At 59.9% G+C, this 44,537-nt stretch carries 40 protein-coding genes and 1 pseudogene; 23 read left to right on the forward strand and 18 right to left on the reverse strand.

The window, feature by feature from the left end:
* Nucleotides 1-128: 128 nt before the first annotated feature.
* The 3 genes from ACRER8_RS19095 to gcl form a co-directional block, all read right to left on the reverse strand.
* A complete protein-coding gene (locus ACRER8_RS19095) occupies nucleotides 129-1,031 on the reverse strand; it encodes a 2-hydroxy-3-oxopropionate reductase (RefSeq protein ID WP_431747767.1) in 903 nt (300 codons plus the stop codon).
* 241 nt (nucleotides 1,032-1,272) lie between these two features.
* Entirely contained in the window at nucleotides 1,273-2,055 is a 783-nt protein-coding gene (gene hyi, locus ACRER8_RS19100) for a hydroxypyruvate isomerase (protein WP_431747768.1), read from the reverse strand.
* A gap of 37 nt (nucleotides 2,056-2,092) precedes the next feature.
* A complete protein-coding gene (gcl, locus tag ACRER8_RS19105; RefSeq protein ID WP_431747769.1) occupies nucleotides 2,093-3,868 on the reverse strand; it encodes a glyoxylate carboligase in 1,776 nt (591 codons plus the stop codon).
* A 108-nt stretch (nucleotides 3,869-3,976) separates the two neighbouring features.
* Between gcl and ACRER8_RS19110 the strand changes: the two genes are divergently transcribed.
* Entirely contained in the window at nucleotides 3,977-4,888 is a 912-nt protein-coding gene (locus ACRER8_RS19110; RefSeq protein ID WP_431747770.1) for a LysR family transcriptional regulator, read from the forward strand.
* Between the two features lie 136 nt (nucleotides 4,889-5,024).
* Here ACRER8_RS19110 and ACRER8_RS19115 read toward each other — a convergent pair whose 3' ends face one another.
* Nucleotides 5,025-5,792 carry a 2-keto-4-pentenoate hydratase gene (locus ACRER8_RS19115; RefSeq protein WP_431747771.1) on the reverse strand — a complete coding sequence of 256 codons (768 nt, stop codon included), beginning with the start codon at nucleotides 5,790-5,792 and terminating at the stop codon, nucleotides 5,025-5,027.
* A 365-nt stretch (nucleotides 5,793-6,157) separates the two neighbouring features.
* Between ACRER8_RS19115 and ACRER8_RS19120 the strand changes: the two genes are divergently transcribed.
* From ACRER8_RS19120 to ACRER8_RS19145, 6 genes are all read left to right on the forward strand, one after another.
* On the forward strand, nucleotides 6,158-7,372 hold the full coding sequence (locus ACRER8_RS19120; protein WP_431747772.1) for an MFS transporter: 1,215 nt from the start codon (nucleotides 6,158-6,160) through the stop codon (nucleotides 7,370-7,372).
* A 131-nt stretch (nucleotides 7,373-7,503) separates the two neighbouring features.
* Nucleotides 7,504-8,793, forward strand: coding sequence for a sensor histidine kinase (locus tag ACRER8_RS19125; RefSeq protein ID WP_431747773.1), 1,290 nt, complete (start codon nucleotides 7,504-7,506; stop codon nucleotides 8,791-8,793).
* Between the two features lie 225 nt (nucleotides 8,794-9,018).
* On the forward strand, nucleotides 9,019-9,201 hold the full coding sequence (locus tag ACRER8_RS19130; RefSeq protein ID WP_431747774.1) for a hypothetical protein: 183 nt from the start codon (nucleotides 9,019-9,021) through the stop codon (nucleotides 9,199-9,201).
* Between the two features lie 138 nt (nucleotides 9,202-9,339).
* Entirely contained in the window at nucleotides 9,340-10,761 is a 1,422-nt protein-coding gene (locus ACRER8_RS19135; protein WP_431747775.1) for an ATPase domain-containing protein, read from the forward strand.
* Nucleotides 10,762-10,812: 51 nt separating this feature from the next.
* Nucleotides 10,813-11,181: a response regulator gene (locus ACRER8_RS19140; protein ID WP_431747776.1), complete on the forward strand. Its 369-nt coding sequence runs from the start codon at nucleotides 10,813-10,815 to the stop codon at nucleotides 11,179-11,181.
* Between the two features lie 75 nt (nucleotides 11,182-11,256).
* Entirely contained in the window at nucleotides 11,257-13,188 is a 1,932-nt protein-coding gene (locus tag ACRER8_RS19145; RefSeq protein WP_431747777.1) for a PAS domain S-box protein, read from the forward strand.
* Between the two features lie 39 nt (nucleotides 13,189-13,227).
* Here ACRER8_RS19145 and ACRER8_RS19150 read toward each other — a convergent pair whose 3' ends face one another.
* The 3 genes and pseudogenes from ACRER8_RS19150 to ACRER8_RS19160 all read right to left on the reverse strand — a co-directional run bounded on the left by ACRER8_RS19150 (nucleotide 13,228) and on the right by ACRER8_RS19160 (nucleotide 15,166).
* Nucleotides 13,228-14,259 carry a methyl-accepting chemotaxis protein gene (locus ACRER8_RS19150; protein WP_431747805.1) on the reverse strand — a complete coding sequence of 344 codons (1,032 nt, stop codon included), beginning with the start codon at nucleotides 14,257-14,259 and terminating at the stop codon, nucleotides 13,228-13,230.
* A gap of 261 nt (nucleotides 14,260-14,520) precedes the next feature.
* A pseudogene (locus tag ACRER8_RS19155) lies at nucleotides 14,521-14,793 on the reverse strand (PAS domain-containing protein); the annotation flags it as partial.
* A 133-nt stretch (nucleotides 14,794-14,926) separates the two neighbouring features.
* The gene (locus tag ACRER8_RS19160) at nucleotides 14,927-15,166 is read right to left on the reverse strand and encodes a hypothetical protein (protein WP_431747778.1); all 240 of its coding nucleotides are present in this window, start codon (nucleotides 15,164-15,166) and stop codon (nucleotides 14,927-14,929) included.
* Nucleotides 15,167-15,678: 512 nt separating this feature from the next.
* Here ACRER8_RS19160 and ACRER8_RS19165 point away from each other — a divergent pair.
* Entirely contained in the window at nucleotides 15,679-16,227 is a 549-nt protein-coding gene (locus ACRER8_RS19165) for a cupin domain-containing protein (protein ID WP_431747779.1), read from the forward strand.
* A 236-nt stretch (nucleotides 16,228-16,463) separates the two neighbouring features.
* On the opposite strand, the gene ACRER8_RS19170 is transcribed toward ACRER8_RS19165, so the two are convergent.
* The 4 genes from ACRER8_RS19170 to ACRER8_RS19185 form a co-directional block, all read right to left on the reverse strand.
* On the reverse strand, nucleotides 16,464-17,642 hold the full coding sequence (locus tag ACRER8_RS19170) for a cystathionine gamma-synthase (protein WP_431747780.1): 1,179 nt from the start codon (nucleotides 17,640-17,642) through the stop codon (nucleotides 16,464-16,466).
* Nucleotides 17,639-19,015 carry a pyridoxal-phosphate dependent enzyme gene (locus tag ACRER8_RS19175; RefSeq protein WP_431747781.1) on the reverse strand — a complete coding sequence of 459 codons (1,377 nt, stop codon included), beginning with the start codon at nucleotides 19,013-19,015 and terminating at the stop codon, nucleotides 17,639-17,641. Before ACRER8_RS19175 ends, ACRER8_RS19170 begins: the two co-directional genes overlap by 4 nt.
* Before the next feature lie 258 nt (nucleotides 19,016-19,273).
* Entirely contained in the window at nucleotides 19,274-20,311 is a 1,038-nt protein-coding gene (locus ACRER8_RS19180; RefSeq protein ID WP_431747782.1) for an ABC transporter substrate-binding protein, read from the reverse strand.
* Between the two features lie 226 nt (nucleotides 20,312-20,537).
* Nucleotides 20,538-21,341, reverse strand: a complete 804-nt coding sequence (locus ACRER8_RS19185) for a helix-turn-helix transcriptional regulator (RefSeq protein WP_431747783.1) — start codon at nucleotides 21,339-21,341, stop codon at nucleotides 20,538-20,540.
* Nucleotides 21,342-21,433: 92 nt separating this feature from the next.
* On the opposite strand from ACRER8_RS19185, the gene ACRER8_RS19190 reads away from it, so the two are divergent.
* The 3 genes from ACRER8_RS19190 (at nucleotide 21,434) to ACRER8_RS19200 (ending at nucleotide 24,323) form a co-directional block, all read left to right on the forward strand.
* A complete protein-coding gene (locus ACRER8_RS19190; protein WP_431747784.1) occupies nucleotides 21,434-22,390 on the forward strand; it encodes a threonine dehydratase in 957 nt (318 codons plus the stop codon).
* Nucleotides 22,391-22,525: 135 nt separating this feature from the next.
* A complete protein-coding gene (locus tag ACRER8_RS19195) occupies nucleotides 22,526-23,359 on the forward strand; it encodes an oxidoreductase (protein WP_431747785.1) in 834 nt (277 codons plus the stop codon).
* 25 nt (nucleotides 23,360-23,384) lie between these two features.
* Nucleotides 23,385-24,323, forward strand: a complete 939-nt coding sequence (locus ACRER8_RS19200) for an AraC family transcriptional regulator N-terminal domain-containing protein (RefSeq protein ID WP_431747786.1) — start codon at nucleotides 23,385-23,387, stop codon at nucleotides 24,321-24,323.
* A gap of 98 nt (nucleotides 24,324-24,421) precedes the next feature.
* Here the strand turns inward: ACRER8_RS19200 and ACRER8_RS19205 are convergent, their stop codons facing one another.
* Entirely contained in the window at nucleotides 24,422-25,480 is a 1,059-nt protein-coding gene (locus ACRER8_RS19205) for an NAD(P)-dependent alcohol dehydrogenase (protein WP_431747787.1), read from the reverse strand.
* Between the two features lie 342 nt (nucleotides 25,481-25,822).
* Here ACRER8_RS19205 and ACRER8_RS19210 point away from each other — a divergent pair, with 342 nt between their 5' ends.
* The 3 genes from ACRER8_RS19210 (at nucleotide 25,823) to ACRER8_RS19220 (ending at nucleotide 27,955) form a co-directional block, all read left to right on the forward strand.
* Complete coding sequence (locus tag ACRER8_RS19210) at nucleotides 25,823-26,767, forward strand: AraC family transcriptional regulator N-terminal domain-containing protein (protein ID WP_431747788.1); 945 nt, start codon at nucleotides 25,823-25,825, stop codon at nucleotides 26,765-26,767.
* A gap of 221 nt (nucleotides 26,768-26,988) precedes the next feature.
* Nucleotides 26,989-27,507, forward strand: a complete 519-nt coding sequence (locus ACRER8_RS19215; RefSeq protein WP_431747789.1) for a hypothetical protein — start codon at nucleotides 26,989-26,991, stop codon at nucleotides 27,505-27,507.
* Nucleotides 27,508-27,514: 7 nt separating this feature from the next.
* Nucleotides 27,515-27,955 carry a DUF421 domain-containing protein gene (locus ACRER8_RS19220; RefSeq protein ID WP_431747806.1) on the forward strand — a complete coding sequence of 147 codons (441 nt, stop codon included), beginning with the start codon at nucleotides 27,515-27,517 and terminating at the stop codon, nucleotides 27,953-27,955.
* Nucleotides 27,956-28,075: 120 nt separating this feature from the next.
* Here the strand turns inward: ACRER8_RS19220 and ACRER8_RS19225 are convergent, their stop codons facing one another.
* Entirely contained in the window at nucleotides 28,076-29,026 is a 951-nt protein-coding gene (locus tag ACRER8_RS19225; protein WP_431747790.1) for an NADP-dependent oxidoreductase, read from the reverse strand.
* Nucleotides 29,023-30,198 carry a zinc-dependent alcohol dehydrogenase gene (locus ACRER8_RS19230; protein WP_431747791.1) on the reverse strand — a complete coding sequence of 392 codons (1,176 nt, stop codon included), beginning with the start codon at nucleotides 30,196-30,198 and terminating at the stop codon, nucleotides 29,023-29,025. The genes ACRER8_RS19225 and ACRER8_RS19230 overlap by 4 nt, the downstream gene beginning before the upstream one ends.
* A 260-nt stretch (nucleotides 30,199-30,458) precedes the next feature.
* Here ACRER8_RS19230 and ACRER8_RS19235 point away from each other — a divergent pair, with 260 nt between their 5' ends.
* Nucleotides 30,459-30,683 (forward strand): hypothetical protein, encoded by a 225-nt coding sequence (locus ACRER8_RS19235; protein WP_431747792.1) that lies wholly within the window; start codon nucleotides 30,459-30,461, stop codon nucleotides 30,681-30,683.
* A 251-nt stretch (nucleotides 30,684-30,934) separates the two neighbouring features.
* Nucleotides 30,935-31,078 (forward strand): hypothetical protein, encoded by a 144-nt coding sequence (locus ACRER8_RS19240; RefSeq protein WP_431747793.1) that lies wholly within the window; start codon nucleotides 30,935-30,937, stop codon nucleotides 31,076-31,078.
* Between the two features lie 126 nt (nucleotides 31,079-31,204).
* On the opposite strand, the gene ACRER8_RS19245 is transcribed toward ACRER8_RS19240, so the two are convergent.
* Nucleotides 31,205-31,360: an RcnB family protein gene (locus ACRER8_RS19245; RefSeq protein WP_431747794.1), complete on the reverse strand. Its 156-nt coding sequence runs from the start codon at nucleotides 31,358-31,360 to the stop codon at nucleotides 31,205-31,207.
* A 253-nt stretch (nucleotides 31,361-31,613) separates the two neighbouring features.
* Here ACRER8_RS19245 and ACRER8_RS19250 point away from each other — a divergent pair, with 253 nt between their 5' ends.
* Nucleotides 31,614-31,898 (forward strand): hypothetical protein, encoded by a 285-nt coding sequence (locus tag ACRER8_RS19250; protein ID WP_431747795.1) that lies wholly within the window; start codon nucleotides 31,614-31,616, stop codon nucleotides 31,896-31,898.
* A 241-nt stretch (nucleotides 31,899-32,139) separates the two neighbouring features.
* On the forward strand, nucleotides 32,140-32,586 hold the full coding sequence (locus ACRER8_RS19255; protein WP_431747796.1) for an NUDIX hydrolase: 447 nt from the start codon (nucleotides 32,140-32,142) through the stop codon (nucleotides 32,584-32,586).
* Nucleotides 32,587-32,727: 141 nt separating this feature from the next.
* Here ACRER8_RS19255 and ACRER8_RS19260 read toward each other — a convergent pair whose 3' ends face one another.
* From ACRER8_RS19260 to ACRER8_RS19270, 3 genes are all read right to left on the reverse strand, one after another.
* Entirely contained in the window at nucleotides 32,728-34,017 is a 1,290-nt protein-coding gene (locus tag ACRER8_RS19260; protein WP_431747797.1) for an MFS transporter, read from the reverse strand.
* 74 nt (nucleotides 34,018-34,091) lie between these two features.
* The gene (locus ACRER8_RS19265; protein WP_431747798.1) at nucleotides 34,092-34,820 is read right to left on the reverse strand and encodes a class I SAM-dependent methyltransferase; all 729 of its coding nucleotides are present in this window, start codon (nucleotides 34,818-34,820) and stop codon (nucleotides 34,092-34,094) included.
* Nucleotides 34,821-34,899: 79 nt separating this feature from the next.
* A complete protein-coding gene (locus ACRER8_RS19270) occupies nucleotides 34,900-37,065 on the reverse strand; it encodes a TonB-dependent receptor family protein (protein ID WP_431747799.1) in 2,166 nt (721 codons plus the stop codon).
* A 739-nt stretch (nucleotides 37,066-37,804) separates the two neighbouring features.
* Here ACRER8_RS19270 and ACRER8_RS19275 point away from each other — a divergent pair.
* The 5 genes from ACRER8_RS19275 to ACRER8_RS19295 are packed head-to-tail and all read left to right on the forward strand — an operon-like array spanning nucleotide 37,805 to nucleotide 44,022.
* Complete coding sequence (locus ACRER8_RS19275; RefSeq protein WP_431747800.1) at nucleotides 37,805-39,322, forward strand: ABC transporter substrate-binding protein; 1,518 nt, start codon at nucleotides 37,805-37,807, stop codon at nucleotides 39,320-39,322.
* Nucleotides 39,319-40,251, forward strand: a complete 933-nt coding sequence (locus ACRER8_RS19280) for an ABC transporter permease (protein WP_431747801.1) — start codon at nucleotides 39,319-39,321, stop codon at nucleotides 40,249-40,251. The genes ACRER8_RS19275 and ACRER8_RS19280 overlap by 4 nt, the downstream gene beginning before the upstream one ends.
* Before the next feature lie 41 nt (nucleotides 40,252-40,292).
* The gene (locus tag ACRER8_RS19285; protein WP_431747802.1) at nucleotides 40,293-41,567 is read left to right on the forward strand and encodes an acyl-CoA dehydrogenase family protein; all 1,275 of its coding nucleotides are present in this window, start codon (nucleotides 40,293-40,295) and stop codon (nucleotides 41,565-41,567) included.
* Nucleotides 41,564-42,931 (forward strand): LLM class flavin-dependent oxidoreductase, encoded by a 1,368-nt coding sequence (locus tag ACRER8_RS19290; RefSeq protein ID WP_431747803.1) that lies wholly within the window; start codon nucleotides 41,564-41,566, stop codon nucleotides 42,929-42,931. Before ACRER8_RS19285 ends, ACRER8_RS19290 begins: the two co-directional genes overlap by 4 nt.
* Before the next feature lie 38 nt (nucleotides 42,932-42,969).
* A complete protein-coding gene (locus tag ACRER8_RS19295) occupies nucleotides 42,970-44,022 on the forward strand; it encodes an NADP(H)-dependent aldo-keto reductase (RefSeq protein WP_431747804.1) in 1,053 nt (350 codons plus the stop codon).
* The last annotated feature ends 515 nt before the right edge of the window (nucleotides 44,023-44,537 follow it).

The raw sequence follows: 44,537 nt of genomic DNA on the forward strand, positions 1-44,537 counted from the left end.
GTGTCAGACAATGCATGTCTAGCTGACCCGCCGCATTCGCCAGCAAGCCGGGTTCTACAGGTTCGCGGAATGCCGGGATGTTGCGCAGGGCACGACTCCTTTGCAGAAGTAATGCCTGTCCCCCTGCATCACTCAGGCTTGTGATCGCCCCGAATCGAGAAGTTCGCCATGTGTTCCAGGCCCTTGATCAGTCCTGAATGATCCCATCCGCTACCGCCCAGTGCAGCGCAGGTGCTGAACACCTGTTGGGCATTGGCGGTGTTGGGCAGGTTGAGGCTCAGTTCGCGTGCGCCTTCGAGGGCCAGGTTGAGGTCCTTCTGGTGCAGGGCGATGCGGAAGCCTGGGTTGAATGTGCCCTTGATCATGCGCTCGCCGTGGACTTCGAGGATTTTCGAAGAAGCAAACCCACCCATCAGCGCCTCACGCACTTTGGCCGGGTCCGCGCCGTTTTTCGAGGCGAAGAGCAAAGCCTCCGCCACTGCCTGAATGTTCAGAGCGACGATGATCTGGTTGGCGACCTTGGCGGTCTGTCCGTCGCCGTTGCCGCCGACCAGGGTGATGTTCTTGCCCATGGTCTGAAACAGAGGCAGGGCACGGTCGAACGTGCCTTGATTGCCGCCGACCATGATGCTCAGGGTCGCGGCCTTGGCGCCGACTTCACCGCCAGAAACCGGCGCATCGAGGTATTGCGCGCCGGTCGCATTGATTTTCTCGGCAAAAGTTTTAGTGGCGGAAGGGGAGATCGAGCTCATGTCGATCACCACCTTGCCCGCGCCAGTGCCTTCGCTCAGGCCGTTCTCGCCGAAGAGCACTTCATTCACCTGAGGGGTGTCAGGCAGCATGACAATGATGAATTCCGCTTCCTGAGCCACTTCGCGAGGATTGCCCAACACGGTCGCGCCGCCTTCGACCAGCGAAGCGGGAGGCGCGGAAAAGTGTTGGGACAGGAACAGCTGGTGACCTGCTTTTTGCAGGTTTTCTGCCATTGGCAGGCCCATGATGCCGGTGCCGATGAATCCGATATTAGCCATGAAATGTTCCTCTTTTTTGTCTAGGGGAGGCAGGCGTTGATTCGACCGTCGCCTCGATATGCTTTTGATTCTGGCCGGAGGTCGTAGGCGCTTGTCTTGCCAGCGATCTGGCGCGGAGCGGCAGCAAAACCAGGCGACCCCGCCGTATCAGGTAGGCCGCGCACTCCGGGTTTTCCGCCGGTTCCCAGCAGATCGCCAGCAGCTTGTTCCTACGCCCTTCGGGCAGAAACAGGATCGGATTTCAAATCAGGTTGTGGGTCTTCAACCAACCAAGCCCCGCCTCGGTCGTAGTCAGCGGCTTGTACTCACAGCCGATCCAACCCCGATAGCCCAGTTTGTCCAAATGCCCGAACAGGAAGCCGTAATTGATTTCGCCAGTACCCGGTTCATGCCGCCCAGGGTTGTCCGCCAACTGCACGTGGCGAATCACCGGCAGGTTCTTTTCCATGGTCCGGGCCAGATCGCCTTCCATGATCTGCATGTGATAGATGTCGTACTGCAGCGACAGGTTGCGGCTGCCGACTTTCTCGCGGATCGCCAGGGCCTGGGCCGTGGTGTTCAGATAGAAGCCCGGAATGTCCAGGGTGTTGATCATCTCCATGACTAGATCAATACCCTGCGCCTGCAGCTTGTCGGCGGCATATTTGAGGTTGTCGACGAAGGTTTTCTCGATCAGCGCATCATCGAAGCCCTGCGGCTTGATTCCGGCCAGACAGTTGACCTGAGTGTTGCCCAGCACTTTGGCATAGGCGATGGCCAAGTCGACCCCGGCGTAGAATTCCTCGACCCGGTCCGGGTGGCAGGCAATCCCGCGTTCGCCCTTGGCCCAATCGCCAGCGGGCAGGTTGAACAGCACTTGGGTCAGCCCGTTGGCGTCCAGTTCGGCCTTGATCTGCGCTGAACTGAAATCATACGGAAACAAATATTCGACCCCGCTGAACCCGGCGTTGGCAGCAGCTTCGAAGCGTTGCAGAAAGTCCAGCTCGGTGAACAGCATGGACAGGTTGGCGCAAAGGCGTGGCATGGCGTGCTCCTTTCTCTCGTCGTTCTGTGGACGCCGATCAGTCCAGCAGGCTGATGGCGGTAGGGGCGTCGGCGCGGCTTTCGGCCAGCGATTCGAATTCGTTGATTGCGTTGATCTCGGTACCCATGGCGATGTTGGTGACGCGCTCGAGAATCACTTCGACCACCACCGGAACGCTGTACTGCTGCATCAGGCTGGTGGCCTCGGCGAGTGCGGCCTGGATGTGCGCCGGATCACTTACCCTGATGGCCTTGCAACCCAAACCTTCAGCGACGGCAATGTGGTCTACGCCATAGCCTTCCAGTTCCGGGGCGTTGATGTTGTCGAACGCCAGTTGCACGCAGTAATCGATATCGAAATTGCGCTGCGCCTGACGAATCAGCCCCAGGTACGAGTTGTTCACCACCACATGGATGTACGGCAGCTTGAACTGCGCGCCCACTGCCAGTTCCTCGATCATGAACTGGAAGTCGTAGTCACCTGACAGCGCGACCACCTTGCGGCTCGGGTCAGCCTTGGCCACGCCCAATGCCGCGGGAATGGTCCAGCCCAGCGGGCCTGCCTGGCCGCAGTTGATCCAGTGGCGAGGTTTGTACACGTGCAGGAACTGCGCGCCGGCAATTTGCGAAAGACCGATGGTGCTGACGTAGCAAGTGTCCTTGCCGAAGTACCGGTTCATCTCTTCGTATACGCGCTGCGGCTTGACCGGCACGTTGTCGTAGTGGGTCTTGCGCTGCATGGTGCGTTTGCGATCCTGGCAACTGGCGAGCCACTGGCTGCGATCTTTCAGCTTGCCTGCCGTGTGCCACTCGCGAGCGACTTCAAGGAACATCGACAGCGCCGCGCCGGCATCCGAAACGATGCCCAGGTCCGGCGTCAACACCCGGCCAATCTGGGTCGGTTCGATATCGACGTGGATGAACTTGCGACCCTCGCTGTACACCGAGACCGTGCCGGTATGGCGGTTGGCCCAGCGGTTGCCGATGCCCAGCACCATGTCCGATTCCAGCATCGTCGCGTTGCCGTAACGGTGGGAGGTCTGCAGGCCGACCATGCCGGCCATCTGCGGATGATCGTCGGGAATGGTGCCCCAGCCCATCAGGGTCGGGATCACCGGGATGCCGGTCAGCTCGGCGAATTCCACCAGCGCGTCAGACGCATCGGCGTTGATAATGCCGCCACCGGCGACGATCAATGGGCGCTCGGAGGCGTTGAGCATCGCCAGGGCTTTTTCGACCTGGTTGCGGCTGGCCTGGGGTTTGGTCACCGGCAGCGGTTCGTAGGCGTCGATGTCGAATTCGATCTCGGCCATTTGCACGTCGAATGGCAGGTCGATCAGCACCGGGCCAGGGCGACCGCTGCGCATCAGCTGGAAGGCTTTCTGAAACACATAAGGCACTTGGCCCGGTTCCATGACGGTAGTGGCCCATTTGGCGACGGGGGCGGCGATGGCCGCGATGTCGACCGCCTGGAAATCTTCCTTGTGCATGCGGGCACGTGGCGCTTGTCCGGTGATGCACAGGATCGGAATCGAGTCAGCGGAGGCCGAGTACAGACCAGTGATCATATCGGTGCCGGCAGGTCCGGAGGTGCCGATGCACACGCCGATGTTGCCAGCGATGGCACGGGTATAACCCTCGGCCATGTGCGACGCGCCTTCGACGTGGCGTGCCAGCACGTGATCGATGCCGCCGAGTTTCTTGAATGCGGCGTACAGCGGATTGATGGCAGCGCCGGGGATACCGAAGGCGGTATCGACTCCTTCGCGACGCATCACCAGAACGGCGGCTTCGATGGCTCTCATGATGGTCATTTGTTAGTCTCCTGAACTCGATAGTTTTTGTACGTAACTAAAGTGATTTGAATTGAAGTATTTGTGAATGCCTGCTTTTGGCAGTTCTGTCGGTATCAGGAGTATCGAATGGACCGTTACACAGAGGTGCGCAGCTACGTGCTGGTCGCGACCCATGGCAGTTTCGCCGCGGCGGCGTTGGTGGAAGGTGTCACGCCGGTAATCATGGGACGGCGTTTGAGCGCGCTAGAGGACAGGCTGGGGGTGAAGCTGATTCACCGCTCGACCCGCGGACTGACCCTGACCGACGCCGGCGAGTCGTATCTGGACAATGCCAAGCTGGTTCTGCAGTCGTTCGAGGAACTGGACGCCAGCATCAGCGAAAATGAAAGCAGCGTGCGCGGGCATCTCGTGGTGTCGGCGCCGGCCGGTTTCGGTCGCCAGCATGTGGCGCCTCACGCACCGGAGTTTCAAGCGCGCTTTCCCGATCTGCAGTTGTCGTTCAACCTGACCGACAACGTGGTCGATCTGGTCCGGGAGGGCTATGACATGAGCATCCGGATTGGCGAGGTGCTCGATCCCAACTACGTCGCCATCAAGCTATACGCCAACAAACGCGTGGTCTGCGGTTCGCCGCACTACTTCGCCGAGCACGGGTTGCCGCAAACACTCGAAGAATTGGCCGAACACAATTGCCTGTCGTTCAACCTGCAGGGCGGGCAGCATCGTGGCTGGACCTTCCAGCGCGACGGCAAACCGGTGGCGATCAAGGTGGCGGGTAATCTCTATTGCAACGATGGCGAGCTGCTTTACGACTGGGCCAAGCGTGGCCTGGGGTTGTGCTGGCGTTCGACTTGGGAAATCCAGAACGAGATCGAAAGCGGGGCGCTGTTGACGGTGCTGGATGACTTTGCGCTGCCCAGCTATGACATCCAGGGCGTGTATCCGCAGCAACATTATCTGCCAGCGAAAGTGCGCTTTTTCATCGCCTTTTTGAAGGAAGTGTACAACCGGCCGGGATATTGGACGCGAGGGGCTTAGCGAACCTCGGAAGCGTAATCCGATGCGCCACGCCGGCTCGCTGTCACCGGACGTGACGTTCGGCAAAGCGTTAAGCCGATCCGGCGCTGCCCGGAGCATTCGATCTGGCATCGAATGCCGGGCTGGCCAGTCGCCGTCAGATCAGCTTGAACGAAATGGGCGGCAATCCACGGATCTCGCCCGATGCCAGGCCCGGGCCCTTGGTCTGATACATGCCGGTGTAGGAGCCTGTGGTGATCACCAGATCCGGGGTAACGCTCTGCCCATTCTGAGTGTGATGATTGACCACCCACGGCAGCAATCGACGCGGGTCGCCCGCCGGGTTGGCGCCATCGCCAGGAACAATGTCTTCGCCGGCATAGGTGAAGGTCAGCGCAGGCTCAAGGAAAGGAAAGCCTGGATCGTAAGGCACAAATTCCCCGACGATCAGTGCGCCGTGGTTGAGCAGATCACCGAGCGCCAACAGTGGCTCGATCTTCGGCCAAGCGGCAAAACGGCTCGACACTATTTCGATGGTCGTGCCCATGAGACCGATGCTGCTCAGCACTTCTTCATCGGAATAGGCCTCGTCGCGCGGGGCGAAGTCGCGGTTAAGGCGAAAGGCGATTTCCAGTTCCAGAATCGGTTGAGGGTAAGCGCCGATTTTCACCTGACTGCCAATGGCAAACAGTCCTTCTATGGGTAGCGGAGCGCCATTGATCGGGCCGCCGCTGGTGGATTTCGAGCCGACCTTCCAACCGCCGACGGTGGCGTCGCGCAGACGCAGGATTTCCCGCTGCAAGGCATAGGCGCTGGCCGCATCGGCAGGCACATGTTCGGGATGGATTTCGGTGACTTTCCGATCGTTTTTCATGGCGTGGACGATCAGTTCGGCAATGCTCGCTGGGTGAGACGGTGGGTTCACGCGGGACTTCCTTCAGGCTATTGAATGGAAAGCGCTCCACAGGCGACATGCGCGTCGGACTGCGGAGCCAGCGTGCCTACTCTAACCGCATTTGCAGACGATGACAGATAGCGATGGATTCGGGGGCGTTCATCGAGCCGTGCAACCACCTCGACTACGGCTTGCAAACGCCCGTTGCTGAGCGTTTCACGTGTCCTGAAAAAAAACCTCTAACGATCCTGATCTGGCCGGTACGCGCAATATCGACCGAGTGGTAATAAGACGCGGCATTCCTGGCTGGAATCCGACGTATGAAAAACATGAATTTTATTTATGGAGTTCAACCCTCTACCGTGTGTGGATAAACCCCGAGAAACGGAATCGAGATGAGCGAGCCGCAACGTCCCGCCGCCGCTGAGGAACACTGGAAGCGCAACCTCACGGTCTGCGTCTTCGGCGCTTTCACCACCATCATCGCCATGACCTTGCTGCTGCCGTTTCTGCCGCTTTATGTCGAGCACCTGGGTGTCAGTGATCCGGCAGCGATCGTGCAGTGGTCCGGCGTGGCGTTCGGTGCGACATTTCTCTCGGCCGCATTCACCGCGCCATTATGGGGTCGGCTTGGCGATCGTTACGGGCGCAAGCTGATGCTGATCCGTGCAAGCCTGGGTATGGCGATTGCGATGTCGTTGATCGGCCTTGCAGAGAACATCTACCAATTGGTGGGGCTGCGTCTGTTGGCCGGATTGCTGGGCGGTTATGCATCCGGCGCGACGATCCTGGTCGCGACTCAAACGCCCAAGGAGCGTTCCGGCTGGGCGCTGGGCATGCTGTCCTCGGGCATCATGGCCGGCAATCTCACGGGGCCGTTGATCGGCGGGCTGTTGCCACCGCTGATCGGCATTCGCAATACCTTCTTTCTGGCGGGCGGGGTGATCTTCCTGACCTTTCTTGCCACGCTGTTCCTGATGAAGGAAGCGCCGCGTCCCAAGCGCGCGGCGGGGGAGCCCAAGCCCGTTGCCGTTCGGCCCTGGGATGTGATCCCGGACAAAAAACCGGTGATCACCATGTTCGTCGTGGCCTGTCTGGTAATGTTCTCGATCATGTCCATCGAACCGATCATCACGGTATACCTGACCCAATTGCACACGACCAACGTGACAATGATGGCCGGCATGGTCATGTCGGCCACGGCCCTGGCCAGCGTGCTGTCGGCGTCGCGTATCGGCAGACTGGCGGACCGCATCGGGCACTGGAAGGTAGTGATGGGCTGTCTCATTACAGCGGCCATCACGCTGGTTCCTCAAGCCTTCGTGACCAACGAATGGCAATTGGTGGCGCTGCGGTTTCTGATGGGCATCGCCTTGGGCGGCTTGTTGCCCTGTATCGCGGCGATCATTCGCCACTCGGTGCCGGACATTGTGGCCGGACGCATGTTGGGCTATTCGACGTCCAGCCAGTACGTCGGCCAGGTGCTCGGGCCCTTGACCGGGGGCTATCTGGGTGGGCATTTCGGCATGCCCGTGGTGTTCATCGCCACTTGCGTGTTGATGGCAGCATGCGCCCTGGTAATGCTGGTGATGCGCCCGCTCAAGGGCTAGCGAAACCGCATTTCGATGAATTTATACCCGACGTCATCACGGCTTTGACAAAACCATGACATGGCATCCGGATAATCGGTTTCGGCGGCGCAAAGCCCCTTGACTTGAGTATCGTTCACCCACGGAACCCCATGGATATCAAACACAGCCTGAAGCAACGGATTGTGATTGTCTTCGCCTTGATGAGCACGCTGGTGGCCGGTGTTTTCGCGGTAGGCATCATCGCCACCGTGCACATCGTCGAAACACGGCTCACCATCATCAGTCTGGGGGGCAACCTGCATCGTCAACTCACCCAGGACCGTGTCGAGGACTGGCGCCATCGGCCGGAGAAGGATGAACTGTTCTACGCCGATGACGGCATTGGTGATGTGGGGATGGCCGATGACCTGAAAGATCTGAAACCAGGCTTCCAGGAGTTTTTTCGTGGCAAGAAAGCCTATTACGCGATTGTCGAGACGGTCGGCGATCGGCGCTACGTGCTGCTGCGCGACCAACGCAAGTTCGAGAAGCGCGAGCGGATTCTGTTCGGGGTAGTGCTGATCGGGTTCATCCTCAGCGTGCTGCTGGCCATTTTGCTTGGCCGGCTTCTGGCGTCTCGAGTCATGGCACCGGTATCACGTCTGGCGGGCCAGGTCCGGCATCGCGACCAGTTGCTCGAATTGGCGCCGGTGCTGGCCGACGATTACGCCCGGGACGAAGTAGGTACGCTGGCGCGTTCCTTCGATGAGACCCTAGGGCGCCTGCGTGCGGCGTTGGGCCGGGAAAAGCTCTTTACCAGCGACGTCAGCCATGAGTTGCGTACTCCGCTGATGGTGCTGGCCACGTCCTGCGAGTTGCTACTGGAGTATCCGCGTCTGGACGATCGTTCGCGCACCCAGGTGCAGCGCATCAGCAAGGCGACGGCGGGTATGAATCAACTGGTCGAGACTTTTCTATTGCTGGCGCGGACCGAAGGCAAGAATGCCTCATCAGGCCAGTGCACCGGCCTGCTGCAAATTGCCGAGGAGTTGATCGAGGTCTGGGGGCCGTCGATCGAAGAGAAGGGCCTGACATTCATCTTCGAACCCTGCGCTGACGCAAAAGGTCTGTACAACACTGCCTTGCTGCGCTCGGTCATGGGTAACCTGCTGCGCAACGCCTGGCACTACACCGACCAGGGTTTCATCCGTCTGAGCCTGAACCGTCATGGTTTCAGCGTCGAGGACACCGGCATCGGCATTCCGCTGGAGAAGCAGCAGGCGATGTTCCAGCCGTTCGTGCGTGGCGACGAACAGCGCGGAGAGGGCTTGGGGCTGGGGTTGTCACTGGTCCAGCGCATCTGCGCCAACCAGCACTGGAGCGTGACGTTAAGCAGCCGAGAGCCAGCCGGTTGCTGTTTTAGCGTTGTGCTGGAGGCGCCGGGGCATTTGTCGGTCTGAATGTCGTTCTTGCGATGTTGCAGTTCGACCTGTCAGGCAGCCGAGGTCCCGGTCGCCAATGTCGGCAAGCCGTGTTGCCAGGTCCTTGGGGCGAACGCGGGATCGGGGAATTCGGGACTTTTATTGCCGGCCGCAGACCGTGGTTGCCCCGCGCTGATCCAAAAAAACGCACGTCCCACGCTCGGCGTACTCCAAGCACTGCATTCATCACGAGAGCCAGTGACCATGAGTACAAAAAAACCCGCAGCCGATCAGGATCAAGCCAACCTGCCAGACGAGACGCCCGAGTACCCGCTGTCAGCGCCGATCAAACCGGATGACCCGGAGCGTCGCAGCGAGCAGTCAAAGGCGGAAACCGACGGCTGCGTCGAAGAGCTGCCGGAGTCCGCGCAGACGCCGCGTCCCTGATACCGCTTCACGGTTGTGCCGTAAGTGTTCGCCACCAATGATGATTGTTCTTGGAAAGTGGCGCCAAAAGCGGAAGAATGCTGCTTTTCGTCGTGCGCATCATTCGCACCGCTGACGACCACTGGCGGAGGAAGCACTTTGAACCACCTAAGACGTCTTCAGAGCGGAATTCAAGGACTGGATGAGCTGCTGAAGGGCGGCTTCGTCGCCGGGTCTTCTTACATTATTCAGGGCCGCCCCGGCTCGGGCAAAACCATTCTGGCGAATCAGATCGGCTTCAATCACGCCTGTGATGGAGGGCGCGTACTGTTCGCCACGTTATTGGCCGAACCCCATGAACGCCTGTTTCAGTTCCTGTCGACGCTGAGCTTCTTCGACAAGGACAAGGTCGACGATCAGATTCAGTTCGTCAGTGCCTTCGATACCATGGAAAACGACGGTCTGGATGAAGTGGTCAAGCTGCTGCGTCGCGAGATCGTTCGGCAGAAGTCCACAGTGATGATCCTCGATGGGCTGCTCAACGCCCGCTCCAGAGCGGATTCCCCGCTGAACACCAAGCGTTTCATTTCCGAGTTGCAGGGTCATGCGGCGTTCGCCGGTTGTACGGTGTTCTTCCTGACCAGTTCGCAACTGGACGACGGCAGCCCCGAACACACCATGGTCGATGGTGTCATCGAACTGGGCGAAGAGCTGGTCGGTAGCAAGTCCATTCGCCGGATCAAGATGCGCAAGACCCGCGGCAGCGGCGCGATTCCCGGTTCCCACGAGTGCGAAATCACCGAAAACGGCCTGGTGGTCTATCCGCGCCTGGAAAGTACGGTTACCCACTCGGCGATGCGTGACAGCGATCAGTGTGCGCTGATCCCGAGCGGACTTGCGACGTTGGACCCACTGATCGGTGGCGGGTTGGTGGCGTCTTCGGTCACGTTGCTGATGGGGCCATCGGGCGCTGGCAAAACCTCGATCGGCATCAACTTCCTCGGTCAATCGACCGTCGAGGAACCCGGGCTGCACTTCGGCTTTTATGAGTCGCCGCAACGTCTGCGCATGAAAGCGGCGGCGCTGGGGGTCGATCTGGCCGGGCTGGAACAATCCGGTGCGCTGTCGATCATGTGGAATTCGAATACCACGGAGCTGATCGACAAGCTGGCTTTGAATCTGTTGCGGGTCGTCGAAGAGAAGTCCATCAAGCGCGTGTTCCTCGACAGCCTGGGCGGCATGGCCCGTGCAGCGGCCGATAAAACACGCATGCTGGACCTCTACACCGCGCTGATGAGCGAGTTGCGCGCGCGCAATGTCACCGTCGTGGCGTCCTGGGAAGTGCGCAGCTTGCTGGGTGGCGAACTGGACGCTCCCGCCCCCGATCTGTCGGGCATCGTCGACAACCTTCTGGTGCTGCGTTTCGTTGTGGAACCGGCTGAACTTAAACGCCAGCTGTCCATTCTTAAAGTAAGGGACAACCCCTACGATCCGGCATTACTGGAAGTTGTCTTCGGTGATCAGGGTCTTGACGTGAAAAAGGTTCATTTCCATGCCCCTGGCGATACCAACCACGCGTAATGGTCGCGATCGCGATCTCGCTCCTGGATGGTCGAGCGGACCGAGGGCGTTATGACCACGATATTGATTGTCGACGATGAGTATTTGATCGCTGACATCCTGAGCTTCGCGCTTGAGGACGAAGGTTATCTGACTGTCACAGCAGGCAGCGGTCAGAAAGCCTTGAGCATCCTCGAACGGGAAAAACCGCAGTTGATCATCACCGATTACATGATGCCGGGAATGACCGGCATCGAGTTCGCCGAGGCCGTCCGGGCGCACAAGTCGCTGCATGAGGTTCCGGTCATGTTGATGAGTGGGGCCCAGGCGCATCTGGGCATGGCACGGGGGGATCTGTTCGTGCACGTGTTTGCCAAGCCCTTCGACATCCACGCGGTGGTGTCGACGGTCAAATCGTTGCTCAAGCCCGACAAAACATGAAGGCCGGCGGCCGGCGCAGCCTGTGGTCCTGACCGCTTCATAATGCGTATACGCACCTATCGGCCCGAGGCAATCATGCAACAACCCGAACCCTCATCAGGATTGCTCTCCCAGGAAGACCGTTATCGGTTGCTGGTCGACGCGGTTTTTGACTATGCGATCTACATGCTCGACACCGCTGGCATCGTTTGTAGTTGGAATTCCGGTGCCCGGCGGATCAAGCAATACGAGGAAGCGGAGATCCTCGGCCGATCCTTTTCGCTGTTCTATACCGAGGAAGACCGCCAGGCCGGATTGCCCGCCCGAGCGCTGCACATTGCCGCGACCTCCGGGCGTTTCGAAGGCGAGGGCTGGCGAGTCAGGAAGGACGGCACGCGATTGTGGGCGCAAGTGGTCATCGACCCCATTCACGGCAGCGACGGCACGCTGATAGGCTTCGCCAAAGTCACCCGAGACCTGACCGAGCGTCGTCTGGCGCAGGAAGCGCTTCAGCGCAGCGAGCAACAGTTCAGCCTGTTGGTTCAGGGGGTTACCGACTACGCGCTGTACATGCTGGATCCTGCAGGCATCATCACCACCTGGAACGCCGGCGCCCAGCGGATCAAGGGCTATGCGCCCGATGAAGTCATCGGCAAGCATTTTTCGCTGTTTTTCGAACCCGCCGACGCCGAGGCCGGGATGCCACAGCGGGCGCTGGACATAGCTGACAGAGAGGGGCGCTTCGAAGGGCAGGGCTGGCGGGTGCGCAAGGACGGATCGCGGTTTTTGGTACACGTGGTCATCGACTCGATTCGTGACAACGCGGGCGGCATCATCGGCTTCGCCAAGATCACCCGTGACGTCACCGATTCTATCCAGGCCCAGGCGGCGCTGAAGGAGGCGAGGGAAGCGCTGTACCAATCGCAGAAAATGGAATCCATTGGTCAGCTCACCGGTGGCATTGCCCACGACTTCAACAACCTGTTAACGGTCATTCTCGGCAGCCTGGGTATTGTTAAAAAGCGCATGGAAGGCGACGCGAAAACGGTTTCACTTCTGGATAATGCCATCGCCGCGGCTCATCGTGGCTCTTCGTTGACCCAGCGTATGCTGGCCTTCGCCCGACGTCAGCAGTTGGACCCGAAACCGGTGGATGTCGGCGTATTGATTAGAGGCATGTCCGAACTGCTGGGAAGCTCGCTGGGTCCCAATATCACCGTGGAAACCCGGTTCCCGTTGATACTGCGTCAGGTGTTCGTCGACGCCGGGCAGCTGGAAATGGCGATCATGAACCTAATGATCAATGCGCGCGATGCCATGCCGGACGGCGGTAACATCGTGGTTTCGGCCAGGGAAGCGTTGTTTGTGCGTTCAAACCCGTCCCCGGAACCAGAGAGCTTCATTTGCATCTCCGTCGCCGATACAGGCACCGGCATGGACGAAGCCACCCTGCAGCGCGCAATGGAGCCGTTCTTTACTACCAAAGGGCTGGGCAAGGGCACAGGGTTGGGCTTGTCGATGATTCACGGTCTCGCGGAGCAGTCGGGCGGCAAGCTGGTTTTAAAGAGTGAACCGGGCCATGGGACCACTGCAGAGCTGTGGTTGCCGATTTCGACGGTGGTCACCGAACGCCCGACATCAGGCGATGAAACGGGTGTTGCCGCGCTCGTCAAGCCAAGACAGCTCAAGGTCCTGTTCGTCGACGATGATCCGCTCGTGCTGCTCAGCACCCGGGCCATGATCGAGGATCTTGGGCATCGGGTGCAGGCTGCCTGTGACGGCGTTGAAGCCCTGGCCTTGATTCGTGAACACAACGATTTCGATCTGGTCATTACCGATTACGTCATGCCGACCATGTCCGGCTCGGAGCTGGCAGAGCAGATTTCACGCCTGCGCCCGGCGCTGCCGATCATCATCTCCTCAGGCTTCACTGATGCCCCGTCCCTCGCCACGTCAGGCTTGCCTCGATTGCCCAAGCCGTTCAATCAAACCGACCTGGCGCGGGCGATGGCGTTGATCGGGTCCTGACGCACCGATCCTGCTATTTGCAGAAAAGTGCCTGCCAACTTACCGATTGAAGCGCTCCGCCAGGCCGTGCAGGTACTGGGCCATTTGCTCAAGCTCGTGGCTGATGTTCGAACCTTGTTGAGCCTGCCCGGCGCTTTGATCGCACAGTTGGGCGATGCGGTTGATCTGCTGGTTGATGTTTTCCGCAACGAGGGTCTGCTGCTCCGAGGCGGAAGCCATTTGCTGACTCATGCCGGTGATCCGCGAGACTGCCTGACTGATGCCACTCAATGCATGCTGGACCGCCTCGACACTGGCAACGCTTTCCTGCGACGTCGCTTGTCCGCGCGTGGCGGTGGCAACGGCGCGGCTGGCACCGTCACGCAATTCGCCGATGATCCCCTGAATCTGCTCGGTCGACGTCTGCGTGCGCGATGCCAGCGAACGCACCTCATCAGCCACCACCGCAAAACCGCGACCCTGCTCACCGGCACGCGCCGCTTCGATCGCTGCATTGAGCGCAAGCAGGTTGGTTTGCTGGGCGATGGAGTTGATCACATCGACGACGCTGCCAATGGATTGCGTAGCACCGGCGAGTTCCGCCACCGCCTGACCGATTTCCGACACGGAATTGGCCATGTGCCGAATCGCCAACAGGCTTTCGTCTGCCAGACCTCGGCCCTGTTGGGCAAGCGTATCGGCCTCAAGTGCGGCATGGGCGGTGTTCTGCACGTTGTGAGTGACTTCCTGGATAGTCGCCGCCATTTGAGTGATCGCGGTAGCCGACTGGTCGGTTTCGCTGCGCTGCTGGTCAAGCGCTTCGGCCTGCAACAGCGACAGACTGGCAGACTGACCCGCGCGCAGCTTGACGCCTTCTCCGGCATCGACCAGGCGGGTCAGCGCCGTCTGCAGCCGCGCCTCTTCGCTGAGCAATGCCAGGTCCAGCCGCGCCTGCGGCCCTCGGTTGTCGCTGTATGTCAGCGCGATCAGCGGGTCGGTGAAGGCCTTGGGGTGATCGTCGAGAAGGGCCTTGAGCGTGTGATTCTGCCGCCATTCCAACACTGCACCGAGGACGATCAAGATCAGCAGCATCGCCAGCAGTTCGGCTTGATCCGTCAATATGTAGTTGCACGCGCTCAGTACCACGGCGGCGGCGATCAAAGGCAGCTGGCGCGACAGGTGATAACGCGCAGTACTGAAGCTCGAGACCGCTGATTTGCCTGCGCGCAGTCGCGCGTACAAGGCCTCGGCTCGGCGAACCTGGTCTCGGGTGGGCAGGGTGCGCATGGACTCGAATCCGGCGATTTTGCCCTGCTCGTAGATCGGCGTGACATAGGCACTGACCCAGTAGAAATCGCCGTTCTTGCTGCGGTTCTTGACCACCCCCATCCAGGGTTTGCCCTGTTTGATGGTCTCCCACATGTGCGCGAAAACCGATGGTGGCATGTCCGGGTGGCGGACGAGATTGTGCGGCTGACCGATCAACTCCTCACGGGTGAAACCGCTGAGAGCGACGAAGGCGTCGTTGCAATAGGTGATGTGGCTACTGAGGTCGGTAGTGGAGATAAGGCGCTGGTTGGCGGAGAAGGTTCGTTCCTGCTGTGTGACCGGCATATTCAAACGCATAAGACCGTCTCATCCTTGACGTTGCTGGACTGGTTAGCTGCCAGTAGGTGTAGCACAACAAAGTCGGAGGATGAACGGTCGGTGACCGGCAATGGGAATCCGTTCCCAAAACGGGCAGTATTAAGGCTCTCGGTCAGTTGCCATCGGCGACCTTGCGCTCGATTTCGTCGGACTTGCGCTTCAGTTCCTCTGCTTCCTGCTCCTTGGTGCGGATGGATGTGGGCGTAATGACCTCATCCACTGCGCGAGTGTCATCGTCACGGTCCTCAAGGTCGCGCTCGACCACATCGACCGGCCTGCCGGAGGCGTCAGTGGGCGGCGCGTTGAAAGGGCGGGTGGACGATTCGGGGTTGTTGCGATTGTCGTTGCTCATTTCGATATCCTCGGATGACGTGTTCGTTGGATGTCGACGCCTGACGCGAGTTCGAGGAATCTGCCGGGACGGCCATGCGGTCCCAAATGACGGGCATAAAAAAGCCCGCTGGGGAAGACGGGCTTAAAGAGGATCAAAAGGAGTAGGTGCAGACTGAACCTTGTGGCGTGAACATTTCGTGAAAACGGTTTTATGAGTGATTCCTATTTATAAAATGCCGACGAACGGTGCACCCGTGGCGATTATGTGTTGGGGTTCAAGATCCTTGCATCGCATTCTGCCGAAAGGCCGGGCTCGCAGCTGATCAAAAATTTGTCAATGCAATCGGTCGGTTCCAGCTTAAGCACTCACCGCATGGCGCGCTTCCATACCTTGCCAGGCCTTCTAGGTCAGGGCGCTTAAACGTGCTCTAATCACCCCCACTCAAACAGGGGAACGGCCAACGCTCTGAGTGCGGTACAGGCATCCGTGGCACGTTCCTCGATACCCTCAGGTTTTCGCAAAGGGCTGTCATGGATACGGGGTCACGACTCAAGTTAGTGCGGGAAAGCTACAAGATGTCCCAGCGAGAGCTGGCCAGACGCAGCGGTGTCGCCAATGGCACGATCTCGTTGATTGAGTTGAATCGCGTCAGCCCCTCGGTCAGTTCGCTGAAAAAACTGCTGGAAGGGTTTCCCATGACCCTGGCGGACTTCTTCTCGTTCGACCAGCCTCCTCAGGAACAGCGCTACGTGTTTCGCGCCGGTGAACAACCGGATCTGGGCCGTGACGGCCTGCGTCTGCTGCTGATCGGCGCCTCGGTTCCCAGCCGTCAGATGCGCATGCTGCGAGAGCAATACGCGCCTGGCGCGGATTCCGGTGACGAACCCATCGTTCACGCCCAAGGCGAGGAATGTGGACTGGTCACGCGCGGCACCATCGAACTGACGGTGGACGGGCAGATCAGCATCCTGAACGCCGGTGATGGCTACTACTTCCCGACCACGCTGCCCCACAGTTTCCGTAATATCGGTCAGGACGAGGCAGAGATCATCAGTGCCAATACACCTGCCAATTTCTAAACACGCTACAGCTGCGCATTCTGTAGCGGACAGCGATCGCGAATACACCACCCATAAAAAAGCCGCTAACCCGTTATCTCGGACGGTTTAGCGGCTTGAAGGACATCCATCAAATCGGCGGATTTGACGGTTTAAACGTTAGCAAGCTATCTAACTTTCAGCCATCCATCTTTCAGTAAAGCTCTATTACCAGTGGAGCAACAATGCCCCCGCGCAATGTGATGACTATCGCCGCGTCAGATTGCATTCAGTGCCTGCGCCAAGTCCGCTCGCAGATCCTCCACGTCCTCGATACCCACCGACAGCCGAACCAGCGAATCACCAATGCCCAATTTCGCGCGGTTTTCAGCAGGGATGCTGGCGTGGGTCATGATGCCAGGGTGCTCGATCAGGCTTTCGACACCGCCGAGGCTTTCGGCCAGCGCGAAAATCTGCACCTGCTCCAGAAAGCGTCGGGTGCCGGCCAGATCAGTGTTCAAGTCCAGCGAAATCATGCCTCCGAAACCACGCATCTGCCGGCAGGCCAGCGCATGCTGGGGGTGGGAAGGCAGGCCCGGATAGTAGACCCGCGCCACTTGCGGTTGACGCTCCAGCCATTGCGCCAGTTCCAGCGCGTTACTGCTATGACGCTCCATCCGCAGCGCCAGGGTTTTCACTCCGCGCAAGGTTAAAAAGGCATCGAAAGGGCCAGCGATGGCGCCTACCGAGTTCTGCAGAAACCCCAGACGTTCCGCCAACTCGGCATTCTTGCCCACCACCGCAATCCCGCCGATGACGTCGGAGTGGCCGTTGAGGTATTTGGTCGTCGAATGCACGACGATGTCGAAACCCAGGCTCAGCGGGTGTTGTATCCAGGGGCTGGCGAAGGTGTTGTCGGCGACGCAGATGATGCCTCGGTCGCGGCAGATGCGGGCGATGGCCGCCAGGTCCGTCAGGCGCAGCAGCGGGTTGCTCGGGGTTTCGACCCAGATCATTTTGGTGTCGTCCTGCAGCCCGGCTTCGAAGGCTGACAGGTCGGTCATGTCGACGAAGCTGAAGCGGTGGCCTGCGCTGCGTTTGCGGACCTTGTCAAACAGCCGGAACGTCCCGCCGTACAGATCATCGCCCGACAGAATGTGCGAGCCTGCGTCGAGCAGTTCGAGCACCGATGAAATCGCCGCCAGCCCCGACGCGAAAGCAAAGGCCTGAGTGCCGGCTTCCAGATCGGCCACACAACGTTCAAGCGCAAAGCGCGTCGGATTGTGCGAGCGCCCGTAGTCCAGGCCCTTGTGCACGCCAGGGCTTTCTTGCAGGTAGGTGGAGTTGGCGTAGATGGGCGGCATCAGTGCGCCGGTGGTCGGGTCCGGCGTCTGCCCGGCATGAATCACGCGGGTGGCGAAGGCGTGGGGCGGGTGGTTTTCGTCGTGCTGACTCATGCAAGGGATCTCCGCAAGTGATTGAGCAGGTCGACGCGGGTGATCAGGCCATGGAAGCCTGAGGCGTCGGCAATAATAGCGACGTGGCCGCGGTCCAGTTCCTCCTGAAGCCGGGCCAGCGTCGCGTCTGGCGGCAGGGTTTGCAACTGGTCGGTCATGGCGCTGGCCACGGTGGTGCGAAAATGTGACGTGTCGTTATGCACGTCGAGCAGGATGTCGGACTCATCGATCACCCCCACCAGCTGCTTGCCGTCCACCAGCACCGGCAGCTGTGAAACGTCCGCCAGGCGCATGCGTTGAAAAGCGGTGAGCAGGGTGTCGTCCGGCCCGACGCTGATTACCCGGCCGTCCTCGAAACGCCGGGCAATCATGTCGCGCAGATCGCCGTATCGGGTGCGCTGCAGCAGGCCCTGGTCGGTCATCCACTGGTCATTGTAGACCTTGGATAAATAGCGGGTGCCGGTGTCGCAGACAAAACTGACCACCCGTTTGGGCACGGTCTGTTCGCGACAGTAACGCAGGGCTGCGGCCAACAAGGTGCCTGTGGATGAACCTCCCAGAATCCCTTCGGCACGTAGCAGATGGCGCGCGTGTTCAAAGCTGTCTTCGTCGCTGATCGAGTAGGCTTTGCCCACGGTCGATAGATCGGCGAATGATGGAATGAAATCTTCGCCAATACCTTCCACCGCCCAGGAGCCGGGTGTCGGAAGCGTGCGGGTTCGGCTGTATTCGGCGACCACCGAACCGACCGGATCGGCCAGGACCATTTCCAGATCCGGTTGCACACGCTTGAAAAAGCGGGTCAGCCCGGTGAGGGTACCCGCGGAGCCGACGCCGACCACAATGGCGTCCAGATCATGTTGGGTCTGCGCCCAGATCTCCGGTGCCGTGCTGCATTCGTGGGCCAGCGGGTTCGCGGGATTGTTGAATTGGTCGGCGAAGAACGCGTCAGGGATTTCCTCGGCCAGCCGCGCGGCCACGTCCTGGTAATACTCGGGATGGCCCTTGCCGACGTCGGAGCGGGTGATATGCACTTCAGCGCCCATGGCTTTGAGGTGCAAGACTTTCTCGGTGGACATCTTGTCCGGCACGACCAGCACCACCCGATAGCCTTTGGCTCGACCCACCAGCGCAAGGCCCAGCCCGGTATTGCCGGCGGTGGCTTCAACGATGGTGCCACCGGGTCGCAAACGGCCGTCGCGCTCAGCGGCGTCGATCATCGCCAGCCCGATCCGGTCCTTGATCGAGCCGCCGGGATTCTGTGATTCGAGTTTAAGGAAGAGGGTGCACAGACCGGTGTCGATGCGACTGACGCGCACCAGCGGGGTATTGCCGATCAGTTCGAGTACGGCCGGACGGGAATCAGCTGACATGTCATATCCTCACGTTCACAACGCATACCGGATGGACAGCAGCGGCCTACAAACGTGCACTGCTTTGAGGCGCCGGTTGCGAGCGCGGGCTCAGCCCTGGCCTTTGTGGCAATAAGAAAGTCTGTAAGCCGGCGTGCTGGCGAATGCGGTGATCAGTCGACGTTACGAGCGTCTGACCGACCGCATTCGCCAGCACGCCGGCTCCCACAATTTGATCTGGGTACGGCTTGAAGCGGTATGCAACAGCTCAGGCAGTTCTCAACTCCCTTCAAGCAGTTTCGAATCCTGGAAAAAGTAATCTTTCCACGACGTCGGCTTGGTCTTGATCGCGCCAACGCGGTACAGGAATTCGGCCATCGGGAACGTGCCCTTCGGGTTGATGGTGAATTCGAACTGCGGGTTTTCGATGATCTTGATCAGCTGCGCGCGATCGATATTGGATTTGGTCACGCGAATATAGGTGTCAGCGGCGCCTGCCTTGTCGCGTTTGATGTAGTCCGCTGCATCGGCCAGCGCTTCGATGAAAGCCTGATAGGTCTTGGGGTTCTGCTCGCGGAATTTTTCGGTCGCGAACAGCACCGTCGGTGAGTTCGGGCCTAGCACATCGTAGGAGTTGAGGACGATGTGCACGTTCTTGTTTTCCAGTTCTTGCTCCTGGAACGGCGGATTGGAGAAGTGGCCATTGAGCTCGGTGCCGCCGGTCTTGATCGCAGCGCTGGCATCCGGGTGTGGCAGGTTGACGGTGTATTTGTCCAGGCGGTTGTACTCGGCATCGCCCCACAGTTTGGCAGAGGCGAACTGCAGATACCGCGATTGCACCGAGACACCCACCGCGGGCACGGCGATGCGGTCTTTCTCGCTGAAATCGGCGATGGTTTTGACGTTGGGGTTATTGCTTACCAGGTAATAAGGAAAGTTACCCAGGGAGGCGACGGCCTTGACGTTCTGCTTGCCGTGGGTGCGGTCCCAGATGGTCAGTAGCGGCCCGACGCCGGCACCTGCGATGTCCACGGCGCCGGAGAGCAATGCATCGTTGACAGCCGCGCCGCCGGACAACTGCGTCCAGTCAACGTTGATATCAATGCCAGCCTCCTTGCCGTGCTTCTCGATCAGGTGCTGGTCGCGCGCGACGTTTAGCAGCAAGTAGACCACGCCAAATTGCTCGGCAATGCGCAACTGGCCTTCAGCCTGAGCAGCCTGGGGTGCGCCGAGGGTCGCTGCGAGCACGCTGGCGGCGAGGGTCAGCGCCGCGCCCAGACCGCCCTGGCGAGAGATTTTTGAACGCTTCTGAGACATGAAAGGCTCCATCGTCGAGCGGACCGGAGCACGTTGCGCCGTCCTTGATGGATGCGACTTTATAGGTATAAACAGCGTTATTTAAATATCAAAATCGCATATCAATATGTTCGTGTTTTACCGCGTGAGGATAGTTGCTGGCTCTTGGAGCAGCAGGCTTGCTCAATCTCTTTGCCAGCGTGGGCTATGGGGCTGCGTTAATCCTTGAACAGCTGAAAGTAGGGGGCTAGCGTCTCATTTGCCCCGGACTCACGCCCAGCCGCTGTCTGAACGTCGTTGCCATGTGCGCCTGCGAAGCGAATCCGCACGCTTGGGCAATGTCCGCCAGTCGCTGCTGCGGATCGCGCAGCAGAGCGCGGGCTCTGGCGATGCGGCGGTCGATCAAATAACTATGGGGGCTTTTGCCGGTGGCTGCGGCGAAGGCGCGCATGAAATACCCCTCGGACAGTTCCAGCAGGTTCGCCATGGTCTGCACGCTGATGGCCTCGTCCAGCCCGGCATCGATGTACTCGTCGAGTAGCCGCAACCTTCGTGGGGTCATCGAGCCCGGTACAGCGGGTGACGCCCGATCAGCGCTCACCCGTTCAACCATGGCCTGCGCCCAGGCTTCCCAATCGTCATCCGGGGATGCCTGCAAAAATGCCTTGCGCATGCGCTGGGCCAGGCTTATCGCATGCGGATCGATCAGATTATTGAACGCATGCGCGTTCGCCAACGCCACGCCATCATTGCGCAGCACCCGCAGGTATTCGCCGCCCGCGCAGGATTGCGAAAACACATCACAGCCAGCCGGCACGAAGGCCAGCCCATTGGGGGCGGCATCGAATGGACGGATCCGGTCGCTGCCGATAGCGTGCACGCCGCGCTGGCTGTCGAAGGCAAAACCCACGGCTGATTGCAGCGCTACATAACGGGCTTCGTAGGCGCAGGCCGGTAGCAACTCGATCACCCATGGGCCCGCCTCGGCCCGTCGAAGCGGGTCGCTGCTGGCTGGAGATTCGGGCCGATGTTGGACGTTCATGCTCGCCATGGTACTTAGAGTTGCCGAGAAGGTCAGGTCGGTTTTTTGAAAGCCAGCGGCTTTCCTGTCTACCTAGACTGCACAGAAAACCGGAGGACACCATGCACGATCTGACTCGCGAAGACATTGAAGACGCCGCACGCCACGTGTACCAAGTGATGCCGGCGACCCCACAGTATCCCTGGCCATTGCTCGCTCAGCGTCTGGGCTGCACGGTCTGGGTCAAACACGAAAACCATACTCCCACCGGTGCCTTCAAGGTGCGCGGCGGCATCACTTTCATGCGCTGGCTCAAGCGCGCCTATCCGGGCACCCGGGGTGTCATTGCGGCGACTCGCGGCAACCACGGGCAGAGCGTGGCGATGGCCGCCCAGGCCTTGGGGATTCGCGCCGTCATCGTAGTGCCGATCGGTAATTCCCTCGAAAAGAACATCGCCATGCGTGGTTTTGGTGGCGAGGTTATCGAGTTTGGCAAGGATTTCGACGAAGCCCGCGAGGAGGCCATGCGGCTGGCGCGGGTTCATGATCTGTTTCTGGTGCCTGCGTTTCATCCCGAACTGGTCCGGGGCGTGGCGACCTATGCACTGGAGTTGTTCAACGCAGCTCCGGACCTGGATACGGTCTATGTGCCCATCGGTTGTGGTTCGGGCATTTGCGGGGTGATCGCCGCACGCGACGCCCTCGGACTCAGCACCAGGATTGTTGGCGTGGTTTCCTCTGAAGCAGACGCGGCCAGGCAATCGTTCGAAGCAGGCGAACCACGGGAAACGGACTCGGCAAACACCTTTGCCGATGGCCTTGCCGTGCGTAAACCGGTGCCAGAGGCCCTGCGCATTTATGCCGCTGGCGCCGAGCGAATCGTCTCGGTGACCGACCTCCAGATCGCCGAAGCCATGCGGGTTTATTACTCCGATACCCACAATCTGGCCGAGGGAGCCGGGGCGTCGGCACTCGCCGCACTGATCCAGGACAGCGCAGCGATGCGCGGGAAGCAGGTCGGCGTCATCCTGTCCGGAGCGAATGTCGATAAAGAGGTGTATGCAAGGATCCTGGGATAGCGACCCCATATTGCTCGGGATTGGCTCAATGCTCTCGGTCCTGATAGGAATAGGCAAGGCTCGCAGATTATCCGGCATAGGCCGGCTGCGGCCGCTTGACTACCATGGCCTCCGGTCAATCGAGAGGAGTTTGCCATGAGCGATCAAAAAACCCTGTTTATCACCGGGATCAGCAGCGGCTTCGGCAAGGCCCTTGTCAGCGAGGCACTGGCTGCCGGCCACCGGGTCATCGGCACGGCGCGCAATGAGGCGGCCGTGCGGGCGTTCGAAGCGCTGTCGGCGGATCGTGCCCACGGGGTCATCCTGGACGTCACCGACTTCGAACGTATCGACAGCGTCGTCGCCGAAATGGAAAGCCGCTACGGCCCGGTCGATGTCCTGGTGAACAACGCCGGCTACGGCCACGAAGGGATTTTCGAAGAGTCGCCGCTGGAAGAAATGCGCCGTCAGTTCGATGTCAACGTCTTCGGCGCGGTAGCGATGACCAAGGCCTTCGTTCCGTACTTTCGCCAGCGCCGCAGCGGCCACATCATTAACATCACCTCCATGGGCGGCACCATTACCATGCCGGGCATCGCCTACTATTGCGGCAGCAAGTTCGCGCTGGAAGGTATCTCCGACACACTGAGCAAGGAACTCAAGCCGTTCAATATCTTTGTCACGGCGGTTGCGCCGGGCTCATTCCGCACCGATTGGGCAGGCCGCTCGATGCAGCGCACGCCGCGCAGCATCGCCGACTACGATGCCAGCTTCGACCCGGTGCGAAAGGCGCGTGAAGAGAAAAGCGGCAAGCAGCCGGGAGATCCGCAGAAGGCCGCGCATGCCATGCTGCAACTGATCGCCAGCGCCAACCCGCCGCCTCATCTGCTGCTTGGTAGCGATGCGCTGGGCTTGGTGCGCGAGAAACTGACGCAGTCTCTGAAAGAAATCGAACATTGGGAAACACTGACCCGCTCTACGGATGGTTGAGCGTCACGAAAACAGGGGGGGGCAGATGAATCATGGCGCGCAGCGTACTCGACGCATGGTCCAGCTGATGGAACAGCTGGCGCCGCTGGAAGGCTACAACCTGAGCCCGCTGGAAGACATACGCTTCCTGCGCTGCAATCGGCCCCTGACCCGAACGCCGGTACTCTACGAGCCAGGCATTGTGATCCTGTGTCAGGGACGCAAGCGCGGCTATCTGGGCGACGACGTCTACATCTACGACGCCCAGCACTATCTGGTGGTGTCGGTGCCGGTGCCTTTCACCATGGAAACCGATGCCAGCGAGGAGGAGCCCATGCTGGCGGTGTACATGCGGCTGGATTTCAAAGTCGCCGGCGAACTGCTCCTTGAGATCGACGAGACCTTCGGCCCGACGCACGCCCGGCCCCGAGGGATGTATTCCTCGCCGATGGACGAGATGCTGCGCGAGTCCACCTTGCGTTTTCTTGAAGCGATGAGCCATCCAGTCGACGCCCGCATCCTCGGGCCGTCGTTGGTGCGTGAAATCTATTACCGCATCATTGCCGGTGAACAAGGCGGATCGATGCGCGCGGCGCTGGGCAGACAGGGACACTTCGCCAAGGTGACGCGCGCCATTCGCAAGATCCACAGTTGTTATCAGGAGCGGCTGGACATCGAGGCACTGGCGCAGGAGGCGAGCATGAGCGTACCTAACTTCCATCTGCATTTCAGAACCGTCACCGACTCTTCGCCCATGCAATATCTGAAATCGACACGTCTGCATCAGGCTCGCCTGCTGATGCTGCGCAACGATATGTCAGCAGCATCGGCGGCGTTCAATGTCGGCTACGAAAGCCCGTCGCAGTTCAGCCGCGAGTTCAAGCGATTCTTCGGCCGCACGCCCCACGCGGAAATCGAATGGATGAAGACCACCTATGCGCTGCCTGCACCGACGACGCCCTCCCTCTACGTGTCATCGCATTAAGCGCTGCCGGCGCTGCGCTGGTCCATGGAATCGAGTTGCCCAAGTCAACGTGCCCTGTGATATCCGCCAGCCTGACGTCGATTCGACGGGTGATCTGATCAGGCGGTGGGCAGGGATGCCATGTCGATCACGAAGCGATAACGAACGTCTCCACGCTCCATTCGCTCGAATGCCTGGTTGATGTCTTGTATCGCGACGGTCTCGCAGTCCGGGACGATGCCTTTTCTGGCGCAGAAATCGAGCATCTCCTGGGTCTGGGCGATGCCACCCGAAGGCGAGCCTGTTATGCGCCGGCGTCCGGAGATAAGTGGCAGGGTGTTGAAGCCCTCCATGTCACCCAGGTTGCCGACAATCACCAGCACGCCCGACACGTCCAGCAGGCTTACATAAGGCGAGATGTCGTGCTTGACCGGAATGGTGTCGATGATGACGTCGAACGCCGACGCTGCTTTGGCCATGGCGTCTTCTGACGTTGACAGCAACACGTCGTCGGCGCCGAGTGAATACGCTTCGTCAGCCTTGGCGGACGTCCGGGTAATGACCGTGACATGCGCGCCCAATCCCTCGGAGAACCGCACGGCCAGATGGCCCAGGCCACCTATGCCGATGACGCCCACTCGGCTGCCGGGGCCGGCATTCCATGTACGCAAGGGCGAATAAACGGTAATGCCGGCGCAGAGCAGAGGGCCGGCCAGCGCTGGATCGAGTCCGTCAGGCAACGCCAGAACGAAACTTTCCCTGACGACGATGTGCTTGGAATACCCGCCATAAGTCACGTCGCCGGTGATCCGGTCACGACCGTTATACGTAACGATCGGGTATTCGCGGCACATCTGTTCCTCGCCCATGCGGCATTGGTCACACTGCGAGCAGCTATCGACGATGGTGCCGACTGCAACCTGCTGACCCACGCGATAGCGGGTTACCTCGCTCCCGATGTCCACCACCTTGCCGATGATTTCGTGTCCGGGGATGCACGGGTAGGCAGTCGGATTGAAGGCCTTCCAGTCGTCTCGTGTCTGATGCAGGTCGCTGTGGCAGACACCGCAGTAAAGTATCTCGATGGCCACGTCATTGGAGCGCAGATCGCGCCGGTCGAAGGTGTACTGAACCAAAGGGCTCTTGGCATCGTGAGCGGCATATCCGACGGTCTTCATAAGCTCAGTCTCTGTAGGTGAGGCTGTTCACTGTACGGGTGCAAGCCGATGCCCCGTCAGCCCGATACTGCTCAAGGGTTGCCCATTTCTGTCGAATCCTTGCTGTGACTTTTCAGGTGCCGCCCAAGATGAATAGGCAATCAGCGGACAGAAATGAGCTAACCAATACGCCTCGGAGGATCTTACAGTCAAGGCGATTGGGCATGACGAATGCGAGAACCCTGGTGGCCCCCGCCAGCCATTTTCGACACGCTGTTCTACTCTCGGAGTTCAGGCTTATGAACGGGCAGGCTGCGTCGAACAAGCCATGCCCGCGCACGACACCCCGACATCAGGTGCATCATGATTTTCGAACTGACTGAAGCTGATCATGCCAGGCGCGCCGAAACAGCGGCGTTGCGCGAGGAGCTGGCGAAGCGGGTTGAAGATTACCTGGGCGACGACACTGAACGCATGACCTCGCTCCCCGGGCTGAGCTTCGCCCAGCTGCATGAGCCTACAGTCCCTTCTTCGTATTTTTACGAGCCGAGCATTTCCATGATTATCCGTGGCCGCAAGCGTGTGCGCCTGGGAACGACGACCTATGTCTACAACGAATCCAGATTCCTGCTGACCGCCGTCAATCTGCCCACCGTGACCGAGGTGCTGGATGCGAGCCCCGATGCTCCCTACGTTTCGCTGCTGATGCGGCTCGACCTGCAAACGGCCCGGCAGGTGATGGCGGATGTGGACTCGAGCGAAGAAAAAGGTCCTGCCTCGGGGATTGCGATGGCGACGGGGCCCGCGACACTTGAGCTGTTCGATGCCGTCGCCAGGCTGATCAGGCTGACCGACAAGCCGCAAGACCTGCTTCACGTAGGACCGCTGATCCAACGAGAGATCATCTACCGAATACTGGTCAGCTCAGCCGGGGGGCGTTTCCGGGAGACGATCATTGCCGGCACTCAGAGCCAGCGCATTGCCAAAGCGATCGCCTGGCTGCGCGACAACTACATGCAACCCTTCAGAATCCAGGAGCTTGCTTCGATGACGGGCATGGGCGTGTCCACCCTGCATCATCATTTCCGCGCCATGACGGCAATGAGCCCGCTGCAATATCAGAAACACCTGCGCCTGCATGAGGCGCGCCGAATTCTGCTGACCGAAGCAGTCGATGCGACCACTGCGGCGGTGCGGGTCGGCTATGAAAGCGCTACTCAATTCAATCGCGAATATAAGCGACGTTTTGGGGCGCCTCCCATGCGCGACATAAGCCAATGCCTGGCGGCGGGAATCAAGGGCGGGTAACGGCCCACCACCAGCTCTGTCTTGCGCCATGCTTCACAAAAAATTCGAACTGATCGCGCCCGTCAAAAGTCCATCCTACACACGCTTACTTGATGATCGGATTGCTGGCAGAAAACGCCATCAGCGCCGGTTTGATTAGCCCGGATTCGCCAACCCTTTCTGGGTCACGTTATCCCATGAAAGGGTGACAAGCCGCTCCTCGACCAGAGTAGATCGATGACATGGACGCCCCTGAAACCGAAATGCGGGACAAGCGCTACCCAGTTGATGAGGACATCGCACTGCAGCGCCGCATCTGGCGCCTGGAGCGGGTTGGCTGGTATCTGATGCTTCTTATAGTCGTGCTGACTCTATGCGGCCTGTTCTCCCACGGCGTGTTGAGTTCGCAGACCGTGACGACCCAACAGCAGGATCTAAGCGTGGAGTACCAGCGCTTCCACCGCAACGGCGCCGTCGACTCAATGGTCATCCACAGCTACGGGGAACCTGGTCGCCCCCATACGCTGGTCATCAGCCATAGCATGATGAAAGGCTTTAGCATCGAATCCATGCAGCCGCAGCCGCAGCCGACCAGCTCGGCGGGCACTCGTGAGGGACTCAGGCTGACGCTGCCTGCGGATGCGCATGGTGAAAGCACGTTGTATTTGTCCTGGCGCAGCGGAGGCGTCGGCTTCGTCGCCGGCGAAATCGCCCTGGACGGCGGCGGTCGGGTTGCTGTCACTCAATTCATTTATCCATAGGTGTGAAATGGACGCGGTCTTGCGGGCGGGCGCGATTTACCTGGCACTGATGATACTGTTCCGGATCTCCGGCAGACGATCGCTGGGGGAGCTGACATCATTCGATTTCGTGTTATTGATGATCATCGGCGAAGCGACCCAGCAAGGGCTGCTGGGTGACGATTTTTCGCTGACCAACGCCGTTCTGGTGATCATCACCCTGATTACCCTCGATGTCGGTTTTTCCCTCGCCAAGCGGCGATTCAAAGTGCTTGAAAAATGGATTGATGGCGGCCCGACGATCATCGTCGAAAATGGAGCATTTCTGCGACACCGCATGCATGAGGCGCGGATCGAGGAAGACGATATCATGCAGGCCGCTCGCCTGGCGCAAGGTCTGGAACGGGTGGATCAGATAAAATTCGCGATTATCGAGCGTAACGGCAAAATTTCCATCATCCCGAACTGATCCCCCGGCAGCGAGGCATCTTCAAGCGTCGCCCGCAATACTGAGCAGGCTTCGAGTGACGACGGCCAGCCCCCGGGGTTGGGTCGTGCCGACAGATACATTGATCCGCCAGCTCGCCAATCAATGCGCCTTCTGATCGGAATCACGCTGCGGAACCCGCAAAACGACCTTGCCATGCACATGTTTGTTGGCAATGAAGTCCAGCGCTTCGGCCGCATCGCGCAGTTCGAAGGTGTTGGCGATGAAAACCTCAACCTGACGGTTCTCTACATAGGTCGCGATCTCGCCCAACTCATGACCATCAGGTCGAGCGGTGAAGCGCGTGCCTGTTTTGCCTTGCGCCTGCGGATGATGGGCGTCCGGCATTTCCAGAGTCGACACCAGCCGTCCGCCTTCCCCCAGCACCTGCCAGGACCGGGCCTGGGTCTCGCCACCGATAAGATCGATCACCAAGTCGAAGTCTCGGCAGATGTCTTCGAATTTTTCCTGTTTGTAATCAATGGCCCGATCGACCCCGAGTTTGTTGAGGAATTGCAGGCTATCGGCTGAGGCGGTGGCATAGACTTGCGCGCCCTTGACCCGAGCGAATTGCACCGCGAAATGTCCCACCCCGCCGGTGCCGCCGTGGATCAGGACTTTCTGACCCTGTTCCAGTTGACCATGCACCACCAAGGCCTGCCAGGCTGTGTGTGCTGCCAAGGGAATCCCCGCCGCATGCCGCCAGTCGATGGAGGAGGGGATGATTGCCAAGTGCGCGGCGGGCACCCGCGAATACTGTGCGTACCCGCCGTCTGCGCCGATCATGGCAAACACCCGGTCACCCACCTGGAATCCTTCAACCCCTTCGCCGATTGCTTCAATCAGGCCTGCGACTTCGCGACCCAGGGTCAGCGGCAGCTTGTCAGCCTTGACCTCGGGATACAGTCCTGCACGGATCTTGAAGTCGACCGGGTTCACGCCGACCGCCATGTTACGTACCAGCACCTCACCCGCCTCGGGTTTGGGGATGCCGACATCACTTACCATCATGGTCTCGGGGCCGCCGAATTGATCGATACGGATAGCAATCATGGCTGCACCTCTTCGTTAGAATCTGACGCCTTTTCTGGATCTAGTTTGACTTTGATCCAGCCCGACTCGTGCAGGTCAAAGGATGCAAAGGCGCTGATGGCGTCAGTGAGCGGCTCGCACTGAGTGAGCACCTTCGCTGGATCGACTTTGCCCGCGAGGGTCAGCTCGATCAGCTTAGGGATGTACTTGCGGTGGTGGCAGTTGCCCATGTTCATGCGAATGTTCTTGTTCATCGCGGCGCCGATGGGGAAGCTGTCGAACCCCGCCGGATAGACGCCAATGATTGACAGCGTACCGGCCTTGGCCAATGCCTCCACTGCCCATTCCAGTGCTTGTGCAGGCGAGTCGCCGGGTTGCCATTGTTCGTGACTGTGAGGGTGGCCGCCATGACTGTGATTGGCGTCGATCCCCACGGCATCGATGGCGCGATCGACTCCGATATCGTCGGTCAACCGGTTGATGGCGGCGATCGGATCTTCGTCTTCGAAATTGATGCATTCGGCACCGAGATGACGGGCACGCGCCAGTCGGTCGTTCAAACCGTCGATGGCAAAGATCCGACCGGCCCCCATCAATTTGGCACTGACAATGGCGAACAGACCCACCGGGCCGCAGCCGAAAACAGCAACGGTGTCGCCGTCTTCGATCTCTGCCATCTCCGCTCCAAACCAGGCTGTGGGGAAGATATCGGACATGGCAATGGCCTGATCATCGGTGATTTCGTGGGGCAGCTTGATCAGCCCGATATTGGCGAACGGGATGCGCGCTTTTTCAGCCTGCAGTCCATCGAACGGCCCGGTCGCCTTGGGACCGCCGAAAAATGAGGTACCGGCCTTCTTGCCATTGGGATTGGCGACGTCGCATTGCGCGAAATAGCCTGCGCGGCAGTAGTTGCAGTTGCCACAAGCGATGGTGGAGGGTATGAGCACACGGTCGCCGACCTGAAGATTGCGTACGTCCGAGCCTAACGACTCGACGATGCCAACGCCTTCATGGCCCAGAATGGTGCCGCTCTGCATGTCCGGCGCACTGCCGCGAATAAAATGCAGATCGGTGCCGCAGATCGCCGATGCCGTAATTCGAACGATCGCATCAGTAGGCTGTTGAATGGTCGGTTCGGGAACGTCGTCGAGCCTGATGTCGCCGATCCCGTGAAATACCACTGCTTTCATGATTCTTCCTCCGCCTTTAGCTTATTGCCGATAGGTGATGGAGGACGGTTCATCGGTTTGGTTTAATCGGAAGGACAGACGGCTATGCGGATTCAGGCAAGCTTTAAAGACGATCTTTGGGCATAAGTGCCGAGGGGGGCAATCCAATCTTGAGGTCAACGATCGACTTCAGAAACCGTTTGTGAAATTCACAGAACGACGCTGCTTTCGCGCCCTCGAACAAACAGGTCCCGACTCATTCGCGGCCATTGGAGGCGCATATGAACAGTCAAACAGAAAACCCAAGCAACCCTGAAAGCACGCCAACGCCACTCGAGCCAGGACGGCCCGACGTGATGCCCAATCCCCCGGGAGTAGATGGCGGGCAACCGTCGAAAGAAGGGGAGCAACCCCTGAACCCGGACAATGGAGTTTCGGAGGAAGAGGACATGGGCGATGTTGAGGTGAACAACTCCGTCTCGCAAGAGAATCCCCCGCAGCAATGAGCCTGGGGGACGCCTCGATGAACTTGATCCCCAAGCAACTTTCAGTGCGACGCCGTTTCCTGTCCATGACGGGATCGGCTGTCGCCGCTTGTGCTCATCGAGTTGCGCCACCTTCACCTTCGAGCGCTATCGCGTGCGCGTATAGGTAAGCCTATGCGCCATCCGCAAATATAGGGTACAGACGTCATCGGCGGCACTGCGCCTTCCAGGAGCGATATCAAACCATGAAGATTCAGTTGAGGAGACAAGCCATGAGAACAGCAATTCGCACGATGCTTGGCCTGTGTTGCGTATTGGCGCTGCACGGCTGTTTCGATAACGACCACAATCAGGATAAGGCCAAGGACCAGTCCAAGCCTTCGCTGCAAATGCAGCAGAATGACGACAAGAAATAGCCGAACCGCATTTTTTCTATCCGACAGAGACTGACCGCTTCAACTGATTTAACTCAGTGAGCGGTCAGCCCTGCTTGGATCACTTATTGGCAGTCAGTCTTTCGGAATACAACTCGGCGCAGGTGACTAGGGTTTGTCGATCAACTGTTTGATCGTCCCGGTCGGAATGCTGACCAGCGCCAGCTTGCCCTTTATCTCGACCCACTGCTCATCTTTGCCAGGGGCTCCCAGATGGCGCTCCTGCCAGTTTTTGACGGCCAATTTTGACGGCCAAACTTTCACGTTGATACTCGTCAGGGACGTTGTCACCTTTCTTGATTTCCGTGATGCCCGCCCCAGGCCGGTCCAGCGTGACGCTCGTCTGCTCGGCGGCGTAGCCGACACAGCTCAGCGTACACAGCGCGACGAACGCCAGACCGGACAGGTATTTATCAAACGCGCCACGTACAGGCCAGGGCCGGGCAGATGCCGGACCTGACCAGAGGGCTGATGGACGACCAATCATGAACCACTGCCGGAGCTGCCCGATCCTGAAGTGCCACTGCCAGAGCTTGAACCTGCGCCCGATGGCGTGCTGTTGCCGGGGCTGGAATTACCACCGCTGCCGGCTTCACCACCGGAGCCTGGAAGAGCAGTGCCGTTGGTATTGGCGCCATTGGTTCCGTTGGGCCTGGAGGAATCCGTGGGTGAGCTGCCAGACGTGGATGATGGGCCGCTCATGGTACTGCCGGTTGAACTGCCGCTTGAGCTGGTGCCGCTAGTCGCTGCCATCGATGTGCCCGATAGCGCGCAGGTCAGTGCGGCCAATGCCAGTGCATAACTCAGTTTCTTATTCATGTGATAGAGCCTCTTCGTCAAAAAAACGAGGTACAAGGGTTGGCGCCGTCGCCATCCGTTGTATGGTTCTGACCCATTGCACTGGCGGAAAAGTTTTTAAAAATGAAGAGTCGGCGATGAACGGTTATGACCGCCCAGCCTAATGCTCTGCAAGAACGCTACCTGGCTGGCAAGTTGCTTAATCTCAGCGCTACGCATCCTTCAGCCAAAACGGATTTCAACGCATGTCAGAAACCCGCATTCGCCACCTCGCCATCTGCGTTTTTCATCATCAGGGGAAGATCCTGGTCAATCCGTTTTACGACCCCGTGAAGCAGCAATCACTGTTTCGTCCACTGGGCGGCGGTGTCGAATTTGGCGAACGGAGCATCGATGCCATCGTCCGGGAAATCCGTGAGGAACTCGACCTGCCGATCCGCAACGTTCGCCTGCTCGGCACCCTGGAAAGCATCTTTACCTACCTGGGCAAACCCGGCCACGAAGTCGTGCAGGTTTACGATGCCCAGTTCGAAAATCCGGCGCTTTACGAACAACCGTGGCTCGAAGGGCAGGAGAGTGACGGCCAAACGTTCAGGGCCGTGTGGCGCGACGGTTCCAGTTTAAAAAGCGATGGAATGCTGGTGCCGGAGGGGCTTTATGAGTTGTTGGAGTCGTTATCGCTGCTGAGCTGACTTCAGTATCCAGAAGTTAGACGCCGTTGAGATGTGTGCGAGGAAACACAGAATGCCGCACAGCTGTTGCGCGCCAAACATAGCCGCTGAAAAAAGTACGGAGCATGCTCGCTTGGCCATCGCTGGTTTGAAACGTTCCAGTCATCGGCTCACCTCGGCCGTTTCAGCGCCTGTAACCGTCTTGCTCAGGCTGCGCAACATCAGCGCGCCGCCCACCAATACGATGATGGCCGATACTACCAACGCAGAGGTATTGGCATCGATGTCGCCGGCGATTTGACGATTGGCCTGAACGTGAGAAAGCGCCGCAGTGACGCCTGCGGTTGCGAGTATCGAGGCGATCGACAGTACCGGGTTGGACAACGACGAGATCCGCGCCATATACCCCGCTGGCACATGCATTTGCAGCACAGGCCCCTGGGCCACGGCGTAGGTCGCGAAGCACATGCCTGAGAGATACATGCTCAGCATCGGCACGTAGTACCCGCGAGAGAGGGCAAAGGCTAGGTTCGTCAGCCCCAGCAGGAACAGCGCGCTGCAGGTCAGCGTTTCGGCGCGCAGCCTTCTGGACAGCCAGGCGCTGAGTAGCGTGGCTGACAGCCCACCGAGGGGAAAGGCGGCCATCAGAACGCCGTAGGCGGCGGGTTGGAGGGCCAGCGTCTGCATGCCGAACAACGGCAGAACCGGATTATTGATACCCAGCGAGATGCCATACAGCGCGGTGCCGATCATCATCAGGCGGATGGCGCGGTGAGTCCAGGCCAGGCGCACGCCGGACGCCAGCGCCTGCCAATAGGTTTCAGCAGGCGAACTGGATTCAATGCGGGTCGCAAGGCCAGTGATGCGGATCGCACAGTAGGCCGACCCGGCAAGGCCTAGCGCTGCCAATGCGAACGCCGACATCGCACCGACCCGGCCGAAAAGCAACGGGCCGAGCGCCGAGCTGAAGATGCCGACGCCGGTCAGCGAGAACATGGCTTTGGCAGAGGCTTCGATCCGCCGCTCCTGAGGGATGGCGATCTGCATGATGCAAGCGCGGGCCGGGTTGAAGAACTGTGCAGCCGTGGCGTTGATCAACAGCAGGAGACTGACGCCGGAAACAGTTTGCCATTGTGTCAGGTTCGTACACCCGTAAGCGACCATGAACAGCGCCGACGCGAGGATGCGCACCAGGTCGGCGATGACCATTACCCGCACTGGCCGCGCGCGGTCGATCCAGGCACCGGCCAACGGGGCGATGAAAATGCGCGGCAGGGTGGTGGCGGCGACGGTCAGGCCGATGGCGAGGGGCAATCCCGGATCGTCTGTCAGCAGATCGCTGACCAGCCACACCGTCACCACCGAGTTGACCAGAAACTCGCCGAAGGAAGATAGCGCCTGCCCCACCCAGAGCAGCAGGAAGTTACGGTTGATGAAAAACGTTCGCGGCATGGCTGTCTTCAGGGGGGATTCGGTAAAGGGGGTACAGACGCACACCCGGTTGCGCGCAACCGGCAATCGATCGTTCAGCGAGTGGCGGCGACAATCAGCATCATCGGGCGATGCACTTCATCGGCCAGCGCGGGCCGGTCTGACAGGTCTTGCGGCGACGGTCCCCATTCGTTGATGTGATTCAGGGTAAAACCGCTCTCGATCAGCAGGTTCAGGAGTGTGCCCAGAGTGCGATGTTGTTTGATCACGCCTTCGCTTAGCCAGTTGGTGCTGCGCGGGCCTTCGATCTGGTAATTGTCGACGGGCCAGGATTTACGACCCTGCTCGTCAATGATCCAGTCCGGCCGCAGCGAGGCCATGAAGATCGGGTGCTCGATGGAGAACACCAGTTTGCCGCCAGGCGCGAGCGCGTCATGGATCGTGCGCAGCAACTTCCCCAGATCAGCGATGTAGTGAAACGCCAGTGAGCTATAGGCGAGGGTGAATGCCGCGCTCGGCAGTCGCAGCAGTTCCAGGTCAGCCAACTGGTAAGTGATGCGCGCATCTTCGCCATCGCTGGCGGCACGTTCGAGCATCTTTTTCGAGACATCGAGCCCGAGCACGTTCTGCGCACCCTGTTCGATGGCCCAGCGCGCGAACCAGCCATATCCGCAGCCCAGATCGACGACCTTTTGCCCGGTCATGTTCGGCAGCAAAGCACGTAGCGCCGGCCATTCGGGTGCACCGGCCAGTCCTTCAACGGAGCGTGGTAGCTGGCTGTAGCCCGCGAAGAAATCGGGGCTGTCGTAAATGTTCTGTGTCACGTTCTGTCCCTCGAATAACACGTTGCTGTACGACAAACAGGGCCATCGCGGCCCCGTCGTCGCACAGCGGTGTCGGTCCTTAGTAGCGGAATTCCACGCCCACGTAGGCGCCGATGCCATCGCCCGGATACAAGGCGGCGCTGTCCTGACCCTTGGCATCATAGAGCGGTTGGACTGCGGTCACGTATTTCTTGTTCGCCAGGTTTTTCAGGTCCAGCGAAACCTTCCAGTCTTTTTTCGGCGTTTCATAACCGACGTTCGCGCCGAAGATCGTGTAGGAGGGCGCATAGAAGGTGTTGGCGTAATCCACGGCTGTGCGCGATGCCGATTGCACGTTGACCCCAGTGTAGAACCCTTGGGGATGCTGGTACTGAACCTCGCCCTGGTAGATGTGTTTTGGAATGCCCGGCAGTTGGTTGTCGCCGAAGGTCGGGTCATGACGGTAGTAGAAGTCGTTGTAGCTGTAGACCTGACGCCAGGTCACTTTTTCGCCCGAAGCACTTTCCCACAATTGCGTATTCAACCCGGCCTCGATGCCTTGGTGAATGGTGGGCGTGGCGTTGAATGCGCCGGTCACGGCGGCGGCAGTGGCGGTCGGGGCGATGAACTGCACGTTGAGCAATTCGTCGCGGACCCACGAGCGGTAGAGTGCCAGGCTGCCGTCGAAGATCCCCGAGGAGCCTTTCACGCCGATCTCCACGGTGTTGGCTTTTTGCTCGACCAATGGCCGCACATAAGGTTGGGTCGGCCCCGAACCCGAGTATTCCCAGGAGGCCGGTGGATCGATCGAACGGCTGACGTTGGCGAACACCTGCAGCTGAGGCGTGAACTCGTAACGCAGGCCGATGCGTGGTGCCAGGCTCCAGTTGTCGTAGGTTTCGCTCGAAGGAAAGGCTGACGTGTTGGCCTGCAGTGCTTCTTTGACGTTGGTATCGCGGCGTACGTTGATGGCCGACACACCGCTGGTCAGCCACAAACCGTCGACCAGCTCCAGATCGTTACCCAGCGAAAATACGTGATCGAACGACGAGCCATAGTCGACGAACTTTTGAGTCCGCTTGTTGCGGAATGTGGAATTGACCTCACCCTTGATGTGTTCGGTGGAGGTGAAAGCCAGGTTGGTGCGGCTTTCATGGCCGAACAGCTGATCGGTCCGGTCATAGCCGAGCACGACACTGAGATCGTGCCAGTCCCAGTAGCTCGGGTTGCTTGGGCTGTTCGGGCTGTTGTTGTGGGCGTACTGGTAGTAAACCAGGCCGAACGAGAGTTTGGAGTCATCATCGAAGGTGTAGGTGGTCTTGCTGCCCGCCCAGACACTGCTGGGGCGCCGGCTGCCGGCCCCGCTGGTGGCGGCCGTGGCGCTGGCATCGCGGGTATGGTGCTTGACCGCGTCGAGCGTGGTGGCGCTTGGGTCGTTATGGTACTCATCGCGATACCGCAGCATCAGCTCGGTTTCAAGCTTGGGGCTGAACTTGTAGCCGAAGTTGGCGACCACACCCTGGCTCTTGGACAGGCTGTAATCGCGGTAACCGTCGCTACGATAGTTGTCGGCATTGAGGTAGTAATCGAAATCGCCTTCGACACCGCCGACGCTGACGCTCTGTTTGTTGTAGCCATAGCTGCCGGTCTCTGCCCGTACGCGCAGGCCCGGGGCGGTGTAGCCGGTCTGGTTGACGAAGTTGATCGCGCCACCCAGGCTCAGTGCGCCGTACTGGAAGGCGTTGGCGCCGCGCAGAATCTCGGTGTAGTTCACGCCGGAGCCGTTGAGAAACTCATAGGGCGTGCCACCGGGGCCGGTGATCGGCAAACCGTTGAAGAGGAATTTGATGCCCTCACGGAAGTAGCCTGGCGAGGTGTTGGCTCCGGAACCGCGGATCGAAATCTTGGCCGCGTCGTTACCGCCCGTGGATTGCACGAATACGCCCGGTTGATAGGCAAGCGTGTCTTGCAAGGTTGCGGTACGACCCTTGGCGACTTGTTCGCTGTCCACCACGCTAGTGCCGCCGGGTACTTCACTGAGCTGACTTTTCGCCGCCTCGACCGGGGTGATTTTCGCCGCCTGCACAGTCACGGTATTGAGGCGAGGCGTTGTGGCCTGCGTCGAGTCCGATGACAGCGTCACATCATCGGCGCGTACCGCAGTGCTGCTGAGCAGCGCCGATCCCAAGCCTACCGTGGTCAACCACGTCGCCCGACGGATCGCCTGCGGTAACTTCCGTAACTCTCCCCGAAAACTTAAATGCATCAAATGTATTCCTTAGTGAATAGATAAATATGTGCCAGCTTTCTATTCGTATAGTCATGCCTGATCCGCTCTGAGCAGTTTCTGTGCCAATGTCTTTTTTACCTAGATAGTGGGGTGTTAGCGGACTTGTTCGCAGCTTCAATGCTCGCGGCCGTACTTTGTTTTGAATGTCTGTCTATTTTTCAACACTTGCTTAGTTTGGGATCCGCTTTGGCGGCTTTCGCGCATCTGTCTAAAACTCAACAGTGAATGTACAGTCTGTAAGGGCGTGGGCAAGTTGTGGCTGCAACTTCGATATAACCATATAAGTGTCTGTCATGCTGGCGACCGACCTGCGATGCCGGATCAGCGAATCGTTTCACAGTCCTTGCACGCCCTGGCCTCCCGCCCGCCGGGGGATACGTGGCATCCCTGTTCTCCAACAGGCCTTATGTTTATCGCGCGCCTACTTTTGCAAGGGTGCGGTTTGGCCGGTCATGGCATGTTCGCTGCATAACACCCAATAGTGCTTGAGCGTTACTGCGATCACCCAAGTTCTATTAAGGAAGTTTCTTTGGCCGGCTTATTCAAACTCACGACTGCTGTTTCGTTATATATGGCGATCAGCGCCTGCTCGCCCGCAACAGCACCCGAGCGCGGCGCACCCAAAGCCGACGGCGCTGTTAGCAATGGCGTAATTTCTTATCCTGCATCGGACTTTCATGAACAGTCCGTCGGGCGAAAGGGCGGAACGTTGCGGGTGTCAGCGGCTTCCGATGCCGGTAGTTTCGATATTCATGCGCTGTCCAACGGCAACATCCAGTGGATGGGCAGAATCCTCTTCGACTGCCTGGTCTACCAGGACGAACAAGGCAATATCAGCCCGTGGCTGGCCAAGTCCTGGGAGATCTCCGAGGACGGCAAGACCTACACCTTCCATCTGCGCGATGACGTGACTTTCAGCGACGGCGAGAAATTCAACGCCGCCGCGTTACAGACCAATCTCGAGCATATGCGCGATCCGGCGACCAAGTCGCCTCTGGCTGCGGCCTACATCGCGCCGTATCAGGACGGCAAGGTGATCGACGAATACACCTTCCAGGCCCACCTGCGCGAACCCTACACGCCGTTTCTCGATGTGCTGGCGCAGTCCTGGCTGGGGATGGTCTCGCCGAAACAGATTCGCGAAGCGCCGAAAACCATCGCTGAACATCCTGTCGGCAGTGGCCCGTTTCTGTTGCAAAGCTATACCCGCGACCAGGGTGCGGTATTTACCCGGCGCCCTGGCTACGACTGGGCGCCTCCGGTCACCCGTCACGTGGGCGAAGCGTACCTGGATCGCATCGAACTGAGTTATGTCCCGGAAGCCATGATCCGCTTCACTGCGCTGGAGTCCGGGCAGTCCGACTTTGCGCTGGATGCACCGACGCAAAATGCCGCCGCTATTCGCGCCAATCCTCAGCTGGTCCTGCGCAGCCGGATTCGCAAGGGTAATCCGAGTCGCAGCATGACCTTCAATGTCGAGCAGCCACCGTTCGACGACGTGCTGGTGCGCCGCGCCGTGGCCAAGGCAATCGACCGTGATGGCCTGGCGTGGATTTCCGGTTTTGGCGAATTCATCAGCAAAGCCGACTTTCTGGCGGCCAACACCCGGTTCTACCAGCCGAATAATGACGCCTTGGCTTATGACGTCAACGTCGCCAATGCGCTGCTCGATCAGGCCGGCTGGACAGGACGCGATGCTCAGGGTTATCGGACCAAAAACGGCGCGCGCCTCAAGGCGACGTTACTCACCTACGACAACCCGGCGTTCCCGGCCAGCGTGTCGGTGGCCATCCAGGCGGATCTGAAGAAGGTCGGCTTCGACATGCCCATCGAGATGCTGCCGCTGACCAAGGTGTCCGAGCGTCGTTATGCCGGCAAGTTCCAGGCGCTGGCGGCCGGGTACTGGCACACCAATACGCCGGACGGGCTGTTCGTGCTGTATCACAGCCAGTCCATCAGTACCCCGAAGTTGATTGGTCAGAATGCCGGGAAGTTCCGTGATGCCGAGCTCGATCGCGTGCTCAGTGCCGCGCGCCGCTCACGGGATCCTGTGGAGTTGCAGACGCTCTATGCCGAGGCGCAAAAGCGCCTGACCGAGACCGTCCCGGCCGTGCCTTCGGTGGAGAGCCAGGTCCTGACGGCCTATGGCAAGCAGGTCAAGGGCGTGATCTTCGACACTTCGCATAACGTTCCTTTCTTCACCAGCATCTGGCTGGACCGGGGGCAACCATGAGCACGTTCAAACGTATTTCCTGGCGGCTGCTGGCCGGCGTTGGGGTGTTGTGGGGCGCAGCGACGCTGACCTTTCTGGCGGTGAACTTCAGTGGTGGCGACACCGCGCTGGCGATCCTGGGTGGCCCGGATGCGCTGCCGACGCCTGAACTGCTGGCGCGTGTTCGGGCCGAATACGGCCTCGATGACCCGCTGATCGTGCAGTACGGACATTACCTGGCGCGGCTGGCCCATGGTGATCTGGGCGAATCCTACCGGCTGCGGATCCCCGTGTTGCAGGCCATCTCGGAGCAGATCGGCGCCACCATCCAACTCTCGTTCAGTGCTGCGTTGTTGGCCATTTGTCTGGCACTGGTCTGCGCGATCCTGACTGCCAACCGCTCGCGCTGGGTGCGCTCGGCAGCGTCCGGCAGCGAGCTGGTGATCTCATCGGCGCCGTCCTTCGTCATCGGCATCCTGCTGCTGCTGGTGTTCTCGTTTCATTGGCACTGGTTGCCGCCATCGGGCTCGGTCGGCTGGCGCTCGCTGATTCTGCCGTCGGTGGCATTGGCCTTGCCGGTGGCCGCGGTACTCACCCAACTGTTGCGCCAGTCGCTGGAGGACACCCTGGAACAACCCTTCATTGCCATGGCACGCGCACGGGGCCTCTCCGAAACCGCGGTGCGCCTGCGTCACGCCCTGCGTCATGCGCTGGTGCCACTGGTGACCCTGGCCGGGTTCATTTTCGCCAGCCTGTTGGGCGGTGCGGTGGTAATCGAACTGCTGTTCGCCCGTCAAGGCATAGGGCGCCTGATGCTCGACGCCACCACCAACAAAGACGTGCCGATGGTGCTCGGCGTGACGTTGCTGGCAGCCACGGTGTACGTGGTGGTCAACCTCGCCGTGGACCTGATCAACCGCTGGATCGATCCGAGATCGGCACAGGAGTGACCGCCGATCGCCGTGAAACGATCACGAACAAGGAAAGCCCGATGAACACTGCAATTTCCCCTGATGTGAAAATCGAAGACCTGAACCAGCGTTTTGCTGAAGTCTTCGCCCGCATCGCCGACACCGCCGTTGCCCGCGAGCAGGAACGTGAGCTGGCGTTCGAGGCGGTGCAATGGTTGCGCGATGCTCGCTTTGGCGCGCTGCGTGTCCCTGTATCCCGAGGTGGTCTGGGCGCGAGCCTGCCGCAGCTGTTCGAGCTACTGATCAAGCTCGGCGAAGCGGATTCGAACCTGCCGCAGATCGTGCGCGCGCATTTCGGTTTCGTCGAAGGCCGCCTGTCCAGCCGGGACGATGAGTCTCAGGACTACTGGTTGGCCAAGGTCGCCGAGGGCCAGTTATGGGGTGCGGCAATGGCCGAGCGCACCGACACCACGCGCAATTCGGTGACGTTGAGCGCTATCGAGCCGGGCAATACCGCCGCGGGTTGGCAGCTGAACGGCGAGAAGTATTACTGCACCGGCACCCTCTACGCCGACTGGATCGCCGCCGTGGCGCTGGATGGCGATGACTTCGTCAGCCTCGCCGTGCCCACCGATGCGCAGGGCGTGACGGTGGAGGATGACTGGGACGGGTTCGGCCAACGTCTGACCGGCAGCGGCACCACGCGTTTTGAAGACGTGAAGGTGCCGGATCAACATATCGTGCGCCGCTTCAAGAAAGACGAACTGCGCGCCGAGTCGTATCTCTCGGCCTTCTATCAGCTGTTCCATCTGGCGACACTCACCGGTATCGCCAATGCCGTGCTGCGTGATGCTACCGACTTCGTCAAAGGCCGCACCCGCGCTTTCGGCGTGCCGGGGCAGTCCAGTCCCAAGGATGATCCACTGGTGCAGCGCGTCATCGGGCGGCTGTCGAGCCTGGCGTATTCGGCCCGCACCCAAGTGCTTGCGGTGGCTCAGGTGCTGCAGGACGTGCACGATGCGGAGCAGGGCGGCTACGCCATCGAACAGCATTACACCGAAGCGGAAATCCGCGCTTATCAGGCCCAGCAGATCGTGCTCGAACAGGTGCTGGAAGCGACCACGCTGTTGTTCGAAGTCGGTGGCGCATCAGCGACGAGTGAGGCCCGCCGCTTCGACCGCCACTGGCGCAACGCACGCACTTTGGCGTCCCACAATCCGGCGATCTACCGCGAACGCGCGCTGGGCAACTTCTACCTCAACGGCATCACCCCCAACGCCGCCTGGCGCACGCTGCAAGCGGCCGACGCCGAACAGCAGGCCAGCGGCGCCCGTGACGAAGCGAGTGCAGTATGAGTAGCTCGAACAGCAAGACCCTTAACAGCAAAAACAGCCGTGAAGGACAAATGAGCCTGGGCATGAACATCCTTGGTTTCGGCGCGCATTCAGGCGCCTGGCGCAGCGCCGAAGTGCCGGCCAATGCCTATCTGGATGTCGAGTATTACCGCAATATCGCGCGCATTTCCGAGCGCGGTTGTCTGGACGCGATCTTTCTCGCCGACGGCCCGGCGTTAGCCGGTGACGTCTCCCGGCAACCCGCCGGGCGCCTGGAACCGACCGTTTTGCTGACGGCAGTGGCATTGGCGACCCAGCGCATCGGCGTGATCGCCACCGCGTCGAGCACCTACAACGACCCGTTCAATATCGCCCGGCGTTTCGCTTCGCTGGACCATATCAGCGGCGGGCGCGCGGCCTGGAACGTAGTGACCAACGCAGGCGATGCGGCCGCGCAGAACTTCGGCCTGGCCGGGGCGCCGCTGCACGTCGATCGCTACGCCCGTGCCGACGAGTTCATCGACGTCACCGTCAAATTGTGGGACAGCTGGGAAGACGACGCGATCATCGGCGATGCGCGCGGTGGTCGTTTCGCCGACCCGCAGAAAGTCCATGCCATCGACTTTGTCGGCCAGCATTTTTCGGTCAAGGGTCCGCTGAACGTGCCACGCTCGCCACAGGGCCGCCCGGTGCTGGTTCAGGCCGGATCCTCCGAGGGTGGCAAGGCCTTGGGCTCGCGCTATGCCGACGCGATCTTCACCACCCAGACCACCCTGGAAGACGGCCAGCTGTTCTATCAGGAAATGAAAGAGCGCGCCGCGGGCTGGGGGCGCAATCCCGAGCATCTGAAGATCATGCCGGGGCTGTCCACGGTCATTGGCAGCACCGAAGCCGAGGCCCACGCCCGTTTCGACGAACTCAATGCCTGGAATGGTGAACACGGGCTGTTGGAACAGGTCGCCGGACGGATCGGTATTCCGGCCCGTGAGCTGGATCCTGATGCGCCGCTGCCGTGGGAGCGGATTGGCGCGGTGGCCGATTTCGAACGTGGTTCCCAAGGGTTTCTTGAAGCGCAACTGAATCTGGCGCGCCGGGAAAACCTCAGCATCCGCCAGCTGTCGCGGCGGATCCTGGTAGGCCACAGGCTGCTGGTCGGCACGCCGGAGCAGGTCGCCGATACCTTGACTCACTGGTTCCTGGCCCATGCCGCCGACGGCTTCAACATCATGCCGGACATGTTCCCGTCCGGCGTGGAGATCTTCGTCGACGAAGTCGTGCCGCTGCTGCAAAAGCGCGGCGTGTTCCGTCACGAATACACCGGCAGCACCTTGCGCGAGCACCTGGGTCTGCCATTTCCGACCAATCAATACGCGCAGCGGGCCTGAGCCGCCGCGCTCGTACTTGTCACGACAAAGGATCAACCATGCGTTACCGCAAATTGGGCAACAGCGACATCGAGGTCAGTGTACTGGGACTGGGCACCATGACCTGGGGCCATCAGAACAGCGAGCACGACGCGCACCAGCAGATCGATCTGGCGCTGGCCGAGGGCATCAACCTCATCGACACCGCCGAGATGTACCCGACACCAACCAAAGCCGAGACCTGGCGCACCACCGAGCGATACATCGGCACCTGGCTGGCCAACAGTGGCCGGCGTAACGAGGTGGTGCTGGCAAGTAAGATTGCCGGCCCGGCGCGCGATCCCAACGGTCAGGCGCACATTCGCGATGGCCTCAGCCGTCACGACCGCCGCAACATCGTCGAAGCGCTGGACGGCAGCCTGTCACGTCTGAAAACCGATTATTTGGATCTGTATCAGCTGCACTGGCCGGATCGCAAAACCAATATCTTCGGTCAGCGCGAGTATCCGTACCAGGATGACGCCGACAGCGTAGCCATCGAAGAAACGCTGTCGGTGCTCGCCGAGCAGGTCAAGGCCGGCAAGGTGCGGCATATCGGCGTTTCCAACGAAACGCCGTGGGGCGTGGCGGAGTTTCTGAAGCAGAGCGAGCGTCTGGGTTTGCCGCGCATCGTCAGCATTCAAAACCCTTACAGCTTGCTCAACCGGCTTTATGAAGGCGGGCTTTCAGAGTTCAGCCATCGCGAAGGCGTCGGGCTGCTGGCCTATTCGCCGCTGGCCTTTGGTGCGCTGACCGGTAAATACCTCAATGGCGCGCGCCCTGAAGGCTCGCGGCTGTCGGCGGTGTACCGCGCGTTCAATCGCTACGACAGTGCGTCGGCCCAGGAAGCGATCAGCGGCTACGTGCAGATTGCGCAGCAGCACGGCCTGACTCCCGCGCAGCTGGCCTTGGCATACATCATCGACAAACCGTTCGTGGCCAGCGCCCTGACTGGACAGACCACCCTGGCGCAGCTGCGCGAAAACCTCGGTGCGCTGCAGGTTGAGCTGACCGACGAGATCAAGGCGCAGGTTCAGGCGGTGCATCAGCGCGTGCCGAACCCGGCGCCGTGAGATGAGGTTGCGAACAAAAAAAAAGGGGGGGGCGAGGTGCTGTTGATTCTGCCCGCAGGGCGTGGGAGTACCAGCTGCTGCAGAGCGCGATCGGGCACCGGCGGGGGTGTCTTCGGCCAGTGCCAAAGTACAGGTAGCACCTTTTGTGGGAGCGAATTTATTCGCGATGCGTATTCACGGACCACAAAGATCTGTTGGCTGAACGGGCAAATCGCGAATGAATTCGCTCCCACAGGGGAGATGTGCTGAGAGGAACGGCTGTGCATGTCTCAAGCAATTGAAACGGTCATCGTCGTCTGTGCAATTGAGCTGGTTCTGTGGGAGCGAATTTATTCGCGATGCGTATTCACAGATCACAGAGATCTGTTGGCTGTACCGGCAAATCGCGAATGAATTTGCTCCCACGGCGAATGTGCTGAGAGGAACGGTTGTGCATGTCTCAAGCAATTGAAACGGTCATCGTCGTCTGTGCAATTGAGCTGGTTCTGTGGGAGCGAATTTATTCGCGATGCGTG

Source organism: Pseudomonas sp. (assembly GCF_050739935.1).
Lineage (GTDB): Bacteria > Pseudomonadota > Gammaproteobacteria > Pseudomonadales > Pseudomonadaceae > Aquipseudomonas.

Bases quoted from the DNA above. Each gene is read 5' to 3' on its own strand.
- ACRER8_RS19220 (WP_431747806.1), top strand. From the start codon at position 27,515: ATGGACGCGGTCTTGCGGGCGGGCGCGATTTACCTGGCACTGATGATA.
- gcl (WP_431747769.1), bottom strand. From the start codon at position 3,868: ATGACCATCATGAGAGCCATCGAAGCCGCCGTTCTGGTGATGCGTCGC.
- ACRER8_RS19235 (WP_431747792.1), top strand. From the start codon at position 30,459: ATGAACAGTCAAACAGAAAACCCAAGCAACCCTGAAAGCACGCCAACG.
- ACRER8_RS19255 (WP_431747796.1), top strand. From the start codon at position 32,140: ATGTCAGAAACCCGCATTCGCCACCTCGCCATCTGCGTTTTTCATCAT.
- ACRER8_RS19280 (WP_431747801.1), top strand. From the start codon at position 39,319: ATGAGCACGTTCAAACGTATTTCCTGGCGGCTGCTGGCCGGCGTTGGG.
- ACRER8_RS19165 (WP_431747779.1), top strand. From the start codon at position 15,679: ATGGATACGGGGTCACGACTCAAGTTAGTGCGGGAAAGCTACAAGATG.
- ACRER8_RS19145 (WP_431747777.1), top strand. From the start codon at position 11,257: ATGCAACAACCCGAACCCTCATCAGGATTGCTCTCCCAGGAAGACCGT.
- hyi (WP_431747768.1), bottom strand. From the start codon at position 2,055: ATGCCACGCCTTTGCGCCAACCTGTCCATGCTGTTCACCGAGCTGGAC.
- ACRER8_RS19140 (WP_431747776.1), top strand. From the start codon at position 10,813: ATGACCACGATATTGATTGTCGACGATGAGTATTTGATCGCTGACATC.
- ACRER8_RS19270 (WP_431747799.1), bottom strand. From the start codon at position 37,065: ATGCATTTAAGTTTTCGGGGAGAGTTACGGAAGTTACCGCAGGCGATC.
- ACRER8_RS19170 (WP_431747780.1), bottom strand. From the start codon at position 17,642: ATGAGTCAGCACGACGAAAACCACCCGCCCCACGCCTTCGCCACCCGC.
- ACRER8_RS19120 (WP_431747772.1), top strand. From the start codon at position 6,158: ATGAGCGAGCCGCAACGTCCCGCCGCCGCTGAGGAACACTGGAAGCGC.
- ACRER8_RS19225 (WP_431747790.1), bottom strand. From the start codon at position 29,026: ATGATTGCTATCCGTATCGATCAATTCGGCGGCCCCGAGACCATGATG.
- ACRER8_RS19295 (WP_431747804.1), top strand. From the start codon at position 42,970: ATGCGTTACCGCAAATTGGGCAACAGCGACATCGAGGTCAGTGTACTG.
- ACRER8_RS19285 (WP_431747802.1), top strand. From the start codon at position 40,293: ATGAACACTGCAATTTCCCCTGATGTGAAAATCGAAGACCTGAACCAG.
- ACRER8_RS19200 (WP_431747786.1), top strand. From the start codon at position 23,385: ATGAATCATGGCGCGCAGCGTACTCGACGCATGGTCCAGCTGATGGAA.
- ACRER8_RS19210 (WP_431747788.1), top strand. From the start codon at position 25,823: ATGATTTTCGAACTGACTGAAGCTGATCATGCCAGGCGCGCCGAAACA.
- ACRER8_RS19215 (WP_431747789.1), top strand. From the start codon at position 26,989: ATGGACGCCCCTGAAACCGAAATGCGGGACAAGCGCTACCCAGTTGAT.
- ACRER8_RS19190 (WP_431747784.1), top strand. From the start codon at position 21,434: ATGCACGATCTGACTCGCGAAGACATTGAAGACGCCGCACGCCACGTG.
- ACRER8_RS19185 (WP_431747783.1), bottom strand. From the start codon at position 21,341: ATGGCGAGCATGAACGTCCAACATCGGCCCGAATCTCCAGCCAGCAGC.
- ACRER8_RS19130 (WP_431747774.1), top strand. From the start codon at position 9,019: ATGAGTACAAAAAAACCCGCAGCCGATCAGGATCAAGCCAACCTGCCA.
- ACRER8_RS19195 (WP_431747785.1), top strand. From the start codon at position 22,526: ATGAGCGATCAAAAAACCCTGTTTATCACCGGGATCAGCAGCGGCTTC.
- ACRER8_RS19260 (WP_431747797.1), bottom strand. From the start codon at position 34,017: ATGCCGCGAACGTTTTTCATCAACCGTAACTTCCTGCTGCTCTGGGTG.
- ACRER8_RS19240 (WP_431747793.1), top strand. From the start codon at position 30,935: ATGAGAACAGCAATTCGCACGATGCTTGGCCTGTGTTGCGTATTGGCG.
- ACRER8_RS19230 (WP_431747791.1), bottom strand. From the start codon at position 30,198: ATGAAAGCAGTGGTATTTCACGGGATCGGCGACATCAGGCTCGACGAC.
- ACRER8_RS19110 (WP_431747770.1), top strand. From the start codon at position 3,977: ATGGACCGTTACACAGAGGTGCGCAGCTACGTGCTGGTCGCGACCCAT.
- ACRER8_RS19150 (WP_431747805.1), bottom strand. From the start codon at position 14,259: ATGCTGCTGATCTTGATCGTCCTCGGTGCAGTGTTGGAATGGCGGCAG.
- ACRER8_RS19175 (WP_431747781.1), bottom strand. From the start codon at position 19,015: ATGTCAGCTGATTCCCGTCCGGCCGTACTCGAACTGATCGGCAATACC.
- ACRER8_RS19125 (WP_431747773.1), top strand. From the start codon at position 7,504: ATGGATATCAAACACAGCCTGAAGCAACGGATTGTGATTGTCTTCGCC.
- ACRER8_RS19095 (WP_431747767.1), bottom strand. From the start codon at position 1,031: ATGGCTAATATCGGATTCATCGGCACCGGCATCATGGGCCTGCCAATG.
- ACRER8_RS19160 (WP_431747778.1), bottom strand. From the start codon at position 15,166: ATGAGCAACGACAATCGCAACAACCCCGAATCGTCCACCCGCCCTTTC.
- ACRER8_RS19290 (WP_431747803.1), top strand. From the start codon at position 41,564: ATGAGTAGCTCGAACAGCAAGACCCTTAACAGCAAAAACAGCCGTGAA.
- ACRER8_RS19180 (WP_431747782.1), bottom strand. From the start codon at position 20,311: ATGTCTCAGAAGCGTTCAAAAATCTCTCGCCAGGGCGGTCTGGGCGCG.
- ACRER8_RS19205 (WP_431747787.1), bottom strand. From the start codon at position 25,480: ATGAAGACCGTCGGATATGCCGCTCACGATGCCAAGAGCCCTTTGGTT.